Origin of the sequence: Streptomyces canus 299MFChir4.1, from assembly GCF_000383615.1 — a bacterium.
GTDB classification, from domain to species: domain Bacteria; phylum Actinomycetota; class Actinomycetes; order Streptomycetales; family Streptomycetaceae; genus Streptomyces; species Streptomyces canus_C.
The window spans coordinates 226779-282397 of the sequence record NZ_KB911589.1 but is presented as its reverse complement, the minus strand read 5'-3'; the positions used below and the strand labels follow the sequence as shown (position 1 = coordinate 282397).

The 55619-nt window shown below is 70.1% G+C and carries 52 protein-coding genes, 2 tRNA genes, 4 pseudogenes and 1 riboswitch (1 of these 59 only partly in view); of the genes and pseudogenes, 29 read left to right on the top strand and 29 right to left on the bottom strand.

Going from position 1 to position 55619, the window contains the following annotated elements; genetic code table 11:
- Positions 1 to 113: 113 nt before the first annotated feature.
- Both H293_RS0121190 and H293_RS0121185 read right to left on the bottom strand, forming a co-directional pair.
- Entirely contained in the window at positions 114 to 1196 is a 1083-nt protein-coding gene (locus tag H293_RS0121190; protein WP_051138134.1) for a family 2 encapsulin nanocompartment cargo protein polyprenyl transferase, read from the bottom strand.
- A gap of 656 nt (positions 1197 to 1852) precedes the next feature.
- On the bottom strand, positions 1853 to 3259 hold the full coding sequence (locus H293_RS0121185) for a family 2B encapsulin nanocompartment shell protein (protein WP_020119849.1): 1407 nt from the start codon (positions 3257 to 3259) through the stop codon (positions 1853 to 1855).
- 313 nt (positions 3260 to 3572) lie between these two features.
- Between H293_RS0121185 and H293_RS0121180 the strand changes: the two genes are divergently transcribed.
- Positions 3573 to 4163: an N-acetylmuramoyl-L-alanine amidase gene (locus tag H293_RS0121180; protein WP_020119848.1), complete on the top strand. Its 591-nt coding sequence runs from the start codon at positions 3573 to 3575 to the stop codon at positions 4161 to 4163.
- A gap of 22 nt (positions 4164 to 4185) precedes the next feature.
- On the top strand, positions 4186 to 5079 hold the full coding sequence (locus tag H293_RS0121175) for a 1-aminocyclopropane-1-carboxylate deaminase/D-cysteine desulfhydrase (protein ID WP_020119847.1): 894 nt from the start codon (positions 4186 to 4188) through the stop codon (positions 5077 to 5079).
- 43 nt (positions 5080 to 5122) lie between these two features.
- Here the strand turns inward: H293_RS0121175 and H293_RS0121170 are convergent, their stop codons facing one another.
- Positions 5123 to 6721, bottom strand: a complete 1599-nt coding sequence (locus H293_RS0121170) for a Na+/H+ antiporter (RefSeq protein WP_020119846.1) — start codon at positions 6719 to 6721, stop codon at positions 5123 to 5125.
- Between the two features lie 86 nt (positions 6722 to 6807).
- On the opposite strand from H293_RS0121170, the gene H293_RS55005 reads away from it, so the two are divergent.
- The 3 genes from H293_RS55005 (at position 6808) to H293_RS0121160 (ending at position 8895) form a co-directional block, all read left to right on the top strand.
- The gene (locus H293_RS55005) at positions 6808 to 7068 is read left to right on the top strand and encodes a UBP-type zinc finger domain-containing protein (RefSeq protein ID WP_007384626.1); all 261 of its coding nucleotides are present in this window, start codon (positions 6808 to 6810) and stop codon (positions 7066 to 7068) included.
- Positions 7069 to 7327: 259 nt separating this feature from the next.
- The gene (locus H293_RS0121165; RefSeq protein WP_004925829.1) at positions 7328 to 7741 is read left to right on the top strand and encodes an ATP-binding protein; all 414 of its coding nucleotides are present in this window, start codon (positions 7328 to 7330) and stop codon (positions 7739 to 7741) included.
- Positions 7742 to 7758: 17 nt separating this feature from the next.
- The gene (locus tag H293_RS0121160; RefSeq protein ID WP_020119845.1) at positions 7759 to 8895 is read left to right on the top strand and encodes an RNA polymerase sigma factor SigF; all 1137 of its coding nucleotides are present in this window, start codon (positions 7759 to 7761) and stop codon (positions 8893 to 8895) included.
- 337 nt (positions 8896 to 9232) lie between these two features.
- On the opposite strand, the gene H293_RS0121155 is transcribed toward H293_RS0121160, so the two are convergent.
- Positions 9233 to 9682, bottom strand: coding sequence for a hypothetical protein (locus H293_RS0121155; RefSeq protein ID WP_020119844.1), 450 nt, complete (start codon positions 9680 to 9682; stop codon positions 9233 to 9235).
- Between the two features lie 170 nt (positions 9683 to 9852).
- Between H293_RS0121155 and H293_RS0121150 the strand changes: the two genes are divergently transcribed.
- Both H293_RS0121150 and H293_RS0121145 read left to right on the top strand, forming a co-directional pair.
- Complete coding sequence (locus tag H293_RS0121150) at positions 9853 to 10821, top strand: diacylglycerol/lipid kinase family protein (protein ID WP_020119843.1); 969 nt, start codon at positions 9853 to 9855, stop codon at positions 10819 to 10821.
- Positions 10822 to 11142: 321 nt separating this feature from the next.
- A complete protein-coding gene (locus H293_RS0121145; protein WP_006142322.1) occupies positions 11143 to 11400 on the top strand; it encodes a WhiB family transcriptional regulator in 258 nt (85 codons plus the stop codon).
- Between the two features lie 213 nt (positions 11401 to 11613).
- On the opposite strand, the gene H293_RS0121140 is transcribed toward H293_RS0121145, so the two are convergent.
- Both H293_RS0121140 and H293_RS0121135 read right to left on the bottom strand, forming a co-directional pair.
- Complete coding sequence (locus tag H293_RS0121140) at positions 11614 to 13089, bottom strand: sensor histidine kinase (protein ID WP_020119842.1); 1476 nt, start codon at positions 13087 to 13089, stop codon at positions 11614 to 11616.
- A gap of 377 nt (positions 13090 to 13466) precedes the next feature.
- The gene (locus H293_RS0121135) at positions 13467 to 14108 is read right to left on the bottom strand and encodes a TetR/AcrR family transcriptional regulator (protein WP_020119841.1); all 642 of its coding nucleotides are present in this window, start codon (positions 14106 to 14108) and stop codon (positions 13467 to 13469) included.
- A gap of 93 nt (positions 14109 to 14201) precedes the next feature.
- Between H293_RS0121135 and H293_RS0121130 the strand changes: the two genes are divergently transcribed.
- Both H293_RS0121130 and nagB read left to right on the top strand, forming a co-directional pair.
- A complete protein-coding gene (locus H293_RS0121130; RefSeq protein ID WP_020119840.1) occupies positions 14202 to 14954 on the top strand; it encodes an SDR family oxidoreductase in 753 nt (250 codons plus the stop codon).
- 267 nt (positions 14955 to 15221) lie between these two features.
- The gene (nagB, locus tag H293_RS0121125) at positions 15222 to 16007 is read left to right on the top strand and encodes a glucosamine-6-phosphate deaminase (protein WP_020119839.1); all 786 of its coding nucleotides are present in this window, start codon (positions 15222 to 15224) and stop codon (positions 16005 to 16007) included.
- Positions 16008 to 16093: 86 nt separating this feature from the next.
- Here nagB and H293_RS0121120 read toward each other — a convergent pair whose 3' ends face one another.
- The 4 genes from H293_RS0121120 to H293_RS0121105 all read right to left on the bottom strand — a co-directional run bounded on the left by H293_RS0121120 (position 16094) and on the right by H293_RS0121105 (position 20839).
- Positions 16094 to 17578 (bottom strand): glycoside hydrolase family 3 protein, encoded by a 1485-nt coding sequence (locus H293_RS0121120; protein ID WP_020119838.1) that lies wholly within the window; start codon positions 17576 to 17578, stop codon positions 16094 to 16096.
- An 8-nt stretch (positions 17579 to 17586) separates the two neighbouring features.
- On the bottom strand, positions 17587 to 18429 hold the full coding sequence (locus H293_RS0121115; RefSeq protein ID WP_020119837.1) for a carbohydrate ABC transporter permease: 843 nt from the start codon (positions 18427 to 18429) through the stop codon (positions 17587 to 17589).
- Positions 18426 to 19406 (bottom strand): carbohydrate ABC transporter permease, encoded by a 981-nt coding sequence (locus tag H293_RS0121110; protein ID WP_020119836.1) that lies wholly within the window; start codon positions 19404 to 19406, stop codon positions 18426 to 18428. Before H293_RS0121110 ends, H293_RS0121115 begins: the two co-directional genes overlap by 4 nt.
- Before the next feature lie 149 nt (positions 19407 to 19555).
- Positions 19556 to 20839: an extracellular solute-binding protein gene (locus H293_RS0121105; protein ID WP_020119835.1), complete on the bottom strand. Its 1284-nt coding sequence runs from the start codon at positions 20837 to 20839 to the stop codon at positions 19556 to 19558.
- A gap of 306 nt (positions 20840 to 21145) precedes the next feature.
- Here H293_RS0121105 and H293_RS0121100 point away from each other — a divergent pair, with 306 nt between their 5' ends.
- The 9 genes and pseudogenes from H293_RS0121100 (at position 21146) to H293_RS0121065 (ending at position 29408) form a co-directional block, all read left to right on the top strand.
- On the top strand, positions 21146 to 21910 hold the full coding sequence (locus H293_RS0121100; protein WP_020119834.1) for a GntR family transcriptional regulator: 765 nt from the start codon (positions 21146 to 21148) through the stop codon (positions 21908 to 21910).
- Positions 21911 to 21984: 74 nt separating this feature from the next.
- Positions 21985 to 22394, top strand: a pseudogene (locus H293_RS0121095) (carbon starvation CstA family protein); the annotation flags it as partial.
- Positions 22395 to 22411: 17 nt separating this feature from the next.
- Positions 22412 to 22578: pseudogene (locus tag H293_RS54995) on the top strand (YbdD/YjiX family protein).
- Between the two features lie 136 nt (positions 22579 to 22714).
- Positions 22715 to 22966, top strand: coding sequence for a DUF3311 domain-containing protein (locus H293_RS0121090; protein ID WP_028808056.1), 252 nt, complete (start codon positions 22715 to 22717; stop codon positions 22964 to 22966).
- On the top strand, positions 22963 to 24573 hold the full coding sequence (gene mctP / locus H293_RS0121085) for a monocarboxylate uptake permease MctP (RefSeq protein ID WP_020119832.1): 1611 nt from the start codon (positions 22963 to 22965) through the stop codon (positions 24571 to 24573). Before H293_RS0121090 ends, mctP begins: the two co-directional genes overlap by 4 nt.
- Positions 24574 to 24646: 73 nt before the next feature.
- Positions 24647 to 25144: a GNAT family N-acetyltransferase gene (locus H293_RS0121080; RefSeq protein WP_028808055.1), complete on the top strand. Its 498-nt coding sequence runs from the start codon at positions 24647 to 24649 to the stop codon at positions 25142 to 25144.
- Positions 25145 to 25196: 52 nt separating this feature from the next.
- Positions 25197 to 25325: riboswitch (cobalamin riboswitch) on the top strand.
- 126 nt (positions 25326 to 25451) lie between these two features.
- Positions 25452 to 27824, top strand: coding sequence for a ribonucleoside-diphosphate reductase subunit alpha (locus H293_RS0121075; protein ID WP_020119830.1), 2373 nt, complete (start codon positions 25452 to 25454; stop codon positions 27822 to 27824).
- A complete protein-coding gene (locus H293_RS0121070) occupies positions 27824 to 28837 on the top strand; it encodes a ribonucleotide-diphosphate reductase subunit beta (RefSeq protein ID WP_020119829.1) in 1014 nt (337 codons plus the stop codon). The genes H293_RS0121075 and H293_RS0121070 overlap by 1 nt, the downstream gene beginning before the upstream one ends.
- Positions 28838 to 28925: 88 nt before the next feature.
- Positions 28926 to 29408, top strand: coding sequence for a hypothetical protein (locus H293_RS0121065; RefSeq protein WP_020119828.1), 483 nt, complete (start codon positions 28926 to 28928; stop codon positions 29406 to 29408).
- On the opposite strand, the gene H293_RS0121060 is transcribed toward H293_RS0121065, so the two are convergent.
- Positions 29401 to 30177 carry a hypothetical protein gene (locus tag H293_RS0121060; RefSeq protein WP_199790181.1) on the bottom strand — a complete coding sequence of 259 codons (777 nt, stop codon included), beginning with the start codon at positions 30175 to 30177 and terminating at the stop codon, positions 29401 to 29403. The genes H293_RS0121065 and H293_RS0121060 overlap by 8 nt on opposite strands.
- Before the next feature lie 27 nt (positions 30178 to 30204).
- Positions 30205 to 30342, bottom strand: coding sequence for a hypothetical protein (locus H293_RS59230; protein WP_020119826.1), 138 nt, complete (start codon positions 30340 to 30342; stop codon positions 30205 to 30207).
- Positions 30343 to 30467: 125 nt separating this feature from the next.
- Here H293_RS59230 and H293_RS0121050 point away from each other — a divergent pair, with 125 nt between their 5' ends.
- Positions 30468 to 31433, top strand: a complete 966-nt coding sequence (locus H293_RS0121050) for a GlxA family transcriptional regulator (protein WP_020119825.1) — start codon at positions 30468 to 30470, stop codon at positions 31431 to 31433.
- Between the two features lie 4 nt (positions 31434 to 31437).
- Here the strand turns inward: H293_RS0121050 and H293_RS0121045 are convergent, their stop codons facing one another.
- The 10 genes from H293_RS0121045 to H293_RS0121000 form a co-directional block, all read right to left on the bottom strand.
- The gene (locus H293_RS0121045; RefSeq protein ID WP_020119824.1) at positions 31438 to 32808 is read right to left on the bottom strand and encodes a bifunctional albaflavenone monooxygenase/terpene synthase; all 1371 of its coding nucleotides are present in this window, start codon (positions 32806 to 32808) and stop codon (positions 31438 to 31440) included.
- Positions 32805 to 33890 carry an epi-isozizaene synthase gene (gene cyc1 / locus H293_RS0121040; RefSeq protein WP_106968369.1) on the bottom strand — a complete coding sequence of 362 codons (1086 nt, stop codon included), beginning with the start codon at positions 33888 to 33890 and terminating at the stop codon, positions 32805 to 32807. The genes H293_RS0121045 and cyc1 overlap by 4 nt, the downstream gene beginning before the upstream one ends.
- Positions 33891 to 34171: 281 nt before the next feature.
- Positions 34172 to 34822: a peptide deformylase gene (gene def / locus H293_RS0121035; protein WP_020119822.1), complete on the bottom strand. Its 651-nt coding sequence runs from the start codon at positions 34820 to 34822 to the stop codon at positions 34172 to 34174.
- A gap of 59 nt (positions 34823 to 34881) precedes the next feature.
- Positions 34882 to 35862 (bottom strand): tetratricopeptide repeat protein, encoded by a 981-nt coding sequence (locus H293_RS0121030; RefSeq protein WP_020119821.1) that lies wholly within the window; start codon positions 35860 to 35862, stop codon positions 34882 to 34884.
- A gap of 104 nt (positions 35863 to 35966) precedes the next feature.
- Entirely contained in the window at positions 35967 to 37226 is a 1260-nt protein-coding gene (locus H293_RS0121025; protein ID WP_028808054.1) for an HD-GYP domain-containing protein, read from the bottom strand.
- Between the two features lie 5 nt (positions 37227 to 37231).
- A complete protein-coding gene (locus tag H293_RS0121020; RefSeq protein ID WP_020119819.1) occupies positions 37232 to 38548 on the bottom strand; it encodes an HD-GYP domain-containing protein in 1317 nt (438 codons plus the stop codon).
- Positions 38549 to 38679: 131 nt separating this feature from the next.
- Positions 38680 to 38991 (bottom strand): mycothiol system anti-sigma-R factor, encoded by a 312-nt coding sequence (rsrA, locus tag H293_RS0121015; protein WP_020119818.1) that lies wholly within the window; start codon positions 38989 to 38991, stop codon positions 38680 to 38682.
- A complete protein-coding gene (gene sigR / locus H293_RS0121010) occupies positions 38988 to 39671 on the bottom strand; it encodes an RNA polymerase sigma factor SigR (protein WP_007384596.1) in 684 nt (227 codons plus the stop codon). Before sigR ends, rsrA begins: the two co-directional genes overlap by 4 nt.
- Before the next feature lie 256 nt (positions 39672 to 39927).
- Positions 39928 to 40557, bottom strand: coding sequence for an alpha/beta hydrolase family protein (locus tag H293_RS0121005; protein WP_020119817.1), 630 nt, complete (start codon positions 40555 to 40557; stop codon positions 39928 to 39930).
- Between the two features lie 9 nt (positions 40558 to 40566).
- Complete coding sequence (locus H293_RS0121000; RefSeq protein WP_020119816.1) at positions 40567 to 41382, bottom strand: SOS response-associated peptidase; 816 nt, start codon at positions 41380 to 41382, stop codon at positions 40567 to 40569.
- Positions 41383 to 41486: 104 nt separating this feature from the next.
- On the opposite strand from H293_RS0121000, the gene H293_RS0120995 reads away from it, so the two are divergent.
- The 4 genes from H293_RS0120995 to H293_RS0120980 all read left to right on the top strand — a co-directional run bounded on the left by H293_RS0120995 (position 41487) and on the right by H293_RS0120980 (position 45053).
- Positions 41487 to 42209 (top strand): M50 family metallopeptidase, encoded by a 723-nt coding sequence (locus tag H293_RS0120995; RefSeq protein ID WP_020119815.1) that lies wholly within the window; start codon positions 41487 to 41489, stop codon positions 42207 to 42209.
- An 83-nt stretch (positions 42210 to 42292) separates the two neighbouring features.
- The gene (aroA, locus tag H293_RS0120990; protein WP_020119814.1) at positions 42293 to 43618 is read left to right on the top strand and encodes a 3-phosphoshikimate 1-carboxyvinyltransferase; all 1326 of its coding nucleotides are present in this window, start codon (positions 42293 to 42295) and stop codon (positions 43616 to 43618) included.
- 12 nt (positions 43619 to 43630) lie between these two features.
- Positions 43631 to 44641 carry a ribosome small subunit-dependent GTPase A gene (gene rsgA / locus H293_RS0120985; protein ID WP_020119813.1) on the top strand — a complete coding sequence of 337 codons (1011 nt, stop codon included), beginning with the start codon at positions 43631 to 43633 and terminating at the stop codon, positions 44639 to 44641.
- An 88-nt stretch (positions 44642 to 44729) separates the two neighbouring features.
- Complete coding sequence (locus H293_RS0120980) at positions 44730 to 45053, top strand: DMT family transporter (RefSeq protein ID WP_007384590.1); 324 nt, start codon at positions 44730 to 44732, stop codon at positions 45051 to 45053.
- Between the two features lie 45 nt (positions 45054 to 45098).
- On the opposite strand, the gene H293_RS0120975 is transcribed toward H293_RS0120980, so the two are convergent.
- Positions 45099 to 45707 (bottom strand): TetR/AcrR family transcriptional regulator, encoded by a 609-nt coding sequence (locus H293_RS0120975; RefSeq protein WP_033415528.1) that lies wholly within the window; start codon positions 45705 to 45707, stop codon positions 45099 to 45101.
- A gap of 223 nt (positions 45708 to 45930) precedes the next feature.
- On the opposite strand from H293_RS0120975, the gene hisN reads away from it, so the two are divergent.
- The 5 genes and pseudogenes from hisN to H293_RS61995 all read left to right on the top strand — a co-directional run.
- Complete coding sequence (gene hisN / locus H293_RS0120970) at positions 45931 to 46731, top strand: histidinol-phosphatase (protein WP_020119811.1); 801 nt, start codon at positions 45931 to 45933, stop codon at positions 46729 to 46731.
- A 151-nt stretch (positions 46732 to 46882) separates the two neighbouring features.
- The gene (locus H293_RS0120965) at positions 46883 to 47293 is read left to right on the top strand and encodes a CBS domain-containing protein (RefSeq protein ID WP_020119810.1); all 411 of its coding nucleotides are present in this window, start codon (positions 46883 to 46885) and stop codon (positions 47291 to 47293) included.
- Positions 47294 to 47368: 75 nt separating this feature from the next.
- Positions 47369 to 47785: a Fur family transcriptional regulator gene (locus H293_RS0120960; protein ID WP_007384586.1), complete on the top strand. Its 417-nt coding sequence runs from the start codon at positions 47369 to 47371 to the stop codon at positions 47783 to 47785.
- A 73-nt stretch (positions 47786 to 47858) separates the two neighbouring features.
- Positions 47859 to 48192 (top strand): annotated as a pseudogene (locus H293_RS54990) (ATP-binding cassette domain-containing protein); the annotation flags it as partial.
- 4 nt (positions 48193 to 48196) lie between these two features.
- A pseudogene (locus H293_RS61995) lies at positions 48197 to 48349 on the top strand (ABC transporter substrate-binding protein); the annotation flags it as partial.
- A 48-nt stretch (positions 48350 to 48397) separates the two neighbouring features.
- On the opposite strand, the gene H293_RS0120955 reads toward H293_RS61995, so the two are convergent.
- From H293_RS0120955 to H293_RS0120940, 4 genes are all read right to left on the bottom strand, one after another.
- A tRNA-Met gene (locus H293_RS0120955) sits at positions 48398 to 48471 on the bottom strand.
- 77 nt (positions 48472 to 48548) lie between these two features.
- Complete coding sequence (locus H293_RS0120950; protein ID WP_028808051.1) at positions 48549 to 50357, bottom strand: tetratricopeptide repeat protein; 1809 nt, start codon at positions 50355 to 50357, stop codon at positions 48549 to 48551.
- Between the two features lie 206 nt (positions 50358 to 50563).
- Positions 50564 to 50637, bottom strand: a tRNA-Met gene (locus H293_RS0120945).
- A 54-nt stretch (positions 50638 to 50691) separates the two neighbouring features.
- Positions 50692 to 53619, bottom strand: coding sequence for a UPF0182 family membrane protein (locus H293_RS0120940; protein WP_078612635.1), 2928 nt, complete (start codon positions 53617 to 53619; stop codon positions 50692 to 50694).
- A gap of 164 nt (positions 53620 to 53783) precedes the next feature.
- Here H293_RS0120940 and H293_RS0120935 point away from each other — a divergent pair, with 164 nt between their 5' ends.
- Positions 53784 to 54326, top strand: coding sequence for a PPA1309 family protein (locus tag H293_RS0120935; RefSeq protein WP_020119807.1), 543 nt, complete (start codon positions 53784 to 53786; stop codon positions 54324 to 54326).
- Positions 54327 to 54386: 60 nt separating this feature from the next.
- Here the strand turns inward: H293_RS0120935 and H293_RS0120930 are convergent, their stop codons facing one another.
- Entirely contained in the window at positions 54387 to 55484 is a 1098-nt protein-coding gene (locus tag H293_RS0120930; protein WP_020119806.1) for a YlbL family protein, read from the bottom strand.
- Positions 55485 to 55545: 61 nt separating this feature from the next.
- Positions 55546 to 55619 carry the 3' portion of a hypothetical protein gene (locus H293_RS59225; RefSeq protein WP_020119805.1) on the bottom strand. Its footprint extends 91 nt past the window's final position, so only the last 74 of its 165 coding nucleotides appear in the window; its start codon lies beyond the right edge, outside the window — the gene reads right to left on this strand; the stop codon is at positions 55546 to 55548.

Below are 55619 nucleotides of genomic sequence, written 5' to 3'. Positions count from 1 at the left end.
TAAGCATGCGGAAGCGGGCCCCGCACACCGTGGGGATGTGCGGGACCCGTCGGCCGGAACACGCGGGGGCCGCGCGGGGTCAGGACCGCGCGGTGCCGGGCGCTCCGGGGTCCTCAGGCGCTGCGCCGCGTCACGAACTCCGCGAGCGAGAGCAGGCCGCCCGCCGCCTCCGGATCGGGCACCGCACGGGACAGCTGCCCCATCGCCCGGGCCATCCGGTCGGCCGCCTGCGCCTGCGCCCAGTCGCGACCGCCGGCCTCCTCGACGGCGAGGGCCGTACGCGCCAGGTCCTCCTCGGCGTACGGCGCCGCGTACAGCTCGGCCAGTTCCGTGGCCGCCGCCGTGCCGGAGGTGAGCGCGGCGACCACCGGGAGGGACTTCTTGCGGGCGGCGAGGTCCGCGCCGGCCGGTTTGCCGGTGTGGCCCGGGTCGCCCCATATCCCGATCACGTCGTCGATGAGCTGGAAGGCGAGGCCCGCCTCCCGGCCGAACGCGTCCAGCGCCCCGACGTCCTCGGCGGACGCGCCCGCGTACAGCGCGCCGAGCGCGCAGGCACACCCGAGCAGCGCGCCCGTCTTGGCCTCCGCCATCACGAGCACCTGGTCGAGGGTGACCTCACCGGGGCCGAGCGCCTGCATGGCGGTGTCCTCGTGCTGGCCCTCACACAGCTCGACGACACAGGCCGCGAGCCGGGCCGCCGCCGGTGCCGCGGCGGGGTGCGGGTCCTCGGCCAGCAGCCGGAGTGCCAGCGCCTGGAGGGCGTCCCCGGCGAGGATCGCGTCGGCGTCGCCGAACACGGTCCACGCGGTGGGGCGGTGCCTCCGGGTGGTGTCGCGGTCCATCACGTCGTCGTGCAGCAGCGTGAAGTTGTGGACCAGCTCCACGGCCACGGCCGCTCGGACGGCCGCCGCCCGCGCCCGCTCCCCGCCGAGAGCGGCGGCCGCGGTGAGGACGAGCGCGGGCCGAATCGCCTTGCCCGCGTTGCCCGCCGCCTGGGTGCCGTCGGCCTGTTCCCAGCCGAAGTGGTAGAGCGCGACCCTGCGCAGGGAACCGGGCAGCGACTCCAGCGCGGCCCGCAGCTCGGGATCGACCGACGCCCGTACCCGCTCCAGGATCACCGCGGCCTCGTGACCATCGACTGCGTGCGTCTCCGGCCGGGCGTCGGACCCTTGACGTGGAGGCGCTTCGGGCGGCACGTCGGGCCCGTGACGTGGAGGCGCTGCGGGCGGCACGTCGGGCTCGTGACGTGGAGGCGCTTCGGGCGGCACCTCGGGCCCGTGACGTGGAGGCGCTGCGGACGCCACCTCGGGCCCGTAGAGCGGGCAGGCCTCGGAGGGCGGGCCGGACCCTTGCAACGGCAGGGGCTCGGAGGGCGGGTCGGCTCCGTGGAGCAGCTGTGCCTCGGACTGCGCGTCGGTCTCACGGGGCGGCAGCGCCTCGCACCCCGTGTCGGCCCCGTGGAGCGGCCGTGTCCCGGACCGCGCGTCGGTCCCGTGAAGCGGGCTCGCCTCGGCCCGGTCGAGTCGGCCCCTCTCCCCCGCCGGCGGCCCGACCCCGGGACGCTCGGCGGCCGGCGACTCCATCCCCCCGGTGGCCGGCGCCCGCACGTCCGTCCCTTCTGTCACCAGCGCCTGCGTGCCCGTCGTGCACTCGGCCATGGAACCCCCCTCGGTCAGTCCGCGGCCGGTTGCGCTTGCGCTGGGTGCGGGCGCGCTCCTCCGGGGTGTCTCCCCTCCGGAGGCCGGCCGGAGTGCCCCCACCCCGGTGTTCGACGGGGGTCCCCCCGCCCCGCTGTTCGACCGGGGCCTACCCGCCCCGGTGGCCGGGGACACGGCCCCCCGGCGCGGAAACGTCACCTCCAGCGACCGATCTCGACGTTCTCCAGGACTCCGAGCGCGTCCGGCACCATCACGGCCGCCGAGTAGTAGGCCGTCACCAGGTACTTGATGATCGACTGTTCGTTGATGCCCATGAACCGCACCGACAGGCTCGGCTCGATCTCGTCCGGGATACCGGCCTGCTGGAGGCCGATGACGCCCTGGTCTGCCTCACCGGTACGCATGGCGATGATCGAGGTGGTCCGCTCCGGGGTGACCGGGATCTTGTTGCACGGATAGATCGGCACCCCGCGCCAGGTGGGGATGCGGTTGCCGCCCACGTCGATGGTCTCGGGGACCAGCCCGCGCTTGTTGAGCTCACGGCCGATCGCGGAGATCGCGCGCGGGTGGGCCAGCAGCAGCTTGGTGCCCCGGCGGCGGCTGAGCAGCTCGTCGAGGTCGTCGGGGCTGGGCACACCGTCGTGCGGCTGGAGTCGCTGGTCGTACTCGCAGTTGTTCAGCAGCCCGAACTCGCGGTTGTTGACGAGCTCGTGCTCCTGGCGCTCCTTGAGTGCCTCGACGGTCAGCCGGATCTGCTGTTCCGTCTGGTTCATCGGCTGGTTGTAGAGGTCGGCGACCCGGGTGTGGATGCGCAGAACGGTCTGGGCGATGCTCAGTTCGTACTCGCGGGGCCGGGCGTCGTAGTCGACGAAGGTGTGCGGGATGTCGGGTTCGCCGTCGTGGCCCGCCGCGAGGTCGATCTCCTTCTCGCCGTACTTGTTGGTGCGCTGCGAGGGGATCGCGCGCTGCTCCCTGAGGTGCTCGCGCAGGGCTTCGGCACGCTCCGCCACCTGGTCGACCTCTTGGCGGGGCAGCACCAGGACCGTGCAGGCGGTGGCCGCGCGGGCGGTGTACTCCCAGATGGCGTCCGGGTCGAGGAGCGCCTGGTCGCCGAAGTAGGCGCCATCGGCGAGGACTCCGAGGACCGCGTCGTCGCCGTAGGGGCCGGTCCCGACCTTCTCCACCCTGCCGTGCGCCAGCAGGTACACCTCGTCGGCCTGGGCGCCGAACGAGGCGATCACCGAACCCTGGGTGAACTCCCGCTGCTGGCAGCGCTGGGCGAGCTCGGAGAGCACGTCGTCCTCTTCGTACGACCTGAGCGCCGGCAGCTCGCGCAGCTCGGCGGGGATCACCTCGACCCGGTCCCCGGTCTTCACGAAGGTCACCCGGCCGTCGCCCACGGCGTAGCTCAGGCGGCGGTTCACCCGGTACGTACCACCCTGGACGTTCACCCAGGGCAGCGTGCGCAGCAGCCAGCGGGAGCTGATCTCCTGCATCTGGGGTGCGGACTTGGTGGTGGTGGCCAGGTTCCGCGCGGCCGCTGTGCCGAGGCTCTGCTGCGGCCGGTCCTGCTCGGTGCGGACCTCTTCGCCTACCGACATAAGGAATTGCCCTCCCGGTACATGCCCGGACGCGCTCTACGCCCGGGCATCGATGTGCAAGAGCAAGCCTTCCTCACGGAACGTGCCGGTGCTATTACACGAAAGAGGGGGAATGGATCATTGCGCGGCTGGGCATATGCGCTCTTCCTATCCGCTGACGCCCGGTCAATTCCGCTGTCATGAACGGAATTTGACTGTCCGAATCGGTTCGCACGCGGTGCGAACCAGGAGTCGGATTCCGCCTCTTTCGGTACAAGCACCTGTAGGGGCCGGCCGCGGTCGGCGGCCGGCACGCAGCACGAAGGAGGGAGCCATGGCCTCACCCATGTCCGCAGGCAGATTCCTGGGCGTCCTGCGGGCGGAGGGCGCCACCATCGTCGAGGTCGGCGACTGGGAGCACCACAACCGCAACCACGTCGGCGCCTGGGGACCGGTGCACGGCGTGATGATCCACCACACGGTGACCAGGGGCAGCGCGGCGACGGTCGAGCTGTGCCGCAAGGGCTACACCGACCTGCCGGGCCCCCTGTGCCACGGCGTCATCACCAAGGACGGCACCGTCCATCTCGTCGGCTACGGCCGCGCCAACCACGCCGGCCTCGGCGACGACGACGTCCTGCGCGCGGTGATCGCGGAGAAGGCGCTTCCTGCCGACAACGAGGCCAACACCGACGGCAACCGCCACTTCTACGGCTTCGAGTGCGAGAACCTCGGCGACGGCGACGACCCCTGGCCGGCCGCCCAGCTGAAGGCGATCGAGCGGGTCTCCGCGGCGGTGTGCCGCTACCACGGCTGGACGGAACGGTCGGTCATCGGCCACCTGGAGTGGCAGCCGGGCAAGGTGGATCCGCGGGGCTTCACGATGTCCTGGCTGCGGGGCCGGATCCGGGAGCGCCTGAACTGACCGCGCAGGTCACAATGGGGGCGTGACCGGCCTCGACACCCTGCGCCCCCGCCTCCCCTCGCCCCTGCAGGAGCTGTCGGACCCCCGCTTCGCCCGGCACGGCCTGCGCCTTCTCCTCAAGCGCGACGACCTGATCCACCCCGAGCTCATCGGCAACAAGTGGCGCAAACTCGCGCCGAACCTCGCCGCGGCCGCCGGCCGTACGGTCGTCACCTTCGGCGGCGCGTACTCCAACCACCTGCGCGCCACAGCGGCCGCCGGACGGCTCCTCGGCCTGCCCACGGTCGGTGTGGTCCGCGGTGAGGAACTCGCCGACCGCCCCTTGAACCCCTCCCTCGCCCGGTGCGCGGCCGACGGCATGCGCCTGCACTTCGTCGACCGGTCCACGTACCGCCGCAAGACCGAACCGGACACCCTCACGCGCGTGCTGCGCGCGGCCCGGGCCGAGGACACGTACGTCGTCCCGGAGGGCGGCAGCAACTCGCCCGCCGTACGAGGATGCCGCGCACTCGGCGAGGAGCTGTCCGGGCAGGCCGACGTGGTCGCGATCGCCTGTGGCACCGGAGGCACCCTGGCGGGCCTCGCGGCCGGACTGGCCCCGGGCATGCGCTGCCTGGGCGTTCCGGTCCTCAAGGGCGGCTTCCTGAGCGCCGACATAGAGTCCCTGCAACGCCGCGCCTTCGGTTCCCGATGCGGTGACTGGACGCTCGACGACCGCTTCCACTTCGGCGGCTACGCGCGCACGACGCCCGAACTGAACGCCTTCGCCGAGGACTTCGAGCACCGCCACGGCCTGCCCGTGGAACGTCTTTATGTCGCCAAGTTGCTGTACGGACTTGTCGCCCTCGCCGAGGAGGACGCTTTCGCGCGCGGGACGACCGTCGCGGCGGTCGTCACGGGCCGCCCCTTCCCCTGAGCCGGCCCGCCCTCCCCCGGACGCCCGCACCCCGGCTCCGGCCTCACTCGGCCGCCTCCCGATAGGCCGCCGCCTCCTCCAGGTCCAGTCTGCGCAGCAGGGTGCGCAGCATCTCGTCGTCGATGTACCGCAGGTCCCGCAGCTTCACGAACACCGCGCGCTCGGCGCCGATCATCTCCCCGGACAGCCGCCGATACGTGTCGTCGACGGTTTCGCCGGTCACCGGGTTCACCGCTCCCAGGCGTTCCCACACGGCGTTGCGGCGGCGGTCCAGGACCGTGCGCAGACGGTCGGCGAGGGGCGGTGGCAGGGCGTTGCGCTCGTCGGCGAGGAGTTCGTCCAGGCGCTGTTCGGCGGCTCGCGAGGCCTGCGCCTGGGCGTTGGCCTCGGCGAGGGTCTCGGCCTGCTGGTCGCGGCCGGGGAGCTTCAGCAACCGGATCAGCGGGGGCAGGGTGACGCCCTGGACGACGAGGGTCCCGATGACCGTCGTGAAGGTCAGGAAGAGGATCAGGTTGCGGCCCGGGAAGGGCTCGCCGTTGTGCAGGTGCTCCGGGATCGAGAAGGCGATCGCCAGCGAGACCACGCCCCGCATCCCGGCCCAGGCGATGACGAAGGGCCCCTTCCAGGTGGGGTTGTCCTCACGCTCGCGGATCCGCGCGGACAGCATGCGCGGCAGGAAGGTCGCCGGATAGACCCACACGAACCTCGACACGACGACCACGAGGAAGACCGCGATCGCGTACCAGACGGCGCTGCCGCCCTCGTACTCCCCGAGGCCCTTCAGCACGACGGGCAGTTGCAACCCGATGAGGGCGAACACCGACGACTCCAGGACGAAGGCGACCATTTTCCAGACGGCGTCCTCCTGGAGGCGCGTCGCGAAATCGACCTCCCACGCGCGGTGTCCGAGGAAGAGGGCCACCACGACCACCGCGAGCACCCCGGACGCGTGGAACTGCTCGGCCGCCGCGTAGGCGACGAACGGGATCAGCAGGGAGAGCGTGTTCTGGAGCAGGGGCTCCTTGAGGTGCGTGCGCAGCCAGTGGATCGGCACCATGAGCACCAGGCCGACCGCGACCCCGCCGACCGCCGCGAGCAGGAACTCGCCGATGCCGCCCGCCCAGGTGGCGCCCTCGCCGACCGCGGCCGCGAGCGCGACCCGGTAGGCGGTGATCGCGGTCGCGTCGTTCACCAGGGACTCACCCTGGAGGATGGTCGTGATCCGGGAGGGCAGCCCCACGCGGCGTGCCACCGCCGTCGCCGCGACCGCGTCCGGCGGCGCCACCACCGCGCCCAGCACGAGCGCCCCGGTCAGCGAGAGGCCCGGCACGATCCGGTACGCCGCCCAGCCGACGACGAGGGTCGCGAAGAGCACGTATCCCACCGACAGCAGCGCCACGGGCCGCAGCTGCGCCCTGAGGTCGAGATAGGAGCTGTCGGTGGCCGCGGAGTGCAGCAGCGGGGGCAGGATGATGGGCAGGACCACGTCCGGGTCGAGCGTGTACTCGGGGACGCCGGGAACGTACGAGACCAGCAGGCCGACCGCGACCAGCAGCAGCGGCGCCGGAACAGGGGTGCGCCGGGCGGCCGCGGCGATCGCCGCGCTCCCCGCCACCAGCAACAGCAGTGGCATCACGTCCATGGCCCTCGCCCGCCCTCGCTCATCGTCGTGCGCCCCGCCCTCTTTTTCCGCGCGGCCGCCCACGCGGCCGTCGTAACCTGGCAATCATGAAACAGTGCACGCACGCCGACGCGCTGCCGCACCCGGAGCCCGAGCCGCTCAGCGAGACGTGCCCGGAGTGTCTGAGGGACGGTACCCACCCCGTACAACTGCGCCTGTGCCTGTCCTGTGGTCACGTCGGCTGCTGCGACTCCTCACCGGGACAACATGCGACGAAGCACCACAAGGACTCCGACCACCCGGTCATGCGGACCCATGAACCGGGCGAGAACTGGCGTTGGTGCTTCGTGGACCATGTCCTTGTGTGACCCTGGACCCTCGGGTTCCAGGACGGTTCGACCGTCTGACGTCTGGGTACGTCAACCCGGCGCGCGTTCTTCCCAATTGGAGCCGCAAACCCCTAGACACGGAGCGTGTCCACAGTTTTACTGTGAGTGACGGCAGGGGTTGGGGTCCCGGGGACAGGAAAGTCGAGAGCGCGGTAGCGTCACCGCTGAACCACACGTCGCGTTACTCCGGGGGGCGACCCTCGGCCCCCGTAAAGTTTGTACCACCTTGGAGGTGAGGGTGTCCCAGATCGCAGGCGAGCCCGCGACCCAGGACTTCGTGGAAGTCCGGCTGCCGGCCGCGGGTGCCTACCTGTCGGTACTGCGGACGGCCACGGCCGGCCTCGCAGCCCGTTTGGACTTCACCCTCGACGAGATCGAGGACCTGCGCATCGCGGTGGACGAGGCCTGCGCGATCCTGCTCCAGCAGGCCGTGCCCGGCTCGGTGCTCAGCTGTGTCTTCCGCCTCGTCGACGACTCGCTGGAGGTCACCGTCTCGGCCCCCACCACGGACGGTCACGCACCGTCACGGGACACCTTCGCCTGGACCGTCCTCTCGGCCCTCGCGGGCAAGGTCTCGTCGGCCGTGGACGAGGACAAGACCGTTTCGATCAGCCTCTACAAACAGCGCGGCGCGGGACCCGGGCCGGCGTGAGGAACGGGGACGGGCCGGTGCGGGACGAAGAGCGCGGCACACGGGAGCTGCCGGCCGAGGGCGGACACCGTCCTCCCTGCCCGAGCGGCGTCGACGGCCTGGGCGACGACGGCCCCGGCGGTTCCCGCCACATGGCGGACGGCATCCCCGAGCAGGCCCGGCCGCATCCGGAGGAAGACGTCGTCGACACGACGGCGACCGGGTTGCTGGACGACGGGCAGCGTGATCGGAAAGGTGCCGTGCAGGGTGCGCCTCCGGCAGGGCGGGCCGGGATCCTCCCGGTGCCGACGGAGGCGAGGGCTCGTGGAAGGGCGACGGGCGGGACGATGAGCGAGCACGAGCGAAACGCAGAGGACGGCGCGGCGGGCGCGAACAACACGCCGGTCCCACGGCACGATCCACAGGACCGCAGCGGGGCGCGCGCCCTGTTCATCGAGCTGCGCGCCCTGAAGGACGGCAGCCCTGAGTACGCGGAGCTGCGCAACCAGCTGGTCCGGATGCACCTGCCGCTCGTCGAGCACCTCGCCCGCCGCTTCCGCAACCGCGGCGAGCCGCTGGACGACCTGACCCAGGTCGCCACCATCGGCCTGATCAAGTCGGTCGACCGCTTCGACCCCGACCGCGGGGTGGAGTTCTCGACCTACGCGACTCCCACGGTCGTCGGCGAGATCAAGCGCCACTTCCGTGACAAGGGCTGGGCGGTCCGGGTGCCCCGGCGCCTTCAGGAACTGCGCCTGTCCTTGACGACGGCCACGGCGGAGCTCTCCCAGCAGCACGGCCGCTCCCCCACGGTCCACGAGCTGGCCGAGAAGCTGGCCATCTCGGAGGAGGAGGTCCTGGAGGGCCTGGAGTCCGCCAACGCGTACTCCACGCTGTCCCTGGACGTCCCCGACACGGACGACGAGTCCCCGGCGGTGGCGGACACCCTCGGCGCGGAGGACGAGGCGCTGGAGGGCGTGGAGTACCGGGAGTCACTCAAGCCGCTGCTCGAGGACCTCCCCCCGCGCGAGAAGCGAATCCTTCTCCTCCGCTTCTTCGGCAACATGACCCAGTCGCAGATCGCGCAGGAGGTCGGCATCTCCCAGATGCACGTCTCCCGACTGCTGGCCCGCACCCTGGCCCAGCTCCGGGAGAAGCTGCTGGTGGAGGAGTAGCCCTCCGGCCCGGTAGACGCGGTCGGCGCCCGGCACCGGTGCGCCACGGAGCAGGCGGACAAGCTCGCCGTCGGTAGCAGGCCTCATTCCGCGGACAGGCCGGCGATCGTCGACCGCGCCTCAGGGTCCCGGGCCACCGGGGCCCACCGGATTTTTGGGCCCCACGGCTTGACGGCCCTACGGCCACCACCCGCCCCGCCCCGCGCGGCTGCGGCACGGCTGGCCGCACTCGGGATCAGCGACCACGCGCGTTCACCGAAACCGCGCTCGGCGCCAGGCGCTCAGGTCGTACGGGCCCGCCCGGCGGGCCCCGGCCACCGACCGCCCCGCTCCACGGCTACTGCTCGCCGTCCTGCGCCCGTCCCGGCCCCCGGATTCCGAGTGCCTGGGTCGTCGACGGGTTGATCAGGAGGATCAGCGCGGCCACCGCGACGACCGCGAGGGCGATGCCCGCCGGGATCGCCACGCTGTCGGCCTGGAGGAGGTTGTAGGCGACGGGCAGGGCCATGATCTGGGTGATGACCGCCGGCCCCCGGCTCCAGCTGCGCCGGCCGAGCAGCCCACGTGCGGCGAGCAGCGGCAGCAGCGCGAGGACGATGAGCGTGACGCCCCCGGTGACGGCCGACTGCCGGTCGTCCGGGTCTCCGGCCAGGCCCTCCACGAGCATCCAGACGCCTCCCACGACGAGCGCGAGCCCTTCCAGGGCGGCCAGGGCGGCGGCGTACGTCAGGCGCCGCGGGCGCGGACCGGCGGTCTCGGGGGCGACGGGGGTCTGCTCACTGCTCACCCCTGAAGGGTAGCCCTCGCCCCCGAAGCGCCCGCGGGTGAGGCGCGGGCAACGCACACCGCCGCGCGCGGGTTGCTCCACGCCCCCGTGGCAAGGTTCACGTACCGAAGTCTTACGTGATCCCTACCTCGAACTGTGCCCGGTACCACCCAGTAGGTACGCTGCAACCCATGCGTGCACTTCTCGTGGTCAATCCGGCGGCAACCACCACAAGCGCACGTACGCGCGATGTCCTGATCCACGCGCTCGCGAGCGAGATGAAACTGGAAGCGGTCACCACCGAGTACCGCGGCCACGCACGTGACCTGGGCCGGCAGGCGGCGGAGAGCAAGGACATCGACCTGGTCGTGGCCCTGGGCGGCGACGGCACGGTCAACGAGGTCGTCAACGGCCTCCTGCACGCCGGCCCCGCCCCCGAGCACCTGCCCGGTCTCGCCGTGGTTCCCGGCGGATCCACCAACGTCTTCGCCCGCGCCCTCGGTCTGCCCAACGACGCCGTCGAGGCGACCGGCGCGCTCCTGGACGCGCTGCGCGAGGGCAGCGAGCGCACGGTCGGCCTGGGTCTGGCCTCCGGCACACCCGGCACCGAGGACGAGGCCGTGCCGGGACGCTGGTTCACCTTCAACGCGGGGCTCGGATTCGACGCCGGTGTGGTCGGCCGGGTCGAGCAGCAGCGCGAGCGCGGCAGGAAATCCACACACGCTCTCTACGTCCGCCAGGCCCTGCGCCAGTTCTTCGGCGAGGCGCACCGCCGGCACGGGACGATCACCGTGGAGCGTCCGGATGCGGAGCCGGTGACCGATCTGGTGCTTTCCATAGTCTCGAACACCTCTCCGTGGACCTTCCTGGGCAATCACCCGATGTACGCGTCGCCTAAGGCCTCGTTCGATAAAGGCCTCGACGTACTCGGTCTCAGCCGTATGACGACGACCGCGATCGCCCGATATGGCACCCAGTTGCTCACTTCGTCCCCCGAACGCGGCCCCCATGGCAAGCACGCAGTGTCCTTGCACGACCTGGACCGCTTCACCTTGCATTCGAAGGTGCCCCTGCCCCTCCAGATGGACGGCGACCACCTGGGGCTGCGTACGAGCGTGACGTTCACAGGCGTACGCCGTGCACTGCGTGTGATTGTGTGAGCAGAAGGGGCTAAAGTCCTTTCACTCGAACGTTTAGGCCAGGGTCCACCCCATGGAAGTACGGCTGTGACCTAGTCGACACCGAGGAATCAAAAAAAACTTTCCGGAAGGGGTTGTATCCGCCGCTGAGGTTTGCGAGTCTCTACGTGGCGGTCGGGACAGCCCGCAACACCAGCGTCCACAGACCACCGGAACCCCTCTTCAATCCACAGGACCACGCCGGGGAAGACTCGGCGATCGGCCCTTCACTTGTTGAGGGATTCGTGAAAGCGTTCACATTCACAAGCAACTTGCACGTAATACCAAGGAGAGGTAGCAGCCATGGACTGGCGTCACAACGCCGTTTGCCGCGAGGAAGACCCCGAGCTCTTCTTCCCCATCGGCAACACCGGTCCTGCGCTGCTGCAGATCGAGGAAGCCAAGGCCGTCTGCCGTCGCTGCCCCGTTATGGATCAGTGTCTGCAGTGGGCGCTCGAGTCCGGTCAGGACTCCGGCGTCTGGGGTGGTCTCAGCGAGGACGAGCGTCGCGCCATGAAGCGCCGTGCCGCCCGCAACCGGGCCCGTCAGGCTTCTGCCTGACATACCCACCCCGCAAAACAGCCTGAGCTTGGCGGCGCGTACACCGCGTACGCTTCTCCCGCCCCGAGCCGCAGCGCGCAGTACCCCCGATGCGCAGCACAAAGCTGGCAACGAGCATTTGAGCCCCGGACCCCTGAACGGTCCGGGGCTTTTTGCTGTGCCCGACCCATGTCGCGACCTGTGTCCCAGTCCGCGCCCCGCCCGTGCGCGGACCTACTTGTGCGCCTGCACCGGTACGTCCAGGATCACCCGGGTGCCGCCCTCCGGCGCCCGGACCATGTCGAACGAACCGCCCAACTCGCCTTCCACCAGCGTCCGTACGATCTGCAGGCCCAGGTTGCCCCCGGTGTGCGGGTCGAAGCCCTCGGGCAGACCGACGCCGTCGTCCTGGACGGTGACGAGGAGACGGGCCTCCTTGGTGGTGCCGCCACGTACGGCCGAAACCTCGACCGTGCCGGTCTCGCCCTCGCGGAAGCCGTGCTCCAGCGCGTTCTGGAGGATTTCCGTGAGGACCATGGACAGCGGGGTGGCGACCTCGGCGTCCAGGATGCCGAAGCGTCCGCTGCGCCGGCCGGTGACCTTGCCCGGCGAGATCTCGGCGACCATGGCGAGCACCCGGTCGGCGATCTCGTCGAACTCCACGCGCTCGTCCAGGTTCTGAGACAGCGTCTCGTGCACGATCGCGATCGAGCCGACCCGCCGTACCGCCTCTTCGAGAGCCTCCCGGCCGCGGTCGGACTCGATGCGCCGGGCCTGGAGGCGGAGCAGGGCCGCCACCGTCTGGAGGTTGTTCTTCACCCGGTGGTGGATCTCCCGGATGGTCGCGTCCTTGGTGATCAACTCGCGCTCGCGGCGGCGCAGTTCGGTCACGTCCCGTAGCAGGACGAGCGAACCGATGCGCGTGCCCTTGGGCTTGAGCGGGATCGCCCGGAACTGGATGACCCCGTCGTGTGCCTCGATCTCGAACTCACGGGGTGCCCACCCGCTGGCCACCTTGGCGAGCGCCTCGTCCACCGGGCCGCGGGTCGGGGCGAGTTCGGCGGTGGTCCTGCCGAGGTGCTGGCCGACGAGGTCGGAGGCGAGGCCCATGCGGTGGTAGGCGGACAGGGCGTTCGGGGAGGCGTACTGGACGATGCCGTCCGCGTCGAGGCGGATCAGGCCGTCGCCGACGCGCGGGGCCGCGTCCATGTCCATCTGCTGATTGGGGAACGGGAAGGAGCCGGCCGCGATCATCTGCGCCAGGTCGGACGCGCTCTGCAGATAGGTCAGTTCGAGCCGGCTCGGGGTGCGGACGGTCAGCAGGTTGGTGTTGCGGGCGATGACACCGAGGACGCGCCCCTCCCGTCGTACCGGGATCGACTCGACGCGGACCGGGACCTCCTCGCGCCACTCCGGGTCGCCCTCGCGCACGATCCGGCCCTCGTCGTGCGCCGCGTCCAGCAGCGGGCGGCGGCCGCGGGGGACGAGGTGGCCGACCATGTCGTCCTGGTAGGAGGTGGGGCCGGTGTTGGGCCGCATCTGGGCGACGGAGACATAGCGGGTGCCGTCGCGGGTGGGGACCCACAGGACGAGATCGGCGAAGGAGAGGTCGGAGAGCAGCTGCCACTCCGAGACCAGCAGATGAAGCCACTCGAGGTCGGAGTCGTCGAGGGCGGTGTGCTGGCGGACCAGTTCGTTCATGGAGGGCACGGGTGCGAGCGTACCTGGGGGTATGTGAGTGACCTAAAAACACCGTGCGCCGACGGGTTCCGGGCCCGGGAACACCCGCGGGCCGCGGCGCCTGGGAAGGACCCTCAACCTTCCCGGCACCGCAGCCCGGAGCAATATCGGCCGTGGGGTGTGCGGTCCCGGTCGGCCGAGATGAGGATCCGGGGCAGTCAGGGCAGAGAGCTCCGGTTCCTCGGTCCGCCTTCCTGTGCGGGGAAGACGGAGGTCACGCGTTCAATTGTGGACTAGACCACTAGGTGTGTCCATGCGGTGGAGCCTGTTTGTTGTTGGAGCTTTCCCTCACTGGAGTCACCTAGTCGGACGCCCTACAACCTCCACGCAGCCTAACGCGTGTGGGTTCATGTGCGGGGCCAGATGGCCAGGGCAATTTCCGCGACGGCCTCCAAGTCCTGTCGGCTCGCGCCGTCGCGCGCCTGTTGGGACATGCCCTGGATCACCGCCCCGACGTACCGGGCCAGCGCGGCGGCGTCGGTCCCGGCCGGCAGCTCCCCCGCCGCGATGTCCGCCCTGATACGGCTTTCGAGGGCGGCGATGTTGGCGTTGCGGCGCCCGCGCAGCGACTCCTCGACCTCCGGGGTGGAGCAGTTGGTGGCGGCGTGGATGACGAGGCAGCCGTGCGGATGGCCGGGGGCCGTGTACGCGACGGCGGCCTCCCGCAGCATCCGCTCCACGGCGGCCCGGGCGGTGGACTCCTCGGCGAGCGCGCGGTCACCGAAGGAGCCGTACCGGACCCCGTACTCCCTGACGACCTCCTCGAACAGCGAGCGCTTGTCGCCGAAGGCCGCATAGAGGCTGGGCGCCCCGATGTCCATGACGCGGGTGAGGTCGGAGACGGACGTGGCCTCGTATCCGTGCTCCCAGAAGGCCAGGATCGCCTTCTCCAGGGCGGTCTCGCGATCGAAGGACCGCGGGCGTCCGCGGGGCTTCGCTCTCCTGACCCCAGGCTCTACCTGCGTTTTCGTCTCCTCGCTGCCCACCATGGAGTGAATTGTATAGCGGGTACTAGAGAAAGGCCGTGGAGACCCTGTACGGTTTTTTCTGTATCGACCGCTAGAGAAATAAGGGGCGACGGCATGGGCGTGCTCACGGGCAGGACGGCTCTGGTGACGGGGGCGAGCAGGGGCATCGGGCGGGGCATCGCCGAGCGCCTCGGACGGGATGGCGCACGGGTGGCGGTGCACTACGGCAGGAGTGCGGCGGCGGCGAAGGAGACGGTCGTCGCGATCGAGGTGGCCGGCGGCTCCGCCTTCACGATCGGGGCGGACCTGGGGACACCCGGAGCCGTCGACGCTCTCTGGGAAGAGTTCGACCGCCACGCGGACGGGCTGGACATCCTGGTGAACAACGCGGGAATCGGCTCCTCACGCCCGATCGAGGAGATCGACGAGAGTGAGTACGACCGGCTCTTCACGGTCAATGTGAAGGCGCCGTTCTTCCTGGTCAAGCAGGGGTCGATACGTCTGCGGGACGGCGGCCGCGTCATCAACATCTCGTCGGGACTCGCCCGCACGGCCGCCATGCCGCACAACATGGCCTACGCCATGACGAAGGGCGCGCTGGACGTGTTCTCCCGGGATCTGTCCAAGATCCTGGGCGCCCGGGGCATCAGGGTGAACTCGGTGGCACCCGGCCTGGTCGACACCGACAACACCGCCGTGTTTCTGCACGGCAGCGAGGACGGCTGGGCGCAGGCGGAGGCCTACTCGGCGCTGGGGCGGGTGGGGACCCCGGCCGAGGTCGCGGACGTGGTGGCGTTCCTCGCCTCGGACGAGGGGCGATGGGTGACCGGGAGCTGGGTGGACGCCACAGGGGGGTCGATGCCGTGAGCCACCCGGCGGGCTGGGCTCGTGCGTCTCCGTCTCCGTCTCCATCACCTTCGCCGGGGCGGGCGGTGCGTCCGGGTCCCGACCGCGGATGATGGTGACGTGGCAGTCCTTGAGGAGGCGCCCTGACGGCCTCGGGGACCTGGGCCGCAGGACCCGATTCTGTTAGATTGGTCTAAACCACATGGGCCGTACCGGGGTCCGGTCGAGCCCTCTCTGTTCAGACCGTTGCTACAGATCAGACCCTTCCCTCAGATCGGCAGGCCCAGCGTGGAAGTTGTCATCGTTCCGGACGCCAAGGCGGGTGGCGAGCTCATCGCCGAGGCCATGGCCCAGCTGCTCCGGCGCAAGCCCGACGCCCTCCTCGGCGTGGCCACCGGTTCCACCCCACTGCCGATCTACGAGGCCCTGGCGGCGAAGGTGCGGTCCGGTGCCGTGGACGCCTCGCGGGCGCGGATAGCCCAGCTCGACGAGTACGTGGGGCTGCCGGCCGAGCATCCGGAGTCCTACCGTTCGGTGCTGCGGCGCGAGGTGCTGGAGCCGCTGGGGATACCGATGGCCTCCTTCATGGGGCCGGACGGGACGGCTCAGGACATCATCGGTGCGTGTCAGGCGTACGACTCGGCGCTGGCCGCAGCCGGGGGCGTGGATCTGCAGCTGCTCGGGATCGGGACGGACGGGCACATCGGGTTCAACGAGCCGTGTTCGTCGCTGGCCTCGCGGACCCGGATCAAGACGCTGACCGAGCAGACGCGGGTGGACAACGCGCGGTTCTTCGAGGGGGACATCTCGCAGGTGCCGCACCATGTGATCACCCAGGGGATCGGGACGATTCTCGAGGCCCGGCACCTGGTGCTGCTCGCGACGGGTGAGGGGAAGGCGGACGCGGTGGCGGCGACGGTGGAGGGGCCGGTCGCCGCGGTGTGTCCCGCGTCGGCGCTTCAGCTGCATCCGCATGCGACGGTGGTCGTGGATGAGGGGGCCGCCTCGAAGTTGAAGCTGGCGGACTACTTCCGGCACACGTTTGTGAACAAGCCTGACTGGCAGGGGATTTAGGGACGGGGACCCGTCTGCCGGGTTCGAAGACAGGTGCCGGTCCCCTCGAAGGGAACCGGCACCTGTCCTGTCCTGTCCTTAAGGACCTACTCCCCCGCGATGACCTCCGCCGCCGCCCTGCCGCACACCCTTGCCGCGCCGTGGGTCGCGATGTGCAGGGCTCCTCGGACGGGGGCCTGAGGGAGGCCCATTTCGATCACGATCGTGTCGGGGCGGGTGCGGAGGACGGTGTCCAGGGCCGCCCCCATCCAGGGGTGGCGGTGTTCGTCGCGGACCACGGCCACGATCCGGCGGGGGCCGGCCGCGGCCAGGGTGGCCATGCCCGCGTCCTCTCCGGTGAAGCTGCCCGTTTCCGTACCGGGGAGCAGGCGGGCGAGTTCGGCGGCGACGCCCCAGGGCGTCTCGTCGCCGACGGCCACGTTGGCGACCGGAGTGAAGGCGGCCACGTAGGGCGCCTTGGTGAGGGGGGTGAAGCCGTCGGCGCCGGTGATGTGCAACGCCCTTCGGGCCGCGCGCAGTCCCACCTCCTCGTCGGCCGGCAGTTGCGTGTCGGCTGCGCCGGCGGCCGTCCAGTGGGCCAGCGTGCGGACGCGTTCCGCCGCTTCCGCGAGCCGCTCCTCGGGGAGGTCGCCCGAGCGGACCGCCGAGACCAGGGCGTCGCGCAGGCGCCGTACCGTCTCGTCGTCGGCCAGGCCGCCGCCCACGCAGATCGCGTCGGCGCCGGCGGCGACGGCCAGGACGCTGCCGCGTTCGATGCCGTAGGTGCCGGAGATGGCCTGCATCTCCATGCCGTCGGTGACGATGAGGCCGGTGTAGCCGAGTTCGCGGCGCAGGAGGTCGGTCAGCACCTTGTGGGACAGGGTGGCCGGGAGGTCCGGGTCCAGGGCGGGGACCATGATGTGGGCGGTCATCACCGCGCGGGTGCCGGCGGCGATGGCCGCGCGGAAGGGCCGCAGTTCCCGCTCCAGGAGGACCGACTCGTCCACGTCGATGCGTGGCAGCGCGTCGTGGGAGTCGATCGCGGTGTCGCCGTGACCCGGGAAGTGCTTGGTGCAGGCCGCGACACCCGCCGACTGCAGGCCGGTGACGTAGGCCGCCGTGTGCCGGGCGGCCAGCTCGGGGGCGGCGCCGAAGGAGCGGACGCCGATCACCGGGTTGGACGGGTTGGAGTTCACGTCGGCCGACGGGGCCCAGTTGAGGTTGACCCCGCAGGCCGCGAGACGGCGGCCGAGTTCCGCGGCCACCGCGTGCGTCAGTTCCACGTCGTCCACCGCGCCGAGGGCGTGGTTGCCGGGGAAGGACGAGCCGGTGCCCACCTCCAGGCGGGTCACGTCACCGCCCTCCTCGTCGATGGCGACCAGGACGTCGTCGCGTTCGGCGCGCAACTGGGCGGTCAGGGCGGCCAGTTGTTCCGGGGAGGTGATGTTGCGGCCGAACAGGCCGACCGAGGCGAGGCCCTCGCCGAGGCGGCGCAGCAGCCAGTCGGGGGCGGTGGTGCCGGTGAAGCCGGGCTGGAGGACGGTGAGGGCGTCCCGCGTGAGGGTGTCGGTGCCGCTGGCGAATGTCGTCATCGGGGGCGTTATCCCTTCACGGCGCCCGCGGTGAGACCCGCGGCCATCTTGCGTTGGACGAGGAGGAAGAGGACCACGATCGGCACGGCCATCATGGTGGAACCGGCCATCATCGGGGCGTATTCGGTGCCGTGTTTGGTGGTGAAGTTGCCGAGCCAGACGGTCGCGGTCTGGTTCTTCTGGCTGAGCAGCATGAGGGCGTAGAGGTACTCGTTCCAGGCCTGGACGAAGGCGTAGACCGAGGTGGCGACCATGCCGGGAGCCAGCAGCGGGAAGACCACCCGCAGGAAGGCGCCCGTGGGCGAGCAGCCGTCGACCATCGCCGCCTCCTCCAGCTCCTTCGGGATGTTGACGATGAAGCCGCGCAGCGTCCACACCGTGAAGGGGAGGATGAAGGTCAGGTAGGTGATGATCAGACCCGACAGCTTGTCGTACTGGTCGAGGTCGTTCAGCAGCAGGAAGACCGGGATGATCATCGCGATCAGGGGGATCATCTGGACCGCGAGGATGCCAACGATCACGACCTTGCGGCCGCGGAAGGCGAAGCGGGAGATGGCGAGGGCGGCCAGGGTGCCGACCGCGATGCCGATCGCCACGACCGAGAGGGAGACGATCAGGCTGCGGCCGACCGGGCCCCAGAAGTCGGCGATGTCCAGCGCGCGGCTGAAGTTGCCCAGCGTCAGTCCCGTCGGCAGCAGGCTCGGGTCCGGGTCGATGGCGTCCTTCGCCGGTTTGAACGCCGTGTTCAGCATCCAGTAGACGGGGAATCCGGCGGTGGCGAAGACGAGGAGACCGAGGAGGTTCCAGCCGGCCTTCGACCTCCGGCGCCCCGCGGGAGCAAGCGTGCTCATTCGACCTCTCCGATCTTCAGCATCTGGCGCATGTACACGGCGACCACTCCCAGCAGCAGAAGCACGGTGATGAGGGCGATCGCCGAGCCCTGCCCGTAGTCGTTGACCACGAACGCGCGGTCGTACGAATACGTCGGCAGGATCTGGAACTCCGGCTCCGGGTGGCCGCCCCGCATGACGAACACCTGGGGGAAGACGCCCATGTCCCAGATGACCGAGAGGGTTGTGAGCATCACGATGATCGGCTTGAGGATCGGCAGGGTGACGTGCCGGAAAACGCCCCAGGCGCCCGCGCCGTCGAGGCGGGCGGCCTCCTCCAACTCGGCGGGGACCTGGGTGAGTCCGGCGCTGAGGGTGATCACGACGAAGGGCACCGCGCCCCAGACCACGAGCAGCATGATCACGGCCAGGCCCTGGGGCCCGCTGGCGAACCAGTTGTGGCCGATCATCTCGACCCCGGGCAGCTTGCTGAGCAGCGCGTTGAGGATGCCGTAGTCCGCGTCGAACAGCCACTTGAAGACGGTGGTGGCGACGATGATCGGCATGCCCCAGCTGGCCACCAGCGCGATGTTGACGAGGGTCTTCACCCAGCCGGAGACCCGTTGGAGCAGCAGCGCGATCAGCATTCCGGCGACCATCGTGAAGATGACGCAGCCGGCCGCGAAGACGATCGTCCGGACGACGACCGTCCAGAACTCGCCGTCACCGAGGACGGCGGTGAAGTTGTCGAAGCCGATCCAGTCGGCGGGCAGGAAGCCCCACAGCTGGGACTGCCCGAACTTCTGGAAGGACAGGGTGACCAGGCGGACCAGTGGATAGCCCATGACCAGGCCGAGGATGAGCAGGCAGGGCGCGAGCAGCAGCCACGGGGTGGCGCCGGACCCCCGCCTTCTGCGGGGCGTCGGCGGGGCGGATGGCGGTGGTACCGACATCAGCGGCGGCACCTCGGTGGGGGTGGTGGTGTCTGCGGCACTCATCGCGTGCTCCTCAGCGGTCCCTCTGGTCGTACGAAACCGACGTCGCATGGGTCGTACGAAGGCGAAGCCCGCACGGCGTACGGGAACGAAGCCCGCACGGCCGTACGGGAGGCAGGGCCCCGCCGTTCTCAACGGGGCCCTGCCTCAGGTCACTTGTTGTTGATGACCTTGTCGATCGCGGCGTCCGCCTCCTTGGCGGCGTCCTCGACCGACTTCTTGCCGGTGCCGATGCTCTGCAGCATGTTCTGCAGGACCTGCGCCTTCTCGACCTGACCCCAGCCGGGCGCCATGGGGACGAACCAGTTGGCCTCGGCCGCGGTGGCCGGGACCGCGGTCGCCGGGTCGTTCTTCAGGGTGGCGAGGTCGGTCTTGTTGTTGGGCAGGTTGCCCTTGGCCATCAGGCCCTTCTGACCGGAGGGACCGGTGAAGGCGTTGATCCACTCGGCGGCGACGGCCTGCGCCTTCGACTTCACCGGCACGGCGAGGTCCGAACCGCCCAGGAACACGGGCAGGTTCTTGCCGGACGGACCCGGCATCACGAAGTTCTCGAGGCTGTCCTTGAGCTTGCCGGTCTTGTCGTTCTTCGGGTCGGCGGAGGTCGCGCCCTCCCAGGCCGCGCCGAAGATCATGCCGGACTTGCCCTGGCCGTAGACGATGTAGCGGTCGGACTCGTCCTTGGTCTTGTCGCCGTGCATGTACTTGTCGACGACGTTCTTGAACGCGGTGAGGCCCTTGACGGACTCGGGCGAGGAGAGGTTGCCCTTCCACTGGCCGCCCGACTCGACCGCGATGGAGCCGCCGGCGTCGTAGACGAAGGACATGGCCGCGTACCAGTCACGGGTGGGCTGGTACCAGGCGGAGAACTTGTCGCCCTCCTTCTTCTGGACCTTGTCCAGGGCGGCGGTGAGCTCCGCGTAGGTCTTCGGGGTGGACTTGACGCCGACCGAGGCGAAGACGTCCTTGCGCCAGTTGCCGACGCGGCCGCCGGCGTAGTACGGGACGCCGTAGGTCTTGCCGTCGTAGGTCACCGAGGCCTTGAGGCCGTCGAGCCAGGCGGACGAGTTGGTGAACTTCGAGGTGTCCAGGGGAGCGAAGGCGCCCTTGACCATGTAGCCCAGCATCTCGGTGTTGCCCATCTCGACCACGTCGGGGGCCTTGTCGGTGGCGAGGACCGCGTCGAGCTTGGTGTTCTTGTCGGGCCAGCCGTAGTACTCGTGGTTGATCTTGATGCCGGGGTGCTTCTTCTGGACCGCCGCGTCCGCGGCCTTCACCAGCTCGGGCCAGTTGTTCTGGGCGTCGACGGTGAGCCAGACGGTCAGCTCCTTGGCGTCCGTGCCGCTGTTGTCCGAACTTCCGCTGTCGCTGCCCCCACACGCCGCGACGGTGACCACCATGCCCGCGATACCGATCGCGGCTATCAGCTTGCGCTTCACGCCACCCTCCTCAGGGATGCCCACACCTCCCGCCCACAGGCCGGGACCTGGACCAATGGTGTAGACCAGTAGGGGGAGCTTGGACCAGACCATGAAGCCTGTCAAGAGTGCTCGAAACGGCCCTGACCAGCCGTTATGCGACCTACATATGCAGGAACCATTAGTAAAGAAGTCAGCGAAAACAGCGGCGGCGGAGTACTGTCGTCCGCTAGACCACTTACCTCTGTGGACTAGACCAAAAGAGGCGGCGCCGGTATACAGAAGGGATCACGAAGTGACCCGCATCCGGAGCCGGGAAGGCAGACCATGAGCAGCGACGTCAGCAGTGCGGAGACCGAGGGCGGGGCAGGCGTCCGTACCGCGCGCGTGCCCAAGTACTACCGCCTGAAGAAGCACCTGCTCGACATGACGGAGACGCAGTCGCCCGGCACGCCGGTACCGCCCGAGCGCACGCTCGCCGCCGAGTTCGACACCTCCCGCACCACCGTGCGCCAGGCCCTCCAGGAACTGGTGGTCGAGGGACGTCTGGAGCGCATCCAGGGCAAGGGCACCTTCGTCGCCAAGCCGAAGGTCTCGCAGGCGCTGCAACTCACCTCCTACACGGAGGACATGCGCGCCCAGGGCCTCGAACCCACCTCGCAGCTGCTCGACATCGGCTACATCACCGCCGACGACCGGCTCGCCGAGCTCCTCGACATCACCGCCGGCGGCCGGGTGCTGCGCATCGAGCGCCTGCGCATGGCGAACGCCGAGCCGATGGCCATCGAGACGACCCACCTCTCCGCCAAGCGCTTCCCGGCCCTGCGCAGGTCGCTCGTCAAGTACACGTCCCTCTACACGGCGCTCGCCGAGGTCTACGACGTCCACCTCGCCGAGGCCGAGGAGACCATCGAGACCTCGCTGGCCACCCCACGCGAGGCCGGCCTGCTCGGCACCGACGTGGGTCTGCCGATGCTGATGCTGTCCCGGCACTCGTTCGACAAGACGGGCGAGCCGGTGGAGTGGGTGCGGTCGGTCTACCGGGGCGACCGGTACAAGTTCGTGGCCAGGCTCAAGCGGCCCCTCGACTGATGCACGCCCTGTAGCGCGACCACGCTTCCTGCTCTACGGTCCTCCCGACTCCATCTGGACGGGAGGACCGTCCCGTGCGTACCGCGAACGTCCGAACCGTCGTCATCTGGACCCTCGTCGCCCTGGTCGGCCGCCGGCTGGTCCGTGCTCGCGCTCGCCCGGGCGAGGACGTCTCCGCCGCCTGGATGGTCGCGGCCGCCCTCGGGTCGTACGCGATCGGCTACCGCTTCTACCCGAAGTTCATCGCGCACAAGGTCCTGAAGGTCGACGCGAGCAGGGCCACCCCGGCCGAACGCTCGACGACGGCATCGACTTCCACCCCACCGACCGCCGCGTCCTGCTCGGCCACCACTTCGCCGCGATCGCGGGCGCCGGTCCGCTCGTCGGCCCGGTACGGGCCGCGCAGATGGGCCATCTCCCCGGCACGGTCCGGATCACCGCCTCCGCAACGGCCGTCCTCGCGCCGCTGATCGTGGTGGTGCTCACCGACGCCCTGCGGGTCTGCGCTGGTACGTCCGCGAATTGACCGGCGAGTCGGCGTACAACCGCTATGTCGCCCATGTGCGCAAAGACCACCCGCGGGCGCCGGTGCCGACGCGGAAGGCGTTCGAGCACATGAGGACGGACCGTCAGGAAGGAGATCGCGCCAGGGATTCCGCTGCCGCTGACGCTGCTGCCGGTACTGATGCCGGTGCTTCACAGAATCGACATACCGATATGCGGACGAGGTCTTCCGCTCACCTGACACCGTGACCTACATTGCCTGCGCGTTACAGGTGATCAGCGAGGGGACGGAGCCGCGGAATGTCGGACACACCTGAAGTGAGACCACCGGCGGTGACACCGATGCGGGTGGTCATCGCCCTCTGCCTGCTCGCCCCGTTCGTGGCGATGCTGTGGGTCGGCTCGTACGCCAAGGTCGACCCCACGTTCATCGGCATCCCGTTCTTCTACTGGTACCAGATGCTGTGGGTGCTGATCTCCACCGCGCTGACGATGACCGCCTACCAGCTCTGGCAGCGTGACCAGCGCGCCCGTCGGGGAGGTACCAAGTGAACGACGGCGTCAACGGCGTGGCTCTCACCGTCTTCATCCTGTTCTTCCTGGCCGTCACGGTCATGGGCTTCCTGGCCGCGCGCTGGCGCAAGGCCGAGAACGAGCAGAGCCTCGACGAATGGGGCCTGGGCGGCCGGTCGTTCGGCACCTGGGTCACCTGGTTCCTGCTGGGCGGCGACCTCTACACGGCGTACACCTTCGTCGCGGTGCCCGCGGCGATCTACGCGGCGGGCGCGGCCGGCTTCTTCGCGGTGCCGTACACCATCCTGGTGTACCCGCTGATCTTCACGTTCCTGCCCCGCCTGTGGTCGGTCTCCCACAAGCACGGGTACGTGACGACCTCGGACTTCGTGCGCGGCCGCTTCGGCTCCAAGGGCCTGTCGCTGGCGGTGGCGGTCACCGGCATCCTCGCGACCATGCCGTACATCGCGCTCCAACTGGTCGGCATCCAGGCGGTTCTCGACGTCATGGGTGTCGGCGGCGGCGAGAACACCAACTGGTTCGTCAAGGACCTGCCGCTGCTGATCGCGTTCGGTGTCCTCGCGGCCTACACCTACTCCTCGGGCCTGCGCGCCCCCGCGCTGATCGCGTTCGTGAAGGACACGTTGATCTACATCGTCATCGCGGTGGCGATCATCTACATCCCGATCAAGCTGGGCGGCTTCGACGACGTCTTCGGCGCGGCGAGCGAGAAGTACACGGCGGCCAAGGCGGGCGGACTGGTTCCGCTGGAGGCGGGCCAATGGACCTACGCCACGCTGGCGTTGGGCTCCGCGCTCGCCCTCTTCATGTACCCGCACTCGATCACGGCGACGCTCTCCTCGCGCAGCCGTGAGGTGATCCGCCGCAACACCACGATCCTGCCGCTGTACTCCCTGATGCTGGGCCTGCTCGCGCTGCTCGGCTTCATGGCGATCGCGGCCGGGGTCAAGGTCACCAACCCGCAGTTGGCGATCCCGCAGCTCTTCGAGGACATGTTCCCCGACTGGTTCGCGGGCGTGGCCTTCGCGGCGATCGGCATCGGCGCGCTGGTCCCGGCGGCCATCATGTCGATCGCGGCCGCGAACCTCTTCACCCGCAACATCTACAAGGACTTCATCAAGCCGGACGCGACGCCAGCACAGGAGACCAAGGTCTCCAAGCTGGTCTCGCTCCTGGTGAAGGTCGGTGCCCTGGTCTTCGTCCTCACCATGGACAAGACGGTGGCCATCAACTTCCAACTCCTGGGCGGCATCTGGATCCTGCAGACCTTCCCGGCCCTGGTCGGCGGCCTGTTCACCCGCTGGTTCCACCGCTGGGCCCTGCTCGCCGGCTGGGCGGTCGGCATGGTCTACGGCACGGTCGCCGCATACGGCGTCGCCTCTCCGACCCAGAAGCACTTCGGCGGCTCGGCGAAGGAGATCCCGGGCATCGGCGAGATCGGCTACATCGGCCTGACGGCGTTCGTGCTCAACGTCGTCGTCACGGTGGTCCTGACCTTTGTGCTGAAGGCGCTGAAGGCCCCCGACGGCGTGGACGAGACCAGCCCCGAGGACTACACGGCGGACGCGGGTGACCCGGGCGTCGAGGTGGAACTCCCGCCGGCCACTGCGAGTACGACCCACTAGTCACGGTGTGCACGGGCCGTCGGAGTTCTCGTCCGGCGGCCCGTCGTCGTACCCGTCGTGCACACTCACCCGCATGGAGTTCCTGATTCGCCCCGCGGTGCCCGCCGACCACGAACGCCTCGGCGAGATCTCCGCCCAGGCCTACCTCCAGGACGGGCTTCTCCTGTTCGGTGACAGCGACTGGTACCTCGAAGAACTCAAGGACGTGGCCAAGCGGGCGTCCGCCGCTGACGTCCTGGTGGCCACGGAGAACGACGACATCCTCGGCGGAGTCACCCTCGTCCCCTCCGACAGCCCCCTGGCCGACCTCGCCCGCCCCGGAGAGGCGGAGATCCGCATGCTCGCGGTGGCTCACCCGGCCCGCGGCAGAGGCGTGGGACAAGCCCTCGTCCAGGCCTGCGTCGACCGCGCGACCGCCACGGCCACCGGCATCGTCCTGTGCACCCAGCCCACGATGCACAGCGCCCACCGCATCTACGAACGCCTCGGATTCGTCCGCGTCCCCGAGCGCGACTGGAAGCCGATACCCGGCGACGACTTCACGCTCCTCACCTACAAGTTGACGCTCTGAAGTCACCGCGACACAACATATGGGCCTGCTTCTCCCACCCGGCACAAGATGTATGCTCATGCTCGCTGTCGCCGCAGGGGAATCCGGTGCGAATCCGGAACTGTCCCGCAACGGTGTACTCATGCGTGCTTGAGCGCATATGAGCGTCAGTCCGAGGACCTGTCGACAGCGTGCCCGTGCCATACCGGCCCGGGTGTCATGACGTCCGGGCCTCGTGGAATGGGCCGGTGGACGCGACGCCGTGCGCGCTCGTGTGCTGCCCCCTGCCCTCCGCAAGGCCCCCGTGCCCAGCGAGGGAGAGCCCCACGTGACCATCGCGCCAGCCGACCCGGCTTCAGCGACCACCCCGGTGGACGAGGACGGTCCCGGCACCGCGTTGCTGCGGACCCTGACCGCGCTGACCGCCGACCTCCCCGACGCCGACCCCGGCCGGGTCGCCGCCGCCGCGCTGCGCGGCCGGTCCGCACGGGGAGCCTCCGCCGAGATGATCGCGGAGTTGCGCGAGCTGGCCACCGAGGCGGCGGCCGGCCTCATCTCCGAGGACCCCGCATACAGCAGGCTGGCCGCCCGGCTGCTGACCGTCTCCATCGCCGCCGAGGCCGCCTCACAGGGCGTCACCTCGTTCACCGCATCGGTCGCCGTCGGCCACCGCGAGGGCCTCATCGCCGACCGGACCGCCGAGTTCGTGCGGGTCCACGCCGAGCGGCTCGACGCACTGGTCGACACCGAGGCCGACGACCGCTTCGGCTACTTCGGGCTGCGCACCCTGTACAGCCGCTACCTCCTGCGGCACCCGATCACCCGCAAGGTCATCGAGACGCCCCAGCACTTCATGCTCCGGGTGGCGTCCGGCCTCGCCGAGGACGACACGGTCCACGCCCTGGACGAAGTCGCCGCGCTCTACCGGCTCATGAGCCGCCTCGACTACCTCCCCTCCTCCCCCACCCTCTTCAACTCCGGCACCCGGCACCCCCAGATGTCGTCCTGCTACCTCCTCGACTCCCCGAAGGACGAGCTCGACTCCATCTACGACCGCTACCACCAGGTCGCCAACCTCTCGAAGCACGCCGGCGGCATCGGCATCTCGTACTCCCGCATCCGCTCGCGCGGTTCGCTGATCCGCGGCACCAACGGGCACTCCAACGGCATCGTCCCGTTCCTGAAGACCCTCGACGCCTCGGTCGCCGCCGTGAACCAGGGCGGCCGGCGCAAGGGCGCGGCCGCGGTCTACCTGGAGACCTGGCACTCCGACATCGAGGAGTTCCTGGAGCTCAGGGACAACACCGGTGAGGACGCCCGCCGTACGCACAACCTGAACCTCGCGCACTGGATCCCGGACGAGTTCATGCGCCGGGTGAACGCGGACGCCGAGTGGTCCCTCTTCTCGCCCGCGGACGTGCCCGAGCTGGTCGACCTGTGGGGTGAGGAGTTCGACGCGGCCTACCGCAAGGCCGAGGCGGAGGGGCTCGCGCGCAGGACCATCCCGGCCCGTGACCTCTACGGCCGCATGATGCGCACCCTCGCGCAGACCGGCAACGGCTGGATGACCTTCAAGGACGCCGCCAACCGCACGGCCAACCAGACGGCGCTGCCCGGCCACACCGTGCACTCCTCCAACCTGTGCACGGAGATCCTGGAGGTCACGGACGACGGGGAGACCGCGGTCTGCAACCTGGGGTCCGTGAACCTCGGCGCGTTCGTCGACACGACGAGCGGCGACATCGACTGGGAGCGGCTGGACGCCACCGTGCGCACCGCCGTGACCTTCCTCGACCGGGTCGTCGACATCAACTTCTACCCGACCGAGCAGGCCGGGCGGTCCAACGCCAAGTGGCGTCCCGTCGGCCTCGGCGCGATGGGCCTCCAGGACGTCTTCTTCAAGCTGCGCCTGCCCTTCGACTCCCCCGAGGCCAAGGCGCTGTCCACGCGGATCGCCGAGCGCATCATGCTCGCCGCCTACGAGGCCTCCGCCGACCTCGCCGAGCGCAGCGGTCCGCTGCCGGCCTGGGAGAAGACGCGTACGGCACAGGGTGTGCTGCACCCGGACCACTACGCCACCGACCTCGCCTGGCCCGAGCGCTGGGCGGCACTGCGCGAGCGCATGGCCGGCACGGGTCTGCGCAACAGCCTCCTGCTGGCCATCGCGCCCACCGCCACCATCGCCTCGATCGCCGGCGTGTACGAGTGCATCGAGCCGCAGGTCTCCAACCTGTTCAAGCGCGAGACGCTGTCGGGCGAGTTCCTCCAGGTCAACTCGTACCTGGTGGCCGAGTTGAAGAGGCTCGGCGTCTGGGACGCCCGCACCCGGGAGGCGCTGCGGGACGCGAACGGCTCGGTGCAGGGCTTCGCGTGGATCCCGGAGGACGTACGGGCGTTGTACCGCACGGCGTGGGAGATCCCGCAGCGCGGTCTGATCGACATGGCGGCGGCGCGGACCCCGTTCCTCGACCAGTCCCAGTCCCTGAACCTCTTCCTGGAGACGCCGACGATCGGCAAGCTCTCCTCGATGTACGCGTACGCCTGGAAGTCCGGGCTGAAGACGACGTACTACCTGCGCTCGCGCCCGGCGACCCGTATCGCCCGCGCGGCTCAGGCCACCGTCCCCGTCCAGCAGGCGGCCCCGGAAGACGCCGTCGCCTGCTCCCTGGAAAACCCCGAGTCCTGCGAGGCCTGCCAGTAATGACCAGCGAAGCCAAGAACCTTCTCGACCCGGGCTTCGAGCTGACCCTCCGGCCCATGCGCTATCCGGACTTCTACGAGCGCTACCGGGACGCCATCAAGAACACCTGGACCGTCGAGGAGGTCGACCTCCACTCGGACGTCGCCGACCTCGCGAAGCTCAGCCCCGCCGAGCAGCACCTGATCGGCCGGCTGGTCGCGTTCTTCGCGACGGGCGACTCGATCGTGGCGAACAACCTGGTGCTGACCCTCTACAAGCACATCAACTCCCCCGAGGCGCGCCTGTACCTGAGCAGGCAGCTCTTCGAGGAGGCCGTGCACGTCCAGTTCTATCTGACGCTCCTGGACACCTACCTTCCCGATCCGGAGGACCGGGCGGCGGCCTTCGACGCCGTCGAGAACATCCCCTCCATCCGCGAGAAGGCCGAGTTCTGCTTCCGGTGGATCAACGAGGTCGAGAAGCTGGACCGCCTGGAGTCCCGGGCCGACCGCCGCCGCTTCCTGCTCAACCTGATCTGCTTCGCCGCGTGCATCGAGGGCCTGTTCTTCTACGGTGCCTTCGCGTACGTCTACTGGTTCCGCAGCCGGGGCCTGCTGCACGGCCTCGCCACCGGCACCAACTGGGTGTTCCGCGACGAGACCATGCACATGTCCTTCGCCTTCGACGTGGTCGACACCGTCCGCAAGGAGGAGCCGGAGCTGTTCGACGACCGGCTCCAGCAGGAGGTCACCGACATGCTGGCGGAGGCGGTGGAGGCGGAGCTCCAGTTCGCGCGCGACCTGTGCGGCGACGGGCTACCGGGCATGAACACCGAGTCGATGCGCCAGTACCTGGAGTGCGTCGCCGACCAGCGCCTGACGCGCCTCGGCTTCGCGCCGGTGTACGGCTCGGAGAACCCGTTCTCCTTCATGGAGCTGCAGGGCGTCCAGGAGCTGACCAACTTCTTCGAGCGGCGTCCGTCCGCGTACCAGGTGGCGGTGGAGGGCACGGTCGACCTGGACGAGGACTTCTGACCCAGCTCCGCCTTCTGACGGGCCTCTGTCAAAAGTCGGTGGATCCGGGTACGCGTGCGGAACGTCTCATCGACGAGGAGGCCACCCCATGCGCCCTACGACCCACCGCACCGCCCTCGCCCTCGCGGCACTGACCCTGCTGCTCGCGGGGTGCGGGGCCGAGGCCGGAAGCGAAGGGGGCGGCGGCGACACCGTGTCGCCGCCGCCCTCGTCGTCGCCCCCGCCCTCGTCGTCCCCGTCCGCGTCGCCGTCGCCGGGCTGCACATCCGCCTCGCAGCTGAACGCCGACGACAGCGGCAGCACGGTCTGCCTCGCGGTGGGCGACACGCTCCGAATCTCGCTGGACGGGACGAAGAGCCGCCCCTGGAAGCCGGTCACCACCGAGGGCGGCGGACTGGAGCCCACCAACAGCGGGATCGTCCTGCTGCCCGGTGACGCGAGTTCCGCGTACAAGGCGGTCTCGGCGGGACAGGTGCGGCTGAGTTCACAGCGTCCGCTGTGCGCCACCGAGACCGGCCGAGTCTCCTGCAAGGGCATTCAGGAGTGGCGGGTCACCGTGGTGGTCACCTGAGGGCGACCGCGTCCCCGGCCGAGACCTTCAGCGAGGTCGTCGTGGTGCCGGGGAAGTACCAGCGCCAGCTGCCCGCCGCCGTGGCGGTCACCTTCGTGCTGAGCTGGCCCAGGTTGTCCGTCTTCACGGTCTTGACCGTGCCGTAGTGGGCGGCACCGGCCGCGCGGAACTGGAGCCTGACCGTCTGGCCCGGGTAGCCGTGGTACTTCAGGTCCTCCCAGTTGGCCCGGGAGAGCTTGCCCTTGACGGTGAGCCGGGCACCCTTGGCGACGGGTTCGGGGGACGCGTCCGTGGTGAGCTGTGCGGCGCGCTTGACCTTGTACTCGGCGATGTCGTCCGAGATCCAGTAGTCGCCGTCGTTCGCCTTGACGGTGGCGTCCACCCGCCAGACACCGGCGACCCTGTTGCTGTCGATGTCGTCGCTGTCGGCGATCCAGGCGGGGTCGACGGTCATCGTGCCGGTGCACACGGATGTCGTCGCGCTCTTCCTCACGCAGGACGAGTCGCCGTCCCAGGTGACGAAGCCGTAGCCGTTGGACCTGTTGAACGTGCTCAGATCCGTGATCTTCCTGACGCCCGAGTCGTCCTTGACGGTGACCGCGATCGGGTACCTGATGGTCTTCGCCGTGCCGATGATCACGTTGCCGCCCTTGTTCACGACGGTCTTGGTGACCCTGATGTCACCCTCGCCCTCGGCATGGGCTCCGGTGGCCGTGAGCAGGGCCAGGGCTGCCGCCCCGCCTGCCACGGCCCACAGTCTGTGTCTCATGGTCCTCCCCTGTTGATCCAGGAGAGATTAGACCGTTCGAGTGACCCCGTGTGCGGTCCGGTACTCGCGCGCCTTCCTGATCTGACGGTCGACGCGCTTGTCGTGCACGATCCCGATCACCGACGGGAGGAGCAAGAGGACGAAGATGGCGAAAACAGTCAGCATGGCGATCAGTCCTTCTGTCTGCGCTGAAGTCATGTCACTACTCTCGCGCCGTTGACTCCTGACAAACAGTGGCAGGACTGCCGCACACCCTCGATTTACTGCCAGCCCTGAGGCACACTGGCAGCATGCTGAAGAACGTGGCCGCCGTCGTCCTGGACGGCGTGAACCCCTTCGAGCTCGGTGTCGTCTGCGAGGTCTTCGGGACCGACCGCAGCGATGACGGACTGCCCGTGTACGACTTCGCGGTCGCCTCGGCCGAGGGCCCCCGGCTGACCTCGCGGTCCGGCTTCGCCCTGCACGTCGAGCACGGCCTGGAGCGGCTGGAGACGGCCGACCTGATCGCCGTGCCGGCCTGCGCCGGCTACGAGACGCGGGACTTCCCGCCCGAGCTGCTGGAAGCCCTGCGCGACGCGGTCGACCGCGGGGCACGGGTGCTCAGCGTGTGCTCCGGCGTCTTCGTGCTCGCCGCGGCCGGACTGCTCGACGGCCGGCGCTGCACCGTGCACTGGCACCACGCGGAGGAGCTGGCACTCGCGTATCCGCGGCTGACGGTCGAGCCGGACGTCCTGTACGTCGACGAGGGCCCGGTGATCACCTCGGCGGGCACCGCGGCGGGCATCGACGCCTGTCTGCACATCGTGCGCAAGGAGCAGGGCCCCGAGGTCGCCAACAAGATCGCCCGGCGGATGGTCGTACCGCCGCACCGGGACGGCGGACAGGCCCAGTACATCGAGCGGCCGCTGCCCCGGTCGAAGTGCGACACCGTCGGCGAGGTGCTCGTGTGGATGGAGCAGCACCTCGACGAGGACGTCACCGTCGAGCAGCTCGCCGAGCGGGCGCACATGTCCCCGCGCACCTTCGCCCGCCGCTTCCAGCAGGAGACGGGTACGACTCCCTACCGCTGGATCCTGCGCCAGCGTGTGCTGCTGGCCCAGCGGCTGCTGGAGGCGACGGACGAGACGGTGGACGCGATCGCGGGCCGTGCCGGGTTCGGCACCGCGGCCGCGCTGCGCCACCAGTTCCTGCGCGCGGTGGGCACCACCCCGAACGCCTACCGGCGCACCTTCCAGGGTCCGGAGGCGGCCGCCTGACCCGTCACCGGGGCATGGGCCGCACCAGGAGCCGGTTCGGCCGCAGGGTGATACCGGGACGGGGGGTGTCGTCCGATCCGGCCACCTGCTCGAAGCGGTACTTCCGCGCCAGCGCCGCCGTGAGCAGCGTCAGCTGGGCCATCGAGAAGTGATCGCTCGGGCACTTCCGGTTGCCGGTGCTGAACGGGCTCATGGCGTGTTTCGGAACCGATTTGGCCCGCTCGGGACTCCAGCGCAAGGGGTCGAACACCGCGCTGTCGTCGAAGGACTTCGCATCGCGCTGGATCGCGTACGGGCTGTAGACGATGTCGGCTCCGGCCGGAATGCGATAGCCACCGAGTTCGGTGTCGCGTACCGCCCGCCGCGTCAATATCCATACCGCGGGCCACAAACGCATGGTCTCGACCACCAGATAGTTCGTGTACCTGAGTGACCGTACGTCCTCGAATGCCACAGGACGGCCACCGGTGACCGATTCGACTTCCGCGCACACCTTGTCCGCGTGTTCGGGGTGTTCGGCGAGCACCTGAAGCAGCCACATGATCGTGGACGCGACGGTTTCGCCGCCGGGGGTGAGTATCGCGACCACCTGGTCGTGGATCTCCTGTTCCCCGATGGGGTCGCCATTCGCGTCCTTCGCGGCCAGCAATGCCGTCAGCAAATCGTCCGGCTTTTGACCGGATGCCCTGCGTTCGGCGACGATCTCGTCGACCACCCGATGCAGATCGGCCAACGCGCGGTTGAATGCGAGGTTGGCGGGCAGCGGCAGCTTGTACAGCGGCCCCGCGGGTATCACCATCCGCCGGTACATCCCGCGGAAGACGGTCGTGAGCGCGACGCACAGCCGTTCGGCGCGCTCGTCCATGTAGGCGCCGCGCAGCAGACAGCGGGCCGCGATGCGCACGGCGACCCGGAAGGACTCCAGGGTGGCGTCGACCGTCTCGCCGGGCTGCCAGCGCTCGGCCAGCGCCTGCGCCTCCTCCTCCATGATCGGCCCGTACGCCGGAATCGCGTCGAGCCGGAACGCGGGCTGGATGATGCGCCGTTGGCGCCGGTGCTGCGGGCCGTTGGCGGTGGCCACACCTTCCTTTCCGACCAGCCCCTCCAGGGACTCCCACAGCGGCCCGGCGATGATGAAGTCGGGGTTGAGGGCCACGGCTCCGGTCAGTTCGGGGGTGGTGGGCGCGTACACCGTCTTGGGGCCGAGCCGGAGGCGGACGACTTCGCCGTGCCGCCGCAGCCCGGACAGGAAGCTCAGCGGATCACGGGCCAGACGCAGGCCGTGCCCGAGGACGGGGACGCCCCCGCCCGCGAGCGGCGGCTCACCCGACTCGGGAGCCACCGTGGCTTCGGTTTTCACGGATTCGACGGTCATTTCTCACCTGCCGCTTCGTTGTTGACGTACGGGGGCGTGGACCGGTCGTCCCAGCTGTCGACCATGTAACGGCCGGACTCGTGGTGGAACCAGTAGACGGCGCTGAACCAGTTGCGCATATTGCGGACACAGGCCCGGACGGCGGTGCTCAGTTCCTTTCCCCGCACGGTGCCGTCGTCGAGGCTGTCGGCAAAAAGGAGGGCGTCGGCCTCGACCACGAGGAATGCGTCCACGCATTTCCCGATCAGCCGCCGCATTTCCCGGATCGCCTCTTCGAGGGTCAGCCCCTCGTGCTTGATGAGACTTATTCCGAGATTGTGGACCTCGTCTCCCGCGATTTCCTTGGGGAGCGAACAGAGGTCGTTGTACCAGGCGGCGAATTCCTGACTCAGCAGGGCCGCCCGCCGGAACGCCGGGTTTTTCCTCACCCCGTCCGGGAGTTCGCATCCCGCACTCGGCTCCAGCAGATCCGTCCAGATCCAGTGCGCGAAGGTGAGGCGGCGCAGGGCCAGGTATTCCGCGACCGTGGGAATGATTCCCCTGGTGCGATTGCGGAATTCCCGGTCGTAGGCCTCGATCACCTCGTGGAAGTGCCCGGCGAACCGGGTGTTCCAGCTCTGCGGCAGGAACGCGTACAGCCGCACCATGCAGTCGGCGAAGGCGGCGACCAGCGGATCCTCGTGGTGCAGATGATCCCGTGGGGAGTCGAGCCCCGCGTGCAACCGGAACCTCAGCCGCCGCCACGCGCCGGGACGGCGGTGGACGATGTCACGGTCGTGCCGGTCGTCCCAGACGAAGAACCACGCGCTGTAGTCCGCTATCGCCTGGAGGACCTCGTCTGGGGCGCCGAGGTAGTACCCCGCCATGAGGTCCGTGTAGCACAGTCCGTCGGCATATTCGGCCACCTTGTCCGCCGACATGAGCCGTTTTTCCAGAAGCCAGGTGCGTGTCTTCTCCTGGAGCCTGGGCCAATACGGATGCAGTTGCCTGGGAAACGCTGCCTCGATCACCGGGAGAGAGAGCGACGGTGGAACCGCGATCGCCGTCGGCGTCGATGTGGTGCTGTGTGGGAAAGCAGGCACGAACAAACCCCTTCCAGCCGCCAGTTGGCGCACGCCCCTGCCGCTGAACCGGGCGTGCGCCGTTGCGTATCCCCGCACTTCCCATTCAGCACCACAACTGACCATTCTGGGAATGGATTTGCTTCATTCACTACCCCACGGTGTCGAGATTCTCCCCATGTGTGACGCAAACCGGATCACTAAGTGAGCAGATCCGATCGAACGTGCGACGCACACGCGAACGGCGCCTGTTCGGGGAGTGATTCCTGAACAGGCGCCGTGCGTGCGGGAGCGGTGGGACGTCAGTCGTTGGCGACCACGGGGTAGCGGGGCTCGTTCTCGGCCATCTGCCGGAGCGCGTCCTTGCGTTCGCGCTTGGAGAGCCGGTCGATGTAGAGGTAGCCGTAGAGGTGGTCGGTCTCGTGCTGCAGACACCGGGCGAAGTAGCCGGTGCCACGGACCTTGACCGGGTTGCCCTTCTCGTCCTGCCCGGTGACCTCGGCGTAGTCGGGGCGGGCGAGCGGTGCGTACGCGGTCGGCACCGACAGACAGCCCTCGTTGCTGTCGTCGAGCCGGCGCTGATCCGCGGGCAGGTCCACGAGCTTCGGGTTGCAGAGGACACCCACGTGCCGTCGGCCCTCGTCGTCCTGGCAGTCGTACACGAAGACCTTCAGGTCGACGCCGATCTGGTTGGCGGCGAGGCCGACGCCCTCGGCGGTGCGCTGGCTGGCGAACATGTCCGCGACCAGCTGGTCGAGCTCCTCACCGAACTCGGTGACGTCCTTGCACTCCTTGTGCAGCACGGGGTTCCCGACGACGGTGATGGGCCGCGAGGTGCCGCGCTCACGCCAGGCGCTCTCCCGCTCCTCGGCGTCCTCGGTGTCGATGACGAACCCCTCGTCGTCGACGGGGAGCACGCCCGCGTGCTGCTGATCGGTGTCCTGCTGGGCCATGACCTACGGATGCCTTCCTGGAAAACCTGGGATTCAGTGCTACAGCGTACGGCGATGTCTCAGCAGACCTCTTCCAGATCCCGCCAGTCACGCGAATCAGGGCTGTCCGCAACCCACCCGTCCAACAACCCCCGAACCAGCGAAGCCGGCGCAGCCACCCCGCACTCCCGCTCCGGCACCCACAACTGCCCGTCCGTCCGATGTCCCAGCGGCCCGGGATGCCCCGGCTCACTGTGGTCGTGGGGGTCCAGATGCTCCCCGTCACCTTCATCGGACGGCATCCGGGACTCGGAGCACATCCGACACAGCAGCCGCACCGACGACGACCAGTCCTCCGCCGCGAACCCGGCGTCCGCCGCGAGCTGCTCCAGCGCGTCCCGGTCCGCCTCGGTGGCCGCCTCCAGCAGCACCACCCAGGTCGGCACCGGCGAAGGCGCCCACAGCTCGATCTCGTCGAACACCGGATAGGCGTGGCCGGACGCGGTGGTCCGCTCACCGTGCGGGACGCCGTCGTGCAGCACGACCTCGCCCCAGCGCCGCCCCGAGGACGGCAGCGGGATGGACAGCACTTCGATGCGGGCGGGGTCCAGCCGCCGCCCCCAGACCACCTCGGCCTCCCCTTCCGGGGACAGCCGTACGGCGGCACTGCCCAGGTCCATCCCCAGCGGTTCACCGGAGGCCGTGGCACCGCCCGGCACCCGCAGTCCGTACGCCTGCCAGGCCCGCCGGGCCAGCGGCCAGTCCTGGAGCGCGGTCGCCGCGATGCCGACGTTCCACCAGTCGGGCGCCCCTGTCTCCCGGTCGAGCAGCGCCACGGCACGCAGCCCCGCGGCCCGCGCCTGCTCCCAGTCGTGCCGGAACTTGTGCAGGAGTGCGAGGTTGAACCAGGACTCGGACAGCCACGGCTCCAGGTCCGCGGCACGTGTCAGCAGCGCGCCCGCGTCCTCGTACCGACCGTCGCCGATCAGCGTGAACGCGCGGTCCGTGGCCTGCCGCCAGGAAGCGGAGGGCCGGTGCCGTCCCTTGCCGAAGATCCTCACGATTCCCGCCTGCCGGTTCCGTCGAGTGGGCTGGCTGTGCCCCCGGACACCCTCTCTCTCGCATCCAACCACGTGTGCTCGGAAGGGCGCTCATTACCCATGGGTTACCCCGTCACGGGCGAGGTCAGACAGTCTCTCGACAGTACCCGGGCCAGCGCCTCCACGACCTCCGGAGCGTAGTCCCCCGCGGTGCCCAGGCGCAGCTCCTCGAGCGCGGTCAGTGGCCCGCCCGGCCCGGTGTCCCGCGCCTTCTCCTCGTAGGCGTTGACGGCCCGTACGATCCGCGCGGCGAGCGGCTGCTCCCGGCAGGGGTCGGCCTGCCGCTCCACGACCACGGCGACGGCCGCGTCCACGCCCGTCTGCCGTACGACGGCCCCGCCGAGCAGCGCGATGCGGCGCTGTTCGGCGAGGGGCAGGGCGGCGGTGGCTCCGGCGGGGACCGGGTCGACGAGGCTCAGCTGGCCGATGTCGTGCATGAGGGCGGCGTACTCCAGGACGGTGAGCTCGGGCCGGGACATCCCCAGGTCGCGCCCGACCTCCCGGCTGAGCGCGGCGACCCTGCGGGCGTGCCCGGCGGGCGTGTACCCGGCGATCTCGGTGGCGCGGGCGAGGGAGGCGATGGTCTGCCGGTAGGTGCAGCGGACGGCGGCGTACCGGCGGACGGAGAGCTGGGTGAGCAGCAGCGGCACCGAGAAGACGGGCAGCGCCCACAGGCCCACGACGGCCACCGCGAGCGCCATCACGGCCCCGGTGGCGACGACGGCGGACCCGATGCCGGGCAGGGCCCGCAGCTCGTCCCGGAGCAGGGGGCCGAACGGCCAGCGGGTGCGGGAGTGCGCGAGGGCGGCCGCGAGCACGGCGTCGCACAGCGCGGTCAGCGAGAGCAGGGCGAGCAGGAGCAGGGCGTAGGCGGGTCCGTCCCACTGGGTGAACGTGCCCTGGTTGTAGAGGGGTTGGAAGCACACGGCGGCGAACCCGACGGTCAGGACGCGGCGGGCGAGCTGGTCGGCGGTGGGGCCCTGGCCGCGTCCGACGTGCGGCACGCTGCCGACGAGGGAGGCCGCGAGGACCACGGTGACGACCTGGGCGGCGCCGTGATGCGTGGGCGCACCGGCGTCCTCGCCGAGCAGGGCGTAAGACAGCGCCCCGGCGGCGCCGAGCGGGGCGGCCTCCCTGACGTGCGGGCCGCTGCGCCGGTTGAGTTCACCGACGGTGATCAGCACACCGAAGGCGAGGGCGGTGCCGCGCTCCTCGAGACCGGTCCACAGGACGAGGGCGAGGGAGCCGAGGGCCAGCAGGACGGCGGAGGTGTGGACGAGGGTGAGGAGCGGTGACCTCCGGTGGGGCGTCCTCCGCGCGCTCAGCGAGCTCACCTGCGTACCCCCGGCCACCCTGCCGCCGTCGGGCGCGGACGCGGCACTCCGAGCTCGTCGCCCTCGTCGGCCGTGACCGCGGGGTGCCAGCCGTGCCGGGACAGGGCGCGGACGAGGGCCGTCACCATCCGCGGGTCGAACTGGCTGCCCGCGCACCGCTCCAGTTCCTCCAGCGCGGCCCCGACGGGCCGGGCGCGCCGGTAGGAACGGGTGGACGTCATGGCGTCGAAGGCGTCGGCCACGGCCACCACCCGTGCCGGCTCCGGGATCTGCCCGCCCATCAGTCCGTACGGGTACCCGCTTCCGTCCAGCCTCTCGTGGTGGTGCAGTACGGCGGCCCTGGCCTCCCCGAGGAAGGAGATGCCCCGGACCATCTCGTGCCCGTACTCGGGATGCAGCTCGATGACCCGGCGCTCCTCGGGCGTCAGCGGGCCGTCCTTCCTGAGCAGCCGCGTCGGCACCCCGAGCTTCCCCACGTCGTGCAGGATCCCGGCGAACCGCAGCACCTCGATCCGGGCGTCGTCCATGCCGAGCTCCCGCGCGATCATCATGGACGCCTGTCCGACCCGCTCGCTGTGCCCGCGCGTGTACTCGTCCTTGATGTCGACGGCCTGCACCAGCGCCCGGATGGTGGCCTGGTGGGCGGCCCGCTCCCGGTGGTACTGCGCGAACACCCACCCCGACACACCCATCGGCAGCAGCACGAGCAACGCGGCGACGGGACCGTAGGGACTGCGCCACAGCACGGCCATCATGAGTCCGGCCAGCCCGTGCACGGCCACGGGAGCGAGGGAGCGGAGAAACAGGCCGTGCCAGGCCCGCCGTACCGGAATCCTCTCGGCGAGGGCCAGGATCCCCCCGTCCAGCAGGCTCAGCACCAGGCAGAAGACGAGCACCGCGACCCCGGCCGGGGCCAGCGCGTACGGGAAGTCGGAGGATTCGACCGCGGCCCGGCCGCCCATCGCCCCGTGCACCCGTGCGGCCGCCCACACGCTCACCGCGAGCTGTGCGGCCCGCCAGAGCCGGCGCAGGCCCTGCGGGCGTCGCTCGACCGGGGACAGCAGCGCCCCCGGCAGCGCCACGAGGGCGGCGGCCGGGGGCGGCAGCAGAAAGGTCCCGGCGAGCAGGACGGGATAGAAGGTGCCGGCGAACCGCCACCGGGCGGCGGCCTGCTCGCATCCGGCGGACAGCGCGGCGAGCAGGGCGAGCGCCCACCAAGGGGTACGGACGGCCGACAGCGGCAGCAGACAGAGGAATGCGGCTGCGGCGACGCAGGCGACGTACGCACGCGCGCGGGCCGGTACCGCCTCCATGTCGCCCCTCCAGCCCAGTTCGCACAGTTGCGAGGAGCGTAGGACGGTGGGGGGAGGCGGCGCGGGGTGATCACCTGCCGATTAGCACGTTCGAGTGAACGGCGATCGCTGCTCAGGACTCCTGCGGATACTCAGGATTCCTGCGGAGTCACCGGCGAGGCCGTCACGTCGTGCTCGGGCACGGTCTGCCCCGTGCGGATCAGATCGAGCCGCCCCAGGACCTTCGAGCGCAGGTCGCTGGGCACGTCGTCATGGCCGCAGCACCGCTTGACCAGCTTCTTCACGGCCTCTTCGAGGCCGTACTTCTCCAGACACGGCGAGCACTCGCTGAAGTGCTGCTTGAACTTGGCGCGATCGACGTCCGGCATCTCGCTGTCGAGGAACTCGTAGAGATGATCGAGTACCTCACTGCAGTCCGTCTCGTGCGGCTCTCCGCAGCTCATGAGCCCGAGCCTTTCGCTTCGTTCGACTCCCCGGCACCGGCCGGCACGAGCCCGCGCTCACGCGCGTAGTCCTCCAACATGCCGCGCAGTTGACGGCGACCGCGGTGCAGGCGGGACATCACCGTACCGATGGGTGTCCCCATGATGTCCGCGATCTCCTTGTACGCAAAGCCCTCTACGTCAGCGAGGTAGACGGCGATGCGGAATTCCTCGGGGATCGCCTGCAGCGCTTCCTTCACGTCCGAGTCGGGCAGGTGGTCGAGCGCCTGCGACTCGGCGGAGCGCAGACCGGTCGACATGTGCGACTCGGCACGCGCGAGCTGCCAGTCCTCGATCTCCTCGGCCGCGGAGCGCTGGGGTTCGCGCTGCTTCTTGCGGTACGAGTTGATGAACGTGTTGGTGAGGATCCGGTACAGCCATGCCTTGAGGTTGGTCCCCTCGCGGAACTGGTGGAAGGACGCGTACGCCTTGGCGTACGTCTCCTGCACCAGGTCCTCGGCGTCGGCCGGGTTGCGCGTCATGCGCAGAGCGGCCGAGTACATCTGGTCGAGGAATTCGAGCGCGTCCCGCTCGAAGCGCGCGGTGCGCTCCGCAGTCGACTCCGTGCTCGCGCCCTGGCCCTCGGGCTGCTCCGCCTGGCCGTTGTCGGTCCCTGCGTCGATCCCAGTGACCGGACCCACCTCCTCAAGATTCCGGGCAGCAACGAAACCGGTGCCACCGGAATTGGAGGATAGACGACTACCCGTCCCGGCCGCCCCCCGAATAGGGGTGGTCTTGGCCGCATGCAGCACCGTCCAGTCCAGGTCAGCACGGCTGCTGCGGCTCGGGCAGAAGGTGGAACCCATGCGGCGGTCTTCCTCTCCTACGGCGGTCCGCGCTGTTCTCAGCGCTTCTGACCGTCTCAACAGAGGTTCACGGCTCAGCATTCCCGGGCTTTTACCCCAGTGACCCGACCCACTTCAAGACCGCCTGCGTGATGACTGTCACGGCCTCGTCCTGGGTGATCTCCGCGCGCTTCGGCACGGCGAAGCCATGGTCGCCGTAGGGCACCTCGACCAGCTCGAACGATCCGTCCGGGAATTCGCCGGGCTTTCCGAACGGGTCGTTGCCGCCCTGTACGACCAGGGTGGGCACCCCGGATCCGAGCAGCTCGTCGGCGCGCGACTTCTCCGGCTTGCCCGGCGGGTGCAGCGGGAAGCTCAGGGCGAGCACCGCGGCGGCGCCCAGCTCCACGGCCGTACGGCAGGCGACCCGGGCCCCGGCGCTGCGGCCGCCGGAGATCACCGGGAGGCCGGGCTTCACGAGTGCGGGCCACAGACCCCGCCATCCCGCGTCCAGGGTCTTCGGCGCGGGCGCGAGCTTCTTGCCGGCCACCCGCCACGGCTGCTCGACCAGCGCCACGCTCACCCCGTGGCCGGGGAGCACCCGGGCGAGCGCCTGGAGGTCCCGCGCCTCGATGCCACCGCCCGCGCCATGGCTGACGGCCAGCACGAGCCGCGCCTTCCTCGCCGGATGCCAGGTGATGCGGGCGTCCCCGGCCTCGGTGCTGATGATCTCGGTCTTCACACCAGAAGGCTAGAAGAGCGTGCCCTCCTCGGGCCCCTCCAGCTCCTTCAGCAGCTCCGGCCCGTTGTTGCGCACGTTGCTGACGGCGGTGGAGACCGGGTAGGCGCGCATGAGCCCTTCGGGCGGCGGCGCGAGCAGGGAGCGCAGGTCGTCGAGGTCGGTGCGGGACGGGTCGAGCCAGGTGTCCCAGCGGTCCGGGGTCAGCATCAGCGGCATCCGCGGGTGGATGTCGGCGAGGGAGCGTGGGCCGTCGGCCGGGGACACGGCCAGCGGGCCGGTCTCCGCCTCCGTGGTGATCACGGAGCAGGTCACCCACCAGGCCAGCGGATGGTCGTCGGGCAGGGTCTTGTCCCGCCAGAACTCGTACAGCCCGGCCATCGCGAAGACCGAGCCGTCGGCGGGCAGCACGAAGTACGGCTGCTTGCGCGGCCGCTTCTTCTTGCCCTCGACCTCCAGCTCCCGCTCGCCGGTCCCGGTGACCCACTCGTAGTAGCCGTCGGCCGGGATGACGCAGCGGCGGGTGGCGAAGGCCCTCTTGTACGACGGCTTCTCGTGCACGGTCTCCGCGCGCGCGTTGATCATCCGGGCCGCGCCCTCGGGGGTCTTGGACCAGCTCGGGACCAGGCCCCACTTCAGCTTCCGCAGCTGCCGAACCGGCCGCGGGTCCTCGGCGTCCTTGAGAGGACGGTCGAGGACGGCATAGACCTCCTTGGTCGGGGCCACGTTGTAGTCGGGCTCCAGGATCTCCTCGGGTTCCCACTTCTCGATCTCAAAGATTCCTGCGAGATCCTCGGGCCCACGACTGGCTGCATACCGTCCGCACATACGTGCCACACTGCCAGGCCCACCCGCCACCCGACCACCACCCCCCAACGACGGCGCTCCGCGCCGCCCCTGTTGATCTCGACGAGAGGGAGCCACCGGGAAACATGGACAGCACCGCATCGACCGCGCTGCCCGACCTCTGGGACCGGCTCATCGGACTGCAACCCGACCCCGACCTGTGGGTGGTGCTGGGCACCATGGTGGCGGCACTCGCCATAGTGGTCCCCCATACGCTGTGGCGGCTCTCGCGCAACGCCATCACCATCGCCCACGAGGGCGGCCACGGTCTGGTCGCCCTGCTGACCGGACGTCAGCTCACCGGCATACGGCTGCACTCCGACACCAGCGGCCTCACCGTCAGCCGGGGCAAGCCGCACGGCATCGGCATGATCCTCACCGCCGCGGCCGGCTACACGGCTCCCCCGCTGCTCGGTCTCGGGGGCGCCGCCCTGCTCGCCGCCGGCCGCATCACCCTGCTGCTGTGGGCGGCGACGGCCCTGCTGGTGGCGATGCTGGTGATGATCCGCAACGCGTACGGGGCGCTGACGGTGCTGGTCACCGGCGGCACGTTCGTGGTGGTGTCCTGGCTCGCCGGGCCCCAGGTGCAGGCGGCGTTCGCGTACGCGGTGGTGTGGTTCCTGCTGCTGGGCGGAGTGCGTCCCGCTTTCGAGCTACAGGCGAAGAGGGCGCGGGGCGGGGCGGGCGACTCGGACGCGGACCAATTGTCCCGCCTGACGCACGTGCCCGCGGGACTGTGGCTGTTCCTGTTCCACGCGGTGAGTGTGTGCTCACTGATAGGCGGCGGCAGGTGGTTGCTGCAGGTGTGACGCGGCCCCGAGCGCCCGTCACAGGGGTGCGGCCGGCCAGACGGCGCCGCACCGGAAACACGACCCCCTACTAAAGTGGCCCCATGGCTTCGAACCCCTCAGACACCGCCCTCTGGCCCGCCCCCCACGCGAGCGCAGCCGTCGACGCGACGGTCCACGTACCGGGGTCGAAGTCAGTCACGAACCGGGCTCTCGTCCTGGCCGCCCTCGCCAGCGAGCCGGGCTGGCTGCGCCGCCCCCTCCGCTCCCGCGACACCCTCCTCATGGCGGCGGCCCTTCGCGAGATGGGCGTGGGCATCGAAGAGGGAGTGGGCCCCGACGGCACCGGTGAGACCTGGCGGGTCCTGCCGGCCGGCCTCCGCGGCCCCGCCACGGTGGACGTCGGCAACGCGGGCACCGTCATGCGCTTCCTCCCGCCCGTCGCCGCGCTGGCCGACGGCCCGATCCGCTTCGACGGCGACCCGAGGTCGTACGAGCGCCCCCTGACCGGTGTGATCGACGCCCTGCGCGCCCTCGGAGCGCGGATCGACGACGACGGCCGCGGCGCGCTGCCGCTCACCGTGCACGGCGGCGGCGCCCTGGACGGCGGACCGGTCGAGATCGACGCGTCCTCGTCGTCCCAGTTCGTCTCGGCGCTCCTGCTGTCCGGCCCGCGCTTCAACCAGGGTGTCGAGGTCCGGCACGTGGGCTCGGCACTGCCCTCGATGCCGCACATCCGGATGACCGTGGACATGCTGCGCGCGGTGGGCGCCCAGGTGGACACCCCGGAGTCGGGCGGCGAGCCGAACGTCTGGCGGGTCACGCCGGGCGCCCTGCTGGGCCGGGACCTCACCGTCGAGCCCGACCTGTCCAACGCCCAGCCGTTCCTGGCGGCCGCCCTGGTGACCGGCGGCAAGGTCGTGATCCCGGACTGGCCGGCCCGCACCACCCAGCCCGGTGACCGGCTGCGCGAGATCTTCACCGAGATGGGCGGTTCCTGCGAACTCACCGAGTACGGCCTGGTGTTCACCGGTTCGGGTGCGGTCCACGGCATCGACGCCGACCTCGGCGAGGTCGGCGAACTGACCCCCGGCATCGCGGCCGTGGCGGCCCTCGCGGACTCCCCCTCCACCCTGCGCGGGGTGTCCCATCTGCGTCTGCACGAGACGGACCGGCTGGCCGCGCTCACCAAGGAGATCAACGAACTCGGCGGTGACGTCACCGAGACGGCCGACGGCCTGCACATCCGCCCGCGCCGGCTGCACGGCGGGATCTTCCACACCTACGAGGACCACCGCATGGCCACGGCCGGCGCGATCATCGGCCTCGCGGTCGAGGGGGTACAGATCGAGAACGTCGCCACGACGGCCAAGACCCTGCCGGACTTCCCGGACCTGTGGAGCGGGATGCTCGGGAGCGAAAAGGCGTAGGGGACACACGCCATGCGCCGCTACGGCAAGCACACCGACGAGGACGATATCCGCAGCCGCCCCAACCGCAAGGGCAACCGGCCGCGCACCCATATCCGGCCCAAGCACGAGGACGCGTCCTGGGGCATGGTCCTCACCGTCGACCGGGGCCGGCTGACCGTCCTGGTCGAGGACCGGATCGTCATGGCCATGAAGGCCCGCGAACTGGGCCGCAAGGCGGCGGTCGTCGGCGACCGGGTGGCCCTCGTCGGCGACCTGTCCGGCCAGAAGGACACCCTCGCGCGGATCGTCCGCATCGAGGAGCGCACCTCGGTCCTGCGCCGCACGGCCGACGACGACGATCCCTACGAGCGGGTGGTCGTCGCCAACGCGGACCAGCTCGCCATCGTCACGGCCCTCGCCGATCCGGAACCCCGCCCCCGTCTCATCGACCGCTGCCTGGTGGCGGCCTTCGACGGCGGGCTCACCCCGCTCCTGGTCATGACCAAGTCGGACCTGGCCCCGCCGGACAAACTCCTGGAGCTCTACGGCGACCTGGACATCCCCTACGTCGTCACCAGTCGCGAGGAGCTGGAGAGCGGCGCCGCGGTGGACCGGGTGCGCGAGCAGCTCGACGGCAAGATCACGGCGTTCGTCGGGCACTCGGGCGTCGGCAAGACGACCCTGGTCAACGCGCTGGTCCCGGAGGACCGCAGGCGCCTGACCGGCCATGTCAACGCGGTGACGGGCCGCGGCCGGCACACCACGACATCGGCGTTGGCGCTGCCTCTGGCGGGCGACGACGGCTGGGTGATCGACACCCCGGGCCTGCGGTCGTTCGGTCTGCACCACGTCGATCCGTCCCGGGTGATCCACGCGTTCCCCGACCTGGAACCCGGGACCGAGAACTGTCCGCGGGCGTGCAGCCATGACGAGCCGGACTGCGCGCTGGACGCGTGGGTGGCCGAGGGCCACGCCGATCCGGCCCGGCTGTACTCCCTGCGACGGCTGCTGTCGACGCGGGAGCGGACGGAGGGCGACTGACCTCCGCGTTGTTTGGCTGTACGCGAGTTCGGTAAGTGCATACTCGCACCGAGCCGGGCATGCGGCCGGACATACGGGAGGACAGCACATGGCGTGGCTGCTGGTGGTGGTGGCCGGGTTGCTGGAGACCGGTTTCGCCGTGTGCCTGAAGCTCTCCCACGGTTTCACCCGGCTGTGGCCGACCGTGGCCTTCTGCATCTTCGCCCTCGGCAGCTTCGGCCTGCTGACCCTGTCCCTGAAGAAGCTGGACGTCGGCCCCGCGTACGCGGTGTGGACCGGCATCGGCGCGGCGGGCACCGCGATCTACGGGATGATCTTCCTCGACGACCTGGTGTCGACGCTGAAGATCGTCTCGATCAGCCTGGTGATCATCGGGGTGATCGGGCTCCAGCTCTCGGGCTCACAGCACTAGGCACCGGTCAGACCCGGAGTCAACCGGTCACTCCGGAACCACCGGTCACACCGGCTGCCGGTGCAGCGCGCCCCGCACCAGGTCCGCGACCCCGCCCTCACCCGGTGGGGCCGCCACGCAGGACAGGGCGAGCCGGACGGCGAGTTCGCAGGAGCGGGCGAGGTCGGGGACGTCCGCCTTGTGGACGCCGGGTCCGGCGAGGACGGAGACGGCACGGTCGCGCACCAGTGCCACGAAGTCGCCCGGTGACGGCAGCGCTCCGTCGGCCCGGCGCTGCGCCGGCACGGCCGAGGAGGACGGCACCGCCGAGAGCGTGGGCGAGGGCAGCCGCTCGCTCCAGCAGCCGGTGAGCATGGCCCGGACCAGCGCGTTCTCCCGGGCGGAGGCGGTGGTCCACTCGGCGGTCGCGGTCAGCCGCTCCCGGGCGTCGCCGTGCGAGGTGAGCGCCCGGTCGACGCCGACGAGATACCCGTCGGCCTCCCGTCTCACCAGCGCGCGGGCCAGCCCTTCCTTGCTCCCGAACTCGTTGTACAGCGTCTGCCGGGACACTCCGGCCGTCACCGCGACATCCACCATCCGCACAGCGGACCACGGCCGACGCGCCAACGCCGCGTAAGCGGCATCCAGCAGCGATTCCCGCGCAGCAGGCATCATCGCCTCCCAGGGAGCAAGCAGCCCTGCGCCCAGATTTGACGCGCGGGGAAGCACTGTCAAGGGGTCACGCGGGCACGAAGAGGCGCGCGCGGCGGCGCCCGCCCCAGGCGGGCCGGCGCGAAACCCGGCCCCACCGGCACGCACCCGCCCCACGGACCCACCCCACGGTCCGCACCCCCGCCCCGCTGGCCCCGTACCGACAGCGGCAGATACCGTTCGCAGCATGCCGGACTACCTCGACGACCTCCGCCTCGCCCACGTCCTCGCGGACGCGGCCGACGCGACCACCATGGACCGCTTCAAGGCACTGGACCTCAAGGTCGAGACAAAGCCGGACATGACCCCCGTCAGCGAGGCGGACAAGGCGGCGGAGGAACTCATCCGCAACCACCTCAAGCGCGCCCGCCCCCGCGACGCCATCCTCGGCGAGGAATACGGCGTCGAGGGCACGGGCCCGCGCCGCTGGGTCATCGACCCCATCGACGGCACCAAGAACTACGTCCGAGGGGTTCCCGTCTGGGCCACCCTGATCTCCCTGATGGAGGCGGCGGAGGGCGGCTACCGGCCCGTCGTCGGCGTGGTCTCCGCCCCCGCCCTCGGCCGCCGCTGGTGGGCCGCGAAGGGCCACGGCGCCTTCAGCGGCCGCAGCCTCACCTCCGCGTCCCGCCTCCACGTCTCCCAGGTCGGCAAGCTCTCGGACGCCTCCTTCGCCTACTCCTCCCTCACCGGCTGGGAGGACCAGGGCCGCCTGGGCGGCTTCCTGGACCTGACCCGCGAGGTGTGGCGCACGCGCGCGTACGGCGACTTCTGGCCGTACATGATGGTCGCCGAGGGCTCGATCGACCTCTGCGCGGAACCGGAGCTCTCCCTCTGGGACATGGCCGCGAACGCGATCGTCGTCACGGAGGCCGGCGGCACCTTCACCGGGCTCGACGGCCGCCCGGGCCCGCACAGCGGCAACGCCGCCGCCTCCAACGGCCTGCTCCACGACGAGTTCCTGGGCTATCTCAACGAGCGCTACTAGGGGTTCACAGATGAGCGCGCACGCCCTCAATCGGCTGTGCGCGCCCCCTTGTTGACCCTCGCTTTACCTGCGACTCTAAGGGGACCCTCATTTGTGAACTTGTGAACCAATGAACGAACTCATTGGTTCCCCAGGAGGTGACTGCGAACCCATGCTCGTCCGCGACGCCATGAGCACGGTGGTCCTCACCATCGGCCCCGCCCACACGCTCCGCCAGGCCGCCGCCCTGATGTCCGCCCGTCGGGTGGGCGCGGCCGTGGTCCTCGATCCCGACGGCACCGGCACCGGCATTCTGACCGAGCGCGACATCCTGAACTCCGTAGGACTGGGCCAGAACCCGGACACGGAGTGCGTCCACGCCCATACCACCACCGACGTCGTCTTCGCCACCCCGACCTGGACCCTGGAGGAGGCCGCGCAGGCGATGACCCATGGCGGCTTCCGGCATCTCATCGTGCTGGACCACGGCGAGCCCACGGGCATCGTCTCGGTCCGCGACATCATCCGCTGCTGGGCACCGGCGCCGCAGCGCGTGCCGGCCACCACCGGTTCACCGCATTAGACTCAATCCAATTCGAGTAGCCCTCCAAACTCACACCCATTCGGATTCTGGTCTCCAGCTGTTAGGCTGGTGCGCATGAGCGACCTTCTGGAACGACTGCGCGGCCGCGGCTGGCGGATGACCGCACAGCGGCGCGTCGTGGCCGAGGTCCTCGACGGCGAACACGTCCACCTGACGGCCGACGAGGTCCACGCACGCGCCGTGGCCAAGCTGCCCGAGATCTCCCGGGCGACCGTCTACAACACGCTGGGCGAGCTGGTCTCCCTCGGCGAGGTGCTCGAAGTCGCCACCGACAAGCGCGCCAAGAGGTACGACCCGAACGCCCACCGGCCGCACCACCACCTGGTCTGCGCCCAGTGCGGCGCCATCCGGGACGTGCACCCCACGGGCGACCCGCTGACCGAGCTCCCCGACTCGGAGCGATTCGGCTTCACCGTCTCGGGCGTCGAGGTGACGTATCGGGGCGTGTGCCCGAACTGCGCGGCGGCGTAACAGCCTTCACCGAAGCCCCGGCATCCTCGCGGACGCCGGGGCTTCGCGCTGCCCACAGCCCTTCGCGCGGTCCCTGGACTTCCTGAACCTGACGGGCCGTCAGATCTTCGTGCAGCCACCCCTCTCCGCAGATGCCCTCGGCCCCCTCGACCTCAGCGTCGCCCCGGGCGAGTTCGTCCGCCTGGTCGGCCCCTCGGGGTGGGGCAAGTCGACGCTGCCGCGCATCGAGGCGGGCCTGCTCCGCCCGAGCGCGTGCGCCCTGGAGATCCGTACGTCCACCCCCCGCCCGGCGGCCGTGATCTTCCAGGACTACGGCATCTACGACTGGAAGTCCGTCCGCACCGGCCCGCATGAGCCTCGCGGACTTCGCCGACGCCTACCCGGCGACCCTCTCGGGAGGCATGCGCCCTGCCCCCAGCCGCCCTGGACTGGGAGATCCGCGCGGGCACCACGGACCGCTCGCAGGCGGCGTACAGGGCGCAGGGCGCGGCGGAGGGCGATGCCCTGGAGTCGAAGACGGTGGACAGGGCGCTGTACGAGGAGGCGGTGGGCCACCGCCCCTGAAAACACCGAAGGCCGGAACCCTTTCGGATTCCGGCCTTCGGCCTTCAGTAGCGGGGACAGGATTTGAACCTGCGACCTCTGGGTTATGAGCCCAGCGAGCTACCGAGCTGCTCCACCCCGCGCCGTTGAATGCAACGTTACGTGAAGGGGAAGGCCAGAGGCAAATCGCTTGTTCGAGGGCGGCCCCGAACAGCGCCCACTACGCCGACAGCTCCTCGCGCAACGCGTCCCTCAGTCGAGCCGCCCGCTCGGAGACCTCCGCAGGTCCGAGGGCCACCGCCCGGTCGGCCCAGCGCTGTCCCTCGGCCAGCTCTCCCCGACGCGCGTAGACCAGGGCCAACCGCAACGCCGCCCGTCCGTGCCCCGCGTCGGCAGCGCGGGCCCACCACACGGCGGCCTCCGGCTCGCTCCCCTCCCGGGCGAGCAGCAGCCCCAGGTTGAACGCCCCGTTTCGGGACCCCGCCTCCGCGGCCTCCCGGTACCACCGGGCCGCCTCCACGACGTCACCCCGGGCGGCGGCGAGCATGCCCACCCGCACCTGCGCGCGGCGGTGCCCCTGGGAGGCCGCCCGCTCGTACCACTCCTCGCACTCGCTCTTCTCCTCGTGCACCGGCTCCCCGAGCGAGTGCTCGGGCGCCGGCGGGCGCCGGGCGTCCAGCACGGTCGCCAGCCGGTACGCGGCCTCCGCGCTGCCTCCTCCCGCGGCACACCGCAGGTGCCGCTCGGCGCCGGCCTCGTCCCCCTCCCGCAGTCGGGCGATGGCCACCTGGAGCGCGGCCTCGGTGTGCCCGGCGGCGGCGGCCCGCTCGTACCACCGCAGGGCGACGGCCTCCTCCCCGCGTCCGGCGAACAGGATGCCGAGGTTGAACGCGGCGTCCACACTCCCGGCCTCCGCGGCCTTGGAGAACCAGGGCTCGGCCCCGGACGTGTCCCCGCCCTGGAGCAGCAGGATGGCGAGCGCGTTGGCCGCCTCGCGGTGTCCCGCGTACGCGGCCCGCCGGTACCACTGCTCGGCCTGCGCGGTCCGCCCCTGCTCGGCGCAGAGCAGCCCGAGGTTGTACGCGCCGTTGTCGTCGCCTGCGTCCATCGCCGCCCGGTACCACCGCTCGGCGGTCTGCGGCTCGCCGCGCTCGGCGTGCAGGGCGCCCAGCGCGTTGGCCGCGTTGCCGTCGCCGTCCTGGGCGGCGCGCAGCCACCACACGGCGGCGCTCTCGGTGTCACCCGCGTCCCGCAGCAGGAACCCGAGGGCGCAGGCGGCCCGCGCCTCGCCGTCCTTGGCGGACGTCAGGTACCAGCGGCCGGCCTCCTTGAGCGCGCCGCGCCGCTCCAGGATCGCCCCGAGATGCAGCGCCGCACGCCGGTGTCCGCGCGCGGCGGCCTGCCGGTACCACAGCTCGGCCTCGGCCCCGGCCCCGTGGTCGTCCCCGACGTCCCCCTCAGGGCCCAGCCGGCGGTCGAGCGCGCGGGCCAGTCGATAGGCGGCCTCGCGGTGCCCCCGCTCGGCGGCGATCCGCATCCACTGCTCGGCGCCCGCGTCCTGGCGGTGCTCCAGCAGGTCGGCGAGCGCGTAGGCGCCCAGGGCGTGCCCCTGCTCGGCGGACTGGCGCAGCCAGTACTCGGCGGCGGGCTCGTCGCCCCGCTCACGATGGTGGCGCCCCAGCGCGTGCGCGGCCGCGGCGGACCCGGCGACGGCGGCGATCCGCCACCAGCCGGCGGCGTCGTCGGCGTATCCGCGCTGGTGCAGCAGCACGCCGAGGTTGTTGGCGGCGGCCCGGTCGCCGGCGGCGGTGGCGGCACGCAGATGGGGCTCGGCTCCGTCGAGGTCGCCGCGGCGCAGCAGGAGGGCGCCGAGGACGCTCATCGCCTCGACGTCGCCGGCTTCGGCGGCCAGGCGCTGCCGGACCTCCTCGGCGGCGTCGTCAGCCGCCTCCCCGGCCCCGTCCCGCCCGGAAGGTTGCACAAAACGCCCTGTCTCGAACAGAGTTGCCTTGTCCCCCATAACGTCCATCGTCGCACCACCTGCAACCTGGGTACACCTGGTATACCGCAGCCAGTGAGGTCACTTCAGCGTTTTGTCGACATGCCCACAGAACGACAAGTGAAACACAGTTCCCGCCAACTGCCCCCGGCGGCAGGGCCGTCGGTTTCTCGGCACATGCGTTCGCACATCACGAAGGCCCGGATCCTTTTCAGGATCCGGGCCTTCGATTGCAGTAGCGGGGACAGGATTTGAACCTGCGACCTCTGGGTTATGAGCCCAGCGAGCTACCGAGCTGCTCCACCCCGCGCCGTTGTGTTGCAACCGTATCACGGCGCGGGGTGGGCCTTTGACCAGCGGCCGATCAGCCGCTGGGGCTGCTCCGGGGGCTCGGACTGGCGCTGGGCTTCGCGCTGCTGCCGCTGCCCTTGTCCGCCGTGGCCTGCGCGTCCTCGGCGCGCTTGAGCGCGTCCTTCAGATCCTCCTGGGCCCGGCCGTACGCCTCCCAGTCGCCCTTCTTCAGGGCTTCCTGGCCGGCGTCGAAGGCCTTCTGGGCGTCGTCCAGCGCCTGTTGGACCGTCGGATTGGTGGAGGTCGGCGGCGGCTTGGTCGTGTCACCGCCGTCGCCCGGTGGCTTAGTGGTCGAACCGTCCGCTCCGAACACCTTGTTCAGCGCTTCGTCGAGGGTGTCCTCGAAGGCGGTGTTGCCTCCGTAGGTCACCAACACCTTGCGCAGCAGCGGGTACTTGAGTCCACCACCGCGTACGTAGACCGGCTCCACATAGAGCAGTCCTCCGTCGAGCGGCACCGTCAGGAGATTGCCGTACTCCACATTGGAGTCGCCTCTGTTGAGGAGGCTGATGGTCTCGGCGATGTCCTGTTCGGAGTTGAACTGGCTCTGCACCTGTTTGGGCCCGTTGACCGTGGTGTTGGTCGGCAGTTTCAGGATTCTGATCTTGCCGTAGTCGCTGGTGCCCGCCTCGGCGTCGACCGACATGAACGCACTGAGGTTGTCCCGGCCGTTGGGCGTGAACGTCGTCGTGAGCGAGAACGCCTGCGCCTTCTGGTCGGGCATCTTCATGCTCAGGTAGTACGGCGGCACGGCGTCGCCCGACTTGTTGGTCGGGTCGTCCGGCACCTGCCACACCTCGCTGCCGCTGAGGAAGGTGTCCGCGTCCTCGACGTGGTAGCGGGCCAGCAGCTCACGCTGGACCTTGAACAGGTCCTGCGGGTACCGCAGATGGGCCATCAGGTCGGTGGAGATGTCCTTCCTCGGCTCCACCGTGCCCGGGAACGCCTTCATCCAGGTCTTGAGGACCGGGTCCTTGGTGTCCCACTGGTAGAGCTTGACCTCGCCGGTGTACGCGTCGACCGTCGCCTTCACCGAGTTGCGGATGTAGTTGACCTGGTTCTGCTGGGCCACGACCGCGCGCTGGTTGTTCGTCGCGGTCAGCGAGTCGGCCGTGGTGTCGCCGAGGGTCGTGCGCGAGGAGTACGGGTAGCCGTTCGTCGTCGTGTACGCGTCGACGATCCACTGGATCTTGCCGTTCACCACCGCCGGATAGGCGTCGCCGTCGATGGTCAGCCAGGGGGCGACCGCTTCGACGCGCTGCTTGGGCGTGCGGTTGTACAGGATCCTCGAGCCCTCGCCGATCGCTCCGGAGTAGAGGATCTGCGGCTCGCTGAACGCCACCGCGTACGCGGCCCGGTTGACCGGGTTGGAGAGGTTGACCCCGCTCTTGGCCTTGTAGCTGTAGGTCTTCTCGCCGGAGTCGTCGGAGTAGTCGATCTCCTTCTGGGGACCGCCGACGATCGAGTACTCGGTGGTCTTCTCGCCGTAGTAGACGCGCTGCTGGTACGTCCCGAGGTCGCCCTGGGAGGGCAGGTTGGACTCGGTGAAGACCGGGCGGCCCTCGGCGTCGGCCTCGGTGCCCTTCGCGGCGACCACGCCGTAACCGTGGGTGTAGCGGAAGTGGTCGTTGATCCAGTTGTTCTTCGGGATGCCGGCGAGGTTCAGCTCACGCAGCCCGATGACCGTGTCCTGATCCTTGCCGTTCTTGCTGTACCGGTCGACGTCCAGGTTGGTCGGGAACGCGTAGTAGTTCCGCATCTGCTGGAGCTGCTGGAAGGTCGGCGAGACGACGTTGGGGTCCACGACCCGGATGCTGGCCGTGGCGTCGACGTCGTCGCGCAGCTTGGTCTTGTCCGTCGTGGTGGACTTGCCGTCGTACTCCTTCACCGAGGCGTCGTCGATGTCGTACGCCTCACGCGTCGCCTTGAGGTTCTTCTCGACGTACGGCGCTTCCTTCGCCTGCTCGTTCGGCTGGACCTGGAACTTCTGGACGATCGCGGGGTAGAGCCCGCCGATCAGGATCGCCGAGAGCACCATCAGGCCGAAGCCGATCACGGGCAGCTGCCAGGTGCGCCGCCACAGGGTGGCGAAGAACAGCAGCGCGCAGATCACCGCGATGCAGAACAGGATCGTCTTGGCCGGCAGGTAGGCGTTCGCGTCGACGTACCTGAGGCCCGTCCAGCTGTCGGTCGCCTTGAAGTCGCTGGACTTGACCGCGAGGCCGTACCGGTCGAGCCAGTACGCGACCGCCTTCAGGGCGACGAAGATGCCGAGCAGTACGGACAAGTGCCCGGTCGCCGCGGCCGTGGCCCGCGCGCCGGGAGAGGTGATGCGCAGACCGCCGTAGAGGTAGTGCGTCAGCGCGGCAGCGATCACCGAGAGGATCGCGGCGGCGAAGCCGAAGCCGAGCAGGAACCGGTACCAGGGCAGGTCGAAGGTGTAGAAGGAGATGTCGAGGTGGAACTGCGGGTCCTTCTGGCCGAAGGAGACGCCGTTGACCCACATCAGCCAGGTCCGCCACTGGCTGGAGGCGGAGGCACCGGCGATGAGGCCCACCAGGGAGACGATCCCGAGCAGCAGCCACTTCTTGTACGGCGCGATGCCCATCCGGTAGCGGTCGAGGTTCTGCTGCTCCATCGACATGGCGCTCAGCGGCGGGCGCAGCCGGTGGGCCAGCCAGATGTTGAAGCCGACCGCGAGGGCCATCAGCAGGCCGAAGACGAAGAACAGCCCCATCTTGGTCCACAGGGTGGTGGTGAACACGGACGAGTAGTTCACCGAGCGGTACCAGAGCCAGTCCGTCCAGAAGCCCGCGAACATGGTGAACGCCATGCCGAGGACGGCAAGGACGCCCAGCGTCATGAGCAGGGTCCTGGCACGCCGGGACGGGCGGCCCACTCTCATCCGCGGCCCTGTCGGGCCTCCGCCGCGGTCCGGCATCTGGAAAGCCAAGGTGCGCACCTCGAAGTTCGCTGTCGATCCGTCAGGCCCTCGTGTTCGCGGGCCCTGGGTGGCCCCCCGTGATCGTGGGCCCACACCTATGCAACTTACTCACCGTTTACTCGGTTCCCGATTCAGGTGACGAACGAGGCAGGATTGTGACTATGTCCAACACCCCCATGGCGGCGAGCCCGCTCACCCGGGCCGTACTCGAGATCGACGAGTACGCCTCCGGCCTCGGCTGGGACCAGCCCGCCCGCCTCTTCGCCCTCGTAGACACCGCCCGGCTGCGCGCCCAGGAACCCGCTCTCGCGAGCCAGCTCGGTCTGGAGGACGCGCAGGCACCCTCGGGCTTCACCCCCATCGAGCAGGAGGAGATTCCCAAGGGCAAGCCGCTCGACGAGTTCCTCGGCACCATCGCCTGGCCCGACGCGGTCGTCGGCTGCGCGCTCACCGTGGAGCGGCTGATGCTGCCGCCGTCCGCCGAGGCGTCCGTCCCGCAGGGGCTGAGCGAGGGCAAGCTGGCGAAGTGGGTCGCCGAGCACCCGGACCGTCAGGAGGTCCGCATGACGGTCGCGGTCCTGCGCGACGGCACCCGCGACTCGGCCCTGCGGCTGCGCGAGAAGGACTCCCCGACCGAGGTCCTCACGGGCCGCGACCTGGTGCCCGGCCTGGCGGAGGCCCTTTCGGCGACTTTCGCGGACTGAACGACGACGGGGCGCCCTCGGTGCGAGGGGCGCCCCCGTCGTCGTACGCGCGCGTGCCGGTCAGCTCTTGGCCGTGCACTTCGGCAGGTCGGAGGTGCGGCCCTCGCGGATGTCCTTGAGTGCGCCGAGGGCGTCGTCGATGGTCTTCACCTTGACCAGGGTGAGCCCGCCCGGGGTGTCCTTGGCGGCGGCCGCGCAGTTGTCGGCGGGCGTCAGGAAGTACTGGGCGCCCTTGTCGCGCGCGCCGACCGTCTTCATCTCGATGCCGCCGATCGGGCCGACCTTGCCGTCGTCGTCGATCGTGCCGGTCCCGGCGACGAACTTGCCGCCGGTCAGGCTGCCCGGGGTGAGCTTGTCGTAGATGCCGAGCGCGAACATCAGACCGGCGCTCGGGCCGCCGACGTCGGCGAGCTTGATGTCGACGGTGAACGGGAAGGTGTGGTCGGTCCCGGCGGCGATCCCGACGATGGCGCGCTTCTCTCCCTCGTCGTCGGACGCCCTGGTCGTGATCGTGACCTTCTCGGTCTTCGTCGCGGGCCGGTTCGCCTTCTCGGCGGCGGCCTGTTCCTTCGCGGGCACCACGGTGAAGACGACGTCCTCACCCGGCTTGTGCTTCGTCACCAGCTTCGCGACATCGCCCGGCGCCTTCACGGCCGTACCGTCGACGGCCTTGATGACATCGCCCGCGTGCAGCCTGCCCTCGGCCGGGGAGTCCTTGACGACGGTCGAGACGATCACCCAGGACTGCACCGGGACGTCCAGTTCCTTCAGGGCGGCGACCTTGGCGCTCTCCTGGGACTGGCTGAACTCCTCGGCGTTCTCCTGGGTCGACTGCTCCTCGGTCTTGCCGTCAGGGTAGAGGGTGTCGTGCGGCACGACCTTGTTGTCGTGCGCGAGCCAGCCGTAGACGGCCTCGACGAGGTTCATCTTGTAGTCGGCGCTGGTGACCCGGACGGTGGTCATGTTCAGGTGGCCGCTCGTCGGATACGTCTTGCGCCCGGAGATCTGCAGCACCGGCTCGCCGCCGTGGTCGCCGAGGGTGTTCACCGTGGGGCCCGGTGACATCTCGGCGTAAGGCACTTTGATGAAGACTCCCGCGCAGAGGAGCGCGATCAGCATCAGGGTGGAGGCGAGCATCGTCGCGGTGCGGCGTGGCATGGCACGACAGTACGGGACGCTCCTGTCGGACCCTCGTCAGGGCGCCGCCATGACGAGGACGTCAGGTGCCGGAGTGCGACTTCTCCATCGCGGCGCGGAACCGGGCGTACCCGTCGAGCTCGGGGCCGTCGCTGC

What these genes read in the sequence shown, in the direction of transcription:
- H293_RS0121185 (WP_020119849.1), bottom strand. Translation starts at nt 3,259, where the DNA reads ATGTCGGTAGGCGAAGAGGTCCGCACCGAGCAGGACCGGCCGCAGCAG.
- H293_RS0121180 (WP_020119848.1), top strand. Translation starts at nt 3,573, where the DNA reads ATGGCCTCACCCATGTCCGCAGGCAGATTCCTGGGCGTCCTGCGGGCG.
- H293_RS0121170 (WP_020119846.1), bottom strand. Translation starts at nt 6,721, where the DNA reads ATGGACGTGATGCCACTGCTGTTGCTGGTGGCGGGGAGCGCGGCGATC.
- H293_RS55005 (WP_007384626.1), top strand. Translation starts at nt 6,808, where the DNA reads ATGAAACAGTGCACGCACGCCGACGCGCTGCCGCACCCGGAGCCCGAG.
- H293_RS0121150 (WP_020119843.1), top strand. Translation starts at nt 9,853, where the DNA reads ATGCGTGCACTTCTCGTGGTCAATCCGGCGGCAACCACCACAAGCGCA.
- H293_RS0121145 (WP_006142322.1), top strand. Translation starts at nt 11,143, where the DNA reads ATGGACTGGCGTCACAACGCCGTTTGCCGCGAGGAAGACCCCGAGCTC.
- H293_RS0121135 (WP_020119841.1), bottom strand. Translation starts at nt 14,108, where the DNA reads ATGGTGGGCAGCGAGGAGACGAAAACGCAGGTAGAGCCTGGGGTCAGG.
- H293_RS0121130 (WP_020119840.1), top strand. Translation starts at nt 14,202, where the DNA reads ATGGGCGTGCTCACGGGCAGGACGGCTCTGGTGACGGGGGCGAGCAGG.
- H293_RS0121120 (WP_020119838.1), bottom strand. Translation starts at nt 17,578, where the DNA reads ATGACGACATTCGCCAGCGGCACCGACACCCTCACGCGGGACGCCCTC.
- H293_RS0121115 (WP_020119837.1), bottom strand. Translation starts at nt 18,429, where the DNA reads ATGAGCACGCTTGCTCCCGCGGGGCGCCGGAGGTCGAAGGCCGGCTGG.
- H293_RS0121110 (WP_020119836.1), bottom strand. Translation starts at nt 19,406, where the DNA reads ATGAGTGCCGCAGACACCACCACCCCCACCGAGGTGCCGCCGCTGATG.
- H293_RS0121100 (WP_020119834.1), top strand. Translation starts at nt 21,146, where the DNA reads ATGAGCAGCGACGTCAGCAGTGCGGAGACCGAGGGCGGGGCAGGCGTC.
- H293_RS0121090 (WP_028808056.1), top strand. Translation starts at nt 22,715, where the DNA reads ATGTCGGACACACCTGAAGTGAGACCACCGGCGGTGACACCGATGCGG.
- H293_RS0121080 (WP_028808055.1), top strand. Translation starts at nt 24,647, where the DNA reads ATGGAGTTCCTGATTCGCCCCGCGGTGCCCGCCGACCACGAACGCCTC.
- H293_RS0121070 (WP_020119829.1), top strand. Translation starts at nt 27,824, where the DNA reads ATGACCAGCGAAGCCAAGAACCTTCTCGACCCGGGCTTCGAGCTGACC.
- H293_RS0121065 (WP_020119828.1), top strand. Translation starts at nt 28,926, where the DNA reads ATGCGCCCTACGACCCACCGCACCGCCCTCGCCCTCGCGGCACTGACC.
- H293_RS0121060 (WP_199790181.1), bottom strand. Translation starts at nt 30,177, where the DNA reads ATGAGACACAGACTGTGGGCCGTGGCAGGCGGGGCGGCAGCCCTGGCC.
- H293_RS59230 (WP_020119826.1), bottom strand. Translation starts at nt 30,342, where the DNA reads ATGCTGACTGTTTTCGCCATCTTCGTCCTCTTGCTCCTCCCGTCGGTG.
- H293_RS0121050 (WP_020119825.1), top strand. Translation starts at nt 30,468, where the DNA reads ATGCTGAAGAACGTGGCCGCCGTCGTCCTGGACGGCGTGAACCCCTTC.
- H293_RS0121045 (WP_020119824.1), bottom strand. Translation starts at nt 32,808, where the DNA reads ATGACCGTCGAATCCGTGAAAACCGAAGCCACGGTGGCTCCCGAGTCG.
- def (WP_020119822.1), bottom strand. Translation starts at nt 34,822, where the DNA reads ATGGCCCAGCAGGACACCGATCAGCAGCACGCGGGCGTGCTCCCCGTC.
- H293_RS0121020 (WP_020119819.1), bottom strand. Translation starts at nt 38,548, where the DNA reads ATGGAGGCGGTACCGGCCCGCGCGCGTGCGTACGTCGCCTGCGTCGCC.
- rsrA (WP_020119818.1), bottom strand. Translation starts at nt 38,991, where the DNA reads ATGAGCTGCGGAGAGCCGCACGAGACGGACTGCAGTGAGGTACTCGAT.
- H293_RS0121000 (WP_020119816.1), bottom strand. Translation starts at nt 41,382, where the DNA reads ATGTGCGGACGGTATGCAGCCAGTCGTGGGCCCGAGGATCTCGCAGGA.
- H293_RS0120995 (WP_020119815.1), top strand. Translation starts at nt 41,487, where the DNA reads ATGGACAGCACCGCATCGACCGCGCTGCCCGACCTCTGGGACCGGCTC.
- aroA (WP_020119814.1), top strand. Translation starts at nt 42,293, where the DNA reads ATGGCTTCGAACCCCTCAGACACCGCCCTCTGGCCCGCCCCCCACGCG.
- rsgA (WP_020119813.1), top strand. Translation starts at nt 43,631, where the DNA reads ATGCGCCGCTACGGCAAGCACACCGACGAGGACGATATCCGCAGCCGC.
- H293_RS0120980 (WP_007384590.1), top strand. Translation starts at nt 44,730, where the DNA reads ATGGCGTGGCTGCTGGTGGTGGTGGCCGGGTTGCTGGAGACCGGTTTC.
- H293_RS0120975 (WP_033415528.1), bottom strand. Translation starts at nt 45,707, where the DNA reads ATGATGCCTGCTGCGCGGGAATCGCTGCTGGATGCCGCTTACGCGGCG.
- hisN (WP_020119811.1), top strand. Translation starts at nt 45,931, where the DNA reads ATGCCGGACTACCTCGACGACCTCCGCCTCGCCCACGTCCTCGCGGAC.
- H293_RS0120965 (WP_020119810.1), top strand. Translation starts at nt 46,883, where the DNA reads ATGCTCGTCCGCGACGCCATGAGCACGGTGGTCCTCACCATCGGCCCC.
- H293_RS0120960 (WP_007384586.1), top strand. Translation starts at nt 47,369, where the DNA reads ATGAGCGACCTTCTGGAACGACTGCGCGGCCGCGGCTGGCGGATGACC.
- H293_RS0120950 (WP_028808051.1), bottom strand. Translation starts at nt 50,357, where the DNA reads ATGGACGTTATGGGGGACAAGGCAACTCTGTTCGAGACAGGGCGTTTT.
- H293_RS0120940 (WP_078612635.1), bottom strand. Translation starts at nt 53,619, where the DNA reads ATGCCGGACCGCGGCGGAGGCCCGACAGGGCCGCGGATGAGAGTGGGC.
- H293_RS0120935 (WP_020119807.1), top strand. Translation starts at nt 53,784, where the DNA reads ATGTCCAACACCCCCATGGCGGCGAGCCCGCTCACCCGGGCCGTACTC.
- H293_RS0120930 (WP_020119806.1), bottom strand. Translation starts at nt 55,484, where the DNA reads ATGCCACGCCGCACCGCGACGATGCTCGCCTCCACCCTGATGCTGATC.